The sequence below is a fragment of the Thermohahella caldifontis genome, from assembly GCF_041153465.1.
In the GTDB taxonomy this organism is placed as follows: Bacteria; Pseudomonadota; Gammaproteobacteria; order Pseudomonadales; family Oleiphilaceae; genus Thermohahella; species Thermohahella caldifontis.
Window position 1 is genome coordinate 2,501 of the sequence record NZ_CP154858.1, and the last position, 56,457, is coordinate 58,957.

General features: G+C 58.6%; 52 protein-coding genes, 2 rRNA genes and 1 other RNA gene (2 of these 55 only partly in view). 46 read left to right on the forward strand and 9 right to left on the reverse strand.

All coding sequences use genetic code 11. From position 1 onward, the window contains the following. A 23S ribosomal RNA gene (locus AAIA72_RS00020) occupies positions 1-2,714 on the forward strand; it begins 180 nt to the left of the window's first position. 78 nt (positions 2,715-2,792) lie between these two features. Next, positions 2,793-2,907: ribosomal RNA gene (rrf, locus tag AAIA72_RS00025) — 5S ribosomal RNA — on the forward strand. Positions 2,908-3,199: 292 nt separating this feature from the next. Here rrf and AAIA72_RS00030 read toward each other — a convergent pair. Then, positions 3,200-4,369, reverse strand: coding sequence for an ISNCY family transposase (locus AAIA72_RS00030; protein WP_369600308.1), 1,170 nt, complete (start codon positions 4,367-4,369; stop codon positions 3,200-3,202). Between the two features lie 386 nt (positions 4,370-4,755). On the opposite strand from AAIA72_RS00030, the gene AAIA72_RS00035 reads away from it, so the two are divergent. The 8 genes from AAIA72_RS00035 to rpsI all read left to right on the forward strand — a co-directional run bounded on the left by AAIA72_RS00035 (position 4,756) and on the right by rpsI (position 11,626). Continuing rightward, positions 4,756-6,300 carry a 2-isopropylmalate synthase gene (locus AAIA72_RS00035; protein ID WP_369601421.1) on the forward strand — a complete coding sequence of 515 codons (1,545 nt, stop codon included), beginning with the start codon at positions 4,756-4,758 and terminating at the stop codon, positions 6,298-6,300. Continuing rightward, positions 6,293-7,012: a hypothetical protein gene (locus AAIA72_RS00040; RefSeq protein WP_369601422.1), complete on the forward strand. Its 720-nt coding sequence runs from the start codon at positions 6,293-6,295 to the stop codon at positions 7,010-7,012. Before AAIA72_RS00035 ends, AAIA72_RS00040 begins: the two co-directional genes overlap by 8 nt. 2 nt (positions 7,013-7,014) lie before the next feature. Continuing rightward, positions 7,015-7,470, forward strand: coding sequence for a ribosomal protein S18-alanine N-acetyltransferase (gene rimI, locus AAIA72_RS00045; RefSeq protein ID WP_369601423.1), 456 nt, complete (start codon positions 7,015-7,017; stop codon positions 7,468-7,470). 2 nt (positions 7,471-7,472) lie between these two features. Further along, positions 7,473-8,129: an energy-coupling factor ABC transporter permease gene (locus tag AAIA72_RS00050; RefSeq protein ID WP_369601424.1), complete on the forward strand. Its 657-nt coding sequence runs from the start codon at positions 7,473-7,475 to the stop codon at positions 8,127-8,129. Between the two features lie 108 nt (positions 8,130-8,237). Beyond that, entirely contained in the window at positions 8,238-9,824 is a 1,587-nt protein-coding gene (gene prfC, locus AAIA72_RS00055) for a peptide chain release factor 3 (RefSeq protein WP_369601425.1), read from the forward strand. Next, entirely contained in the window at positions 9,814-10,635 is an 822-nt protein-coding gene (locus tag AAIA72_RS00060; protein ID WP_369601426.1) for a TatD family hydrolase, read from the forward strand. Before prfC ends, AAIA72_RS00060 begins: the two co-directional genes overlap by 11 nt. A gap of 154 nt (positions 10,636-10,789) precedes the next feature. Continuing rightward, on the forward strand, positions 10,790-11,218 hold the full coding sequence (gene rplM, locus AAIA72_RS00065; protein ID WP_369601427.1) for a 50S ribosomal protein L13: 429 nt from the start codon (positions 10,790-10,792) through the stop codon (positions 11,216-11,218). Between the two features lie 15 nt (positions 11,219-11,233). Next, entirely contained in the window at positions 11,234-11,626 is a 393-nt protein-coding gene (gene rpsI, locus AAIA72_RS00070) for a 30S ribosomal protein S9 (RefSeq protein WP_369601428.1), read from the forward strand. 192 nt (positions 11,627-11,818) lie between these two features. Here the strand turns inward: rpsI and AAIA72_RS00075 are convergent, their stop codons facing one another. Continuing rightward, on the reverse strand, positions 11,819-13,129 hold the full coding sequence (locus AAIA72_RS00075) for an ISNCY family transposase (RefSeq protein ID WP_369599988.1): 1,311 nt from the start codon (positions 13,127-13,129) through the stop codon (positions 11,819-11,821). 200 nt (positions 13,130-13,329) lie between these two features. Here AAIA72_RS00075 and petA point away from each other — a divergent pair, with 200 nt between their 5' ends. The 5 genes from petA (at position 13,330) to AAIA72_RS00100 (ending at position 17,072) form a co-directional block, all read left to right on the forward strand. After that, complete coding sequence (gene petA, locus AAIA72_RS00080; RefSeq protein ID WP_369601429.1) at positions 13,330-13,929, forward strand: ubiquinol-cytochrome c reductase iron-sulfur subunit; 600 nt, start codon at positions 13,330-13,332, stop codon at positions 13,927-13,929. After that, positions 13,929-15,164, forward strand: coding sequence for a cytochrome bc complex cytochrome b subunit (locus tag AAIA72_RS00085; protein ID WP_369601430.1), 1,236 nt, complete (start codon positions 13,929-13,931; stop codon positions 15,162-15,164). The genes petA and AAIA72_RS00085 overlap by 1 nt, the downstream gene beginning before the upstream one ends. Continuing rightward, positions 15,161-15,916: a cytochrome c1 gene (locus AAIA72_RS00090; protein WP_369601431.1), complete on the forward strand. Its 756-nt coding sequence runs from the start codon at positions 15,161-15,163 to the stop codon at positions 15,914-15,916. The genes AAIA72_RS00085 and AAIA72_RS00090 overlap by 4 nt, the downstream gene beginning before the upstream one ends. Positions 15,917-16,026: 110 nt before the next feature. Next, positions 16,027-16,656, forward strand: a complete 630-nt coding sequence (locus tag AAIA72_RS00095) for a glutathione S-transferase N-terminal domain-containing protein (RefSeq protein ID WP_369601432.1) — start codon at positions 16,027-16,029, stop codon at positions 16,654-16,656. Continuing rightward, entirely contained in the window at positions 16,656-17,072 is a 417-nt protein-coding gene (locus tag AAIA72_RS00100; RefSeq protein WP_369601433.1) for a ClpXP protease specificity-enhancing factor, read from the forward strand. The genes AAIA72_RS00095 and AAIA72_RS00100 overlap by 1 nt, the downstream gene beginning before the upstream one ends. Before the next feature lie 63 nt (positions 17,073-17,135). Here AAIA72_RS00100 and AAIA72_RS00105 read toward each other — a convergent pair whose 3' ends face one another. From AAIA72_RS00105 to AAIA72_RS00115, 3 genes are read right to left on the reverse strand one after another with little or no spacing between them, the layout of a single operon-like run. Further along, positions 17,136-17,729, reverse strand: a complete 594-nt coding sequence (locus tag AAIA72_RS00105) for a phosphoheptose isomerase (RefSeq protein WP_369601434.1) — start codon at positions 17,727-17,729, stop codon at positions 17,136-17,138. A gap of 25 nt (positions 17,730-17,754) precedes the next feature. Then, a complete protein-coding gene (locus AAIA72_RS00110; protein ID WP_369601435.1) occupies positions 17,755-18,099 on the reverse strand; it encodes a YraN family protein in 345 nt (114 codons plus the stop codon). Further along, a complete protein-coding gene (locus tag AAIA72_RS00115; RefSeq protein ID WP_369601436.1) occupies positions 18,096-19,919 on the reverse strand; it encodes a penicillin-binding protein activator in 1,824 nt (607 codons plus the stop codon). The genes AAIA72_RS00110 and AAIA72_RS00115 overlap by 4 nt, the downstream gene beginning before the upstream one ends. A gap of 94 nt (positions 19,920-20,013) precedes the next feature. On the opposite strand from AAIA72_RS00115, the gene rsmI reads away from it, so the two are divergent. The 18 genes from rsmI to lpxC all read left to right on the forward strand — a co-directional run bounded on the left by rsmI (position 20,014) and on the right by lpxC (position 39,174). Next, positions 20,014-20,838 carry a 16S rRNA (cytidine(1402)-2'-O)-methyltransferase gene (rsmI, locus tag AAIA72_RS00120; RefSeq protein ID WP_369601437.1) on the forward strand — a complete coding sequence of 275 codons (825 nt, stop codon included), beginning with the start codon at positions 20,014-20,016 and terminating at the stop codon, positions 20,836-20,838. A gap of 59 nt (positions 20,839-20,897) precedes the next feature. Continuing rightward, positions 20,898-21,241, forward strand: an RNA gene (gene rnpB / locus AAIA72_RS00125) — RNase P RNA component class A. A 298-nt stretch (positions 21,242-21,539) separates the two neighbouring features. Next, positions 21,540-21,995 (forward strand): division/cell wall cluster transcriptional repressor MraZ, encoded by a 456-nt coding sequence (gene mraZ / locus AAIA72_RS00130; RefSeq protein ID WP_369601438.1) that lies wholly within the window; start codon positions 21,540-21,542, stop codon positions 21,993-21,995. Positions 21,996-22,015: 20 nt separating this feature from the next. Next, positions 22,016-22,936: a 16S rRNA (cytosine(1402)-N(4))-methyltransferase RsmH gene (rsmH, locus tag AAIA72_RS00135; RefSeq protein WP_369601439.1), complete on the forward strand. Its 921-nt coding sequence runs from the start codon at positions 22,016-22,018 to the stop codon at positions 22,934-22,936. Then, on the forward strand, positions 22,936-23,355 hold the full coding sequence (ftsL, locus tag AAIA72_RS00140) for a cell division protein FtsL (RefSeq protein ID WP_369601440.1): 420 nt from the start codon (positions 22,936-22,938) through the stop codon (positions 23,353-23,355). Before rsmH ends, ftsL begins: the two co-directional genes overlap by 1 nt. Continuing rightward, positions 23,352-25,052 carry a peptidoglycan D,D-transpeptidase FtsI family protein gene (locus AAIA72_RS00145; protein WP_369601441.1) on the forward strand — a complete coding sequence of 567 codons (1,701 nt, stop codon included), beginning with the start codon at positions 23,352-23,354 and terminating at the stop codon, positions 25,050-25,052. Before ftsL ends, AAIA72_RS00145 begins: the two co-directional genes overlap by 4 nt. Beyond that, the gene (locus tag AAIA72_RS00150) at positions 25,049-26,587 is read left to right on the forward strand and encodes a UDP-N-acetylmuramoyl-L-alanyl-D-glutamate--2,6-diaminopimelate ligase (protein WP_369601442.1); all 1,539 of its coding nucleotides are present in this window, start codon (positions 25,049-25,051) and stop codon (positions 26,585-26,587) included. Before AAIA72_RS00145 ends, AAIA72_RS00150 begins: the two co-directional genes overlap by 4 nt. Then, on the forward strand, positions 26,526-27,875 hold the full coding sequence (gene murF, locus AAIA72_RS00155; RefSeq protein ID WP_369601443.1) for a UDP-N-acetylmuramoyl-tripeptide--D-alanyl-D-alanine ligase: 1,350 nt from the start codon (positions 26,526-26,528) through the stop codon (positions 27,873-27,875). The genes AAIA72_RS00150 and murF overlap by 62 nt, the downstream gene beginning before the upstream one ends. After that, complete coding sequence (gene mraY, locus AAIA72_RS00160) at positions 27,875-28,957, forward strand: phospho-N-acetylmuramoyl-pentapeptide-transferase (protein WP_369601444.1); 1,083 nt, start codon at positions 27,875-27,877, stop codon at positions 28,955-28,957. Before murF ends, mraY begins: the two co-directional genes overlap by 1 nt. Before the next feature lie 26 nt (positions 28,958-28,983). Continuing rightward, positions 28,984-30,303 carry a UDP-N-acetylmuramoyl-L-alanine--D-glutamate ligase gene (murD, locus tag AAIA72_RS00165; protein ID WP_369601445.1) on the forward strand — a complete coding sequence of 440 codons (1,320 nt, stop codon included), beginning with the start codon at positions 28,984-28,986 and terminating at the stop codon, positions 30,301-30,303. Next, positions 30,300-31,451 carry a putative lipid II flippase FtsW gene (ftsW, locus tag AAIA72_RS00170; protein ID WP_369601446.1) on the forward strand — a complete coding sequence of 384 codons (1,152 nt, stop codon included), beginning with the start codon at positions 30,300-30,302 and terminating at the stop codon, positions 31,449-31,451. Before murD ends, ftsW begins: the two co-directional genes overlap by 4 nt. Beyond that, the gene (murG, locus tag AAIA72_RS00175) at positions 31,448-32,521 is read left to right on the forward strand and encodes an undecaprenyldiphospho-muramoylpentapeptide beta-N-acetylglucosaminyltransferase (protein ID WP_369601447.1); all 1,074 of its coding nucleotides are present in this window, start codon (positions 31,448-31,450) and stop codon (positions 32,519-32,521) included. Before ftsW ends, murG begins: the two co-directional genes overlap by 4 nt. Beyond that, positions 32,514-33,956, forward strand: a complete 1,443-nt coding sequence (gene murC / locus AAIA72_RS00180) for a UDP-N-acetylmuramate--L-alanine ligase (RefSeq protein ID WP_369601448.1) — start codon at positions 32,514-32,516, stop codon at positions 33,954-33,956. Before murG ends, murC begins: the two co-directional genes overlap by 8 nt. Next, positions 33,953-34,873 carry a D-alanine--D-alanine ligase gene (locus AAIA72_RS00185; RefSeq protein WP_369601449.1) on the forward strand — a complete coding sequence of 307 codons (921 nt, stop codon included), beginning with the start codon at positions 33,953-33,955 and terminating at the stop codon, positions 34,871-34,873. Before murC ends, AAIA72_RS00185 begins: the two co-directional genes overlap by 4 nt. Then, complete coding sequence (locus tag AAIA72_RS00190; protein ID WP_369601450.1) at positions 34,873-35,697, forward strand: cell division protein FtsQ/DivIB; 825 nt, start codon at positions 34,873-34,875, stop codon at positions 35,695-35,697. The genes AAIA72_RS00185 and AAIA72_RS00190 overlap by 1 nt, the downstream gene beginning before the upstream one ends. A gap of 11 nt (positions 35,698-35,708) precedes the next feature. Further along, a complete protein-coding gene (gene ftsA / locus AAIA72_RS00195) occupies positions 35,709-36,941 on the forward strand; it encodes a cell division protein FtsA (RefSeq protein ID WP_369601451.1) in 1,233 nt (410 codons plus the stop codon). Between the two features lie 38 nt (positions 36,942-36,979). Next, entirely contained in the window at positions 36,980-38,149 is a 1,170-nt protein-coding gene (gene ftsZ / locus AAIA72_RS00200; protein ID WP_369601452.1) for a cell division protein FtsZ, read from the forward strand. Positions 38,150-38,262: 113 nt separating this feature from the next. Next, positions 38,263-39,174, forward strand: a complete 912-nt coding sequence (lpxC, locus tag AAIA72_RS00205) for a UDP-3-O-acyl-N-acetylglucosamine deacetylase (RefSeq protein WP_369601453.1) — start codon at positions 38,263-38,265, stop codon at positions 39,172-39,174. Here the strand turns inward: lpxC and AAIA72_RS00210 are convergent. Then, a complete protein-coding gene (locus AAIA72_RS00210; protein WP_369601454.1) occupies positions 39,171-39,617 on the reverse strand; it encodes a DciA family protein in 447 nt (148 codons plus the stop codon). The two genes, lpxC and AAIA72_RS00210, sit on opposite strands and share 4 nt — an antisense overlap. Before the next feature lie 110 nt (positions 39,618-39,727). Here AAIA72_RS00210 and AAIA72_RS00215 point away from each other — a divergent pair, with 110 nt between their 5' ends. The 8 genes from AAIA72_RS00215 to ribA all read left to right on the forward strand — a co-directional run bounded on the left by AAIA72_RS00215 (position 39,728) and on the right by ribA (position 48,335). Then, positions 39,728-40,681, forward strand: coding sequence for a M23 family metallopeptidase (locus AAIA72_RS00215; protein ID WP_369601455.1), 954 nt, complete (start codon positions 39,728-39,730; stop codon positions 40,679-40,681). Positions 40,682-40,888: 207 nt separating this feature from the next. After that, on the forward strand, positions 40,889-43,624 hold the full coding sequence (gene secA / locus AAIA72_RS00220) for a preprotein translocase subunit SecA (RefSeq protein WP_369601456.1): 2,736 nt from the start codon (positions 40,889-40,891) through the stop codon (positions 43,622-43,624). A gap of 62 nt (positions 43,625-43,686) precedes the next feature. Beyond that, positions 43,687-44,847 carry a bifunctional glutamate N-acetyltransferase/amino-acid acetyltransferase ArgJ gene (gene argJ, locus AAIA72_RS00225; RefSeq protein ID WP_369602951.1) on the forward strand — a complete coding sequence of 387 codons (1,161 nt, stop codon included), beginning with the start codon at positions 43,687-43,689 and terminating at the stop codon, positions 44,845-44,847. A 1-nt stretch (position 44,848) separates the two neighbouring features. Next, positions 44,849-45,811, forward strand: coding sequence for a Nudix family hydrolase (locus AAIA72_RS00230; RefSeq protein WP_369601457.1), 963 nt, complete (start codon positions 44,849-44,851; stop codon positions 45,809-45,811). 76 nt (positions 45,812-45,887) lie between these two features. Continuing rightward, positions 45,888-46,364 (forward strand): cyclic pyranopterin monophosphate synthase MoaC, encoded by a 477-nt coding sequence (gene moaC, locus AAIA72_RS00235; protein ID WP_369601458.1) that lies wholly within the window; start codon positions 45,888-45,890, stop codon positions 46,362-46,364. After that, on the forward strand, positions 46,361-46,609 hold the full coding sequence (moaD, locus tag AAIA72_RS00240; RefSeq protein ID WP_369601459.1) for a molybdopterin converting factor subunit 1: 249 nt from the start codon (positions 46,361-46,363) through the stop codon (positions 46,607-46,609). Before moaC ends, moaD begins: the two co-directional genes overlap by 4 nt. A 1-nt stretch (position 46,610) precedes the next feature. Next, the gene (gene moaA, locus AAIA72_RS00245) at positions 46,611-47,624 is read left to right on the forward strand and encodes a GTP 3',8-cyclase MoaA (RefSeq protein WP_369601460.1); all 1,014 of its coding nucleotides are present in this window, start codon (positions 46,611-46,613) and stop codon (positions 47,622-47,624) included. Between the two features lie 81 nt (positions 47,625-47,705). After that, positions 47,706-48,335 carry a GTP cyclohydrolase II gene (ribA, locus tag AAIA72_RS00250; protein WP_369601461.1) on the forward strand — a complete coding sequence of 210 codons (630 nt, stop codon included), beginning with the start codon at positions 47,706-47,708 and terminating at the stop codon, positions 48,333-48,335. An 88-nt stretch (positions 48,336-48,423) separates the two neighbouring features. Here the strand turns inward: ribA and dxs are convergent, their stop codons facing one another. Both dxs and xseB read right to left on the reverse strand, forming a co-directional pair. Next, complete coding sequence (gene dxs / locus AAIA72_RS00255) at positions 48,424-50,349, reverse strand: 1-deoxy-D-xylulose-5-phosphate synthase (protein ID WP_369601462.1); 1,926 nt, start codon at positions 50,347-50,349, stop codon at positions 48,424-48,426. Positions 50,350-50,414: 65 nt separating this feature from the next. Beyond that, a complete protein-coding gene (gene xseB / locus AAIA72_RS00260; RefSeq protein WP_369601463.1) occupies positions 50,415-51,560 on the reverse strand; it encodes an exodeoxyribonuclease VII small subunit in 1,146 nt (381 codons plus the stop codon). 197 nt (positions 51,561-51,757) lie between these two features. Between xseB and pomA the strand changes: the two genes are divergently transcribed. From pomA to AAIA72_RS00275, 3 genes are read left to right on the forward strand one after another with little or no spacing between them, the layout of a single operon-like run. Continuing rightward, the gene (pomA, locus tag AAIA72_RS00265; protein WP_369601464.1) at positions 51,758-52,516 is read left to right on the forward strand and encodes a flagellar motor protein PomA; all 759 of its coding nucleotides are present in this window, start codon (positions 51,758-51,760) and stop codon (positions 52,514-52,516) included. Between the two features lie 9 nt (positions 52,517-52,525). Beyond that, the gene (locus AAIA72_RS00270; protein WP_369601465.1) at positions 52,526-53,512 is read left to right on the forward strand and encodes a flagellar motor protein MotB; all 987 of its coding nucleotides are present in this window, start codon (positions 52,526-52,528) and stop codon (positions 53,510-53,512) included. A gap of 18 nt (positions 53,513-53,530) precedes the next feature. Then, positions 53,531-54,112 (forward strand): PilZ domain-containing protein, encoded by a 582-nt coding sequence (locus AAIA72_RS00275; RefSeq protein ID WP_369601466.1) that lies wholly within the window; start codon positions 53,531-53,533, stop codon positions 54,110-54,112. Here the strand turns inward: AAIA72_RS00275 and AAIA72_RS00280 are convergent. Then, positions 54,046-54,816 (reverse strand): NRDE family protein, encoded by a 771-nt coding sequence (locus AAIA72_RS00280; RefSeq protein WP_369601467.1) that lies wholly within the window; start codon positions 54,814-54,816, stop codon positions 54,046-54,048. The two genes, AAIA72_RS00275 and AAIA72_RS00280, sit on opposite strands and share 67 nt — an antisense overlap. Before the next feature lie 63 nt (positions 54,817-54,879). On the opposite strand from AAIA72_RS00280, the gene AAIA72_RS00285 reads away from it, so the two are divergent. Then, on the forward strand, positions 54,880-55,680 hold the full coding sequence (locus AAIA72_RS00285) for a sulfite exporter TauE/SafE family protein (RefSeq protein ID WP_369601468.1): 801 nt from the start codon (positions 54,880-54,882) through the stop codon (positions 55,678-55,680). 3 nt (positions 55,681-55,683) lie between these two features. After that, on the forward strand, positions 55,684-56,457 hold the 5' portion of the coding sequence (gene lgt / locus AAIA72_RS00290; protein ID WP_369601469.1) for a prolipoprotein diacylglyceryl transferase. It continues 30 nt past the right edge of the window; only the first 774 of its 804 coding nucleotides appear in the window; it begins with the start codon at positions 55,684-55,686; the stop codon falls past the right edge of the window.

Below are 56,457 nucleotides of genomic sequence, written 5' to 3' on the forward strand. Positions count from 1 at the left end.
CCCGGGGAACTGAAACATCTAAGTACCCGGAGGAAAAGAAATCAACCGAGATTCCCTAAGTAGCGGCGAGCGAACGGGGACCAGCCCTTAAGCATGGGTGAGGCTAGTGGAACGGTCTGGAAAGTCCGGCCATAGTGGGTGATAGCCCCGTACACAAAAGCCGATCCTGTGTGAAATCGAGTAGGTCGGGACACGTGGTATCTTGACTGAAGATGGGGGGACCATCCTCCAAGGCTAAATACTCCCAGTTGACCGATAGTGAACCAGTACCGTGAGGGAAAGGCGAAAAGAACCCCGGAGAGGGGAGTGAAATAGAACCTGAAACCGTATGCGTACAAGCAGTGGGAGCACCTTCGGGTGTGACTGCGTACCTTTTGTATAATGGGTCAGCGACTTACGTTTGGTGGCGAGGTTAACCGCATAGGGGAGCCGTAGGGAAACCGAGTCTTAACAGGGCGCCATAGTCGCCAGGCGTAGACCCGAAACCGGGCGATCTATCCATGAGCAGGGTGAAGGTTGAGTAACATCAACTGGAGGCCCGAACCCACTCCCGTTGAAAAGGTAGGGGATGACTTGTGGATAGGAGTGAAAGGCTAATCAAGCCCGGAGATAGCTGGTTCTCCCCGAAAGCTATTTAGGTAGCGCCTCGGATGGACACCTGCGGGGGTAGAGCACTGTTTGGGCTAGGGGGCCATCTCGGCTTACCAACCCCATGCAAACTCCGAATACCGTAGAGTGATATCCGGGAGACACACGGCGGGTGCTAACGTCCGTCGTGAAGAGGGAAACAACCCAGACCGCCAGCTAAGGTCCCCAAGTTCCAGTTAAGTGGGAAACGATGTGGGAAGGCTAAGACAGCTAGGAGGTTGGCTTAGAAGCAGCCACCCTTTAAAGAAAGCGTAATAGCTCACTAGTCGAGTCGGCCTGCGCGGAAGATGTAACGGGGCTCAAACTGGACACCGAAGCTGCGGCTGCATACGCAAGTATGCGGGGTAGGGGAGCGTTCTGTAAGCCGTTGAAGGTGTGTCGGAAGGCATGCTGGAGGTATCAGAAGTGCGAATGCTGACATGAGTAACGATAAAGGGGGTGAAAAACCTCCTCGCCGGAAGACCAAGGGTTCCTGCGCAACGCTAATCGGCGCAGGGTGAGTCGGCCCCTAAGGCGAGACCGAAAGGTGTAGTCGATGGGAAATCGGTTAAAATTCCGATACCACGCATAACTGCGATGGGGGGACGGAGAAGGCTAGGCTGGCCGGGTGTTGGTTGTCCCGGTATAAGCGTGTAGGGAGTGGACTTAGGCAAATCCGGGTCCACAATCCTGAGGCGTGATGTCGAAGTACTCTTCGGAGTGCGAAGCAGTTGATGCCAAGCTTCCAGGAAAAGCCTCTAAGCTTCAGGTTATGAGTGACCGTACCCTAAACCGACACAGGTGGTCGGGTAGAGAATACCAAGGCGCTTGAGAGAACTCGGGTGAAGGAACTAGGCAAAATGGTGCCGTAACTTCGGGAGAAGGCACGCCGGTGTGTACGTGAAGCCCCTGCGGGTGGAGCGGAAGCCGGTCGAAGATACCAGGCCCCTGCGACTGTTTATTAAAAACACAGCACTCTGCAAACACGAAAGTGGACGTATAGGGTGTGACGCCTGCCCGGTGCCGGAAGGTTAATTGATGGGGTTAGCCCTCGGGCGAAGCTCTTGATCGAAGCCCCGGTAAACGGCGGCCGTAACTATAACGGTCCTAAGGTAGCGAAATTCCTTGTCGGGTAAGTTCCGACCTGCACGAATGGCGTAACGATGGGGGCGCTGTCTCCACCCGAGACTCAGTGAAATTGAAATCGCTGTGAAGATGCAGTGTATCCGCGGCTAGACGGAAAGACCCCGTGAACCTTTACTACAGCTTCACAGTGGACTTTGACATGACTTGTGTAGGATAGGTGGGAGGCTTTGAAGCCGGGACGCCAGTTCCGGTGGAGCCGACCTTGAAATACCACCCTGGTCATGTTGAGGTTCTAACTCTGTCCTGTTATCCAGGACGAGGACACTGTGTGGTGGGTAGTTTGACTGGGGCGGTCTCCTCCAAAAGAGTAACGGAGGAGCACGAAGGTGCGCTAAGTACGGTCGGACATCGTACGGTTAGTGTAAAGGCACAAGCGCGCTTGACTGCGAGACAGACAAGTCGAGCAGGTGCGAAAGCAGGTCTTAGTGATCCGGTGGTTCTGTATGGAAGGGCCATCGCTCAACGGATAAAAGGTACTCCGGGGATAACAGGCTGATACCGCCCAAGAGTTCACATCGACGGCGGTGTTTGGCACCTCGATGTCGGCTCATCACATCCTGGGGCTGAAGCCGGTCCCAAGGGTATGGCTGTTCGCCATTTAAAGTGGTACGCGAGCTGGGTTTAGAACGTCGTGAGACAGTTCGGTCCCTATCTGCCGTGGACGTTGGAGACTTGAGAAGAGCTGCTCCTAGTACGAGAGGACCGGAGTGGACGAACCTCTGGTGTTCCGGTTGTCACGCCAGTGGCACTGCCGGGTAGCTATGTTCGGACGGGATAACCGCTGAAAGCATCTAAGCGGGAAGCCCCCTTCAAGATGAGGTCTCCCTGAGGACTTGATCCTCCTGAAGGGCCCTTGAAGACCACAAGGTTGATAGGCTGGGCGTGTAAGCGCTGTGAGGCGTTGAGCTAACCAGTACTAATTGCCCGTGAGGCTTGACCATATAACACCGAAGCGGTTTTTTGGATTGCGAGTGTAGCGCAGCTTTCGTTCAGCAGTTTGTGAGAGCAACAGGTTTTTGCCTGATGATCATAGCGGACTGGAACCACCTGACCCCATACCGAACTCAGAAGTGAAACAGTCCAGCGCCGATGGTAGTGTGGCATTGCCCATGCGAGAGTAGGTCATCGTCAGGCATCTTATCCCAGGCCCCGGTAGCAATACCGGGGCCTTCTTGCGTTTGGGGTATGCCGAATTGGTCCACACGCCTTTCCCGTACCTGATCAGATGGACATGAGCATGAGATCAGAAGCGCCTCTGGGAAGCAGAACGATAGGGGAAAGCGATTATGTCTGCAGCGTTAACACTCGGCCGTGTGCCACTCATCCGGGCATGCGGCCGGCTCCCGAAGATGAGCCCGGTGTTAGCAACAAATAGAACTGTCCGGTTTTGTAGCACATAAACTGTCCGCTTTGGGTCCACTGATGATCAGACTTGGCAGCGGACGTTGGCCGGTGCCTGATCAATAGGTTCGAGGGGGTCGAAGGGCAGGCCTTCTGGGGTGTAACTGGCCAGTCTTCTGGGGCCGTGGAAGATCGCCAGGGAGCGATCAGGATAACGGTGTACCCGAACCTTGGCCTTGACGTAATGGCGCCGATAGCGGTCGGCAGGGATCTGCAGCTTGAGTCCCTCGAACGAGACGCAGTTGTCCTTGTTCACGGTGCGTTCGTACTGCTCACACAGGATGTCGTCCAGTCCAGGGCCGATGAAAGGCACGAAGGCGCTGCCCTCGACGGCGGGTTTGACGCAGAACTCCCGGTTGAAGGCCGGCAGGTAGTGCTCCCGAAGGTAGCGGTTGGCCGCCGCCATGGTGGTAATGCCCTGGGCTGCAAGTTCCTTGGGCAGGCGTCCCTGATGGGTGGCGAACTGGCGCTCACAGCGGCCCCGGGCCTCGGGGGAATAGGCGGGGATCATCTCGACCCCGAGCTGGGCCATGGCCCTGCCGAACTGGGTGAGGTTGGACTTGTCGACCTTGCCGCCGGCCTTGGGGGTGTGCCAGTAGTGACTGCCCCGGTCGGTATAGAGGCTCGAGGGAAGGCCGTGATCGGTGATGACCTCTCGCATGGCCTGGAAGCTCGAAGCCGTGCCTTCCTCCTCGACGAAGAACATGGAGTAGTGCTCAGAGGTGGCGTCATCGAAGGTGATGATCAGATCCCAGTGGTGGCCGGGAACCCATTCGTGGGTGGAGCCATCCTGGTGGAGCATCATGCCGACCATGGGCGCCCGCTCGCGGCGTCGACGATGCTTACCCCGAGCCGGTGCCTTCTTGACCAGGCCTGCCTTCTGCAAGGTGTTCCGTACCCAGGTATAGCTGCGTGTGCCGCCGTGACGGTCGCGGTAGAAGCTGTAGAAGTGTTTGATGTTCCAGCCGTCGTAGCGCTCCTTGTAGAGCGCCTCGAGGCGTAGAACCTCATCCACCGGGGCCTTGCGGTGGGAAACCTGACTCAGGCGCTTGTCGATCAGGCCGTCGAGGCCCTCCTCCTCGTAGCGGTCGATATAGCGCCGGAAGGTCCGCTCACAGACCCCCAGCAGCCGCGCCGCCTCTTCCTGGGTCAGCCGTTTCTCGGTCCATCCCGTATAGGCTTCTTCGAATCGCATTTTCCGGATCTCCTGTAGCAGTTCTGTCCGTCTCATGGCTCACCTCCTTGGTGATCATGAAACCGGACAAATCACGTGCTACAAGTCCGGACAGTTTATTTGCTCCCAACACCCGAAGATGAGCCCGGTTGCATTCGGGAGAATGAAGCGAGTATATTAAGGGTTCCATAAAAACATCACACTGGTAAGAGCATCATGACGAACCGAACACCGGCGATTGGAAAGGGATCGTATCATCCCCGCGGATCAGGTATACATTCCGTTGCCTTCCTGTTGCTTCGTCGTCTCTGCCTCCCGCGACTTCTGCCGTAAGGCAGAATATTCCTTTTCTTCGATCTTTGATTTGCAAATAACAGAAGACTCATCCGTTTTGAGAGGACAGCCCTGTGAGCAGAGAACGCCTGATTATCTTTGATACGACCTTGCGCGACGGAGAACAGAGCCCCGGCGCAACCATGAATAAAAGCGAAAAGCTGCGCATTGCCAAAGCACTTGAGCGGATGCGTGTCGATGTGATTGAGGCGGGGTTTGCCATCGCCAGCCCTGGCGACTTTGAAGCGGTTCATGCCATTGCTTCAGCCGTCACGGAATCAAGAGTCTGCAGTCTGGCGAGGGCTCTGGAGAAGGATATTGATCGCGCAGCAGAAGCGCTCAAGCCCGCCCGGATGTCCCGTATTCATACGTTTATTGCCACATCACCGATTCACATGAAATACAAGCTCCAGATGGAGCCCGATCAGGTGATCGAAAATGCCGTCAAGGCAGTACGCTACGCTCGCAACTACACCGATGACGTCGAGTTCTCCTGTGAGGACGCCGGGCGATCGGAAATAGACTTTCTGTGCCGTATTATTGAGGCGGCAATAGATGCCGGTGCCAGCACCATCAATATCCCGGATACGGTCGGTTACGCAATCCCTCGTCAGTTTGGAGAAACCATCCGAACACTCATTGAGCGCATCCCCAATTCCGACAAGGCTGTCTTCTCAGTGCATTGTCATAATGACCTTGGGCTGGCCGTGGCCAATTCACTGGAGGCGGTTCTCAATGGCGCCCGTCAGGTAGAGTGTACGATTAACGGTCTGGGAGAGCGTGCGGGAAATGCCGCGCTCGAGGAAATTGTGATGGCGGTCCGGACCAGAAAGGATCTGTTTCCGGTGGAAACCAACATCGAAACCCGTCATATTGTGCCCACTTCACGCCTGGTCTCGACAATCACAGGCTTTCCGGTGCAGCCCAACAAGGCGATTGTGGGGGCGAATGCGTTTGCGCACGAGTCAGGCATCCATCAGGATGGCATTCTCAAGCATCGTGAAACATACGAAATCATGCGCGCGGAGGATGTGGGCTGGCATACCAACAGTATCGTGCTTGGCAAGCACTCCGGGCGCAATGCTTTCCGTACCCGCTTGCAGGAGCTGGGTATCGTGCTGGAGACGGAAACTCAGCTCAACGAGGCCTTCGCACGCTTCAAGGAACTGGCCGACAAGAAGCAGGAAATCTTTGATGAAGATATCCAGGCACTGGTCAGCAGCACCACCGAGAACAGTCTCAAGGAAAAATATCGTCTGGTCTGCCTGTCTGTCTGCTCAGAGACCGGGGTGACGCCCGTTGCCCGTGTCACTCTGGCCATCAATGATCATGAGGTCACCGAAACCAGCGAAGGTAGCGGACCTGTGGACGCAGCATTCAAGGCCATTGAAAAAATTGTCGACTCAGGGGCTTCCCTGCAGCTGTATTCGGTCAACAACATCACCTCTGGCACGGACTCTCAGGGCGAGGTGACGGTGCGTCTGGAAAGAGGCGGGCGTATCGTAAACGGTTTGGGCGCCGATACGGATATCGTTATTGCATCCGCCAAGGCATACGTTCACGCACTGAATATTCTGGACTCCAATCAGGTCAGGCAGCACCCGCAAAGCGATGTCTGATCTCAGGGTTCGGCACGACTTTCTCGCACAGCTGGGTATCACAGTGTGGTACCCTCGAGAGCCGCTGGAAGGTAGCGCCCACAAGGTCCGGTATGCATGGGGCGGGGAGTCTGAAGAAAGGAAAGGCCAGCCTTCCGTGGAGGCCGTAGCCGGCGTACGCCAGGAAGCCACCGTCCCGGTAAAGTCCATTGTGGCGGGACTGAAGCCGGCGCTTGAGCGCGCGGAGAAGGTTGCACCTGAACCAGAGCGGGTCAGCGATGTGCCGCAGTCCCGAAAGAGCGAGACTGCTGATGCACAGGCATCGTGTTGTCTGGGGGTGATCCGTGCCGGTGAGTGGCTCTTCGTTGCCGAGTCGGATTCGGAGACAGCGCTTGCCATGGATCTGGCAGCAATGAGGCGCGTTGTCGAGGGCATTGCGGGGTTTCCGGGTTGGGCAGCGCCTGAAGAGCTGACGCTTGTCTGGCCACCGTTGGCCGTCAGGTGGGAAAAAACGGGGCTGGAAAGATTGCTTCCAAGGTTTCTGAAGCGTCTGGAAGGCCCTTGTCGCTGTCTGGTCTTTTTTTCCGTATCCAAGGCTCGCGTACAGCTATTTGTAAAAAGCCTTGGCGTGGATGCAACGGTGTTCGCGGAATTTGAGTCGGCATCAGAGCTGATTCAGCAGCAATCCGGAAAAAAAGCGTTGTGGCAGCACCTCAAGGCACACCGGATGTAGACATGCATGAGTCCTTTGTGTTGCGCCGGATGACTGAAGACGACTTGCCCGTCGTGCTTCATAATGAAAGGGCGGCCTACTCACACCCCTGGTCCGAAAAACATTTCCGGGATTGCCTCAGAGCACCCAACGAAAGCTGGGTGCTTGTTAATGACGACCGAGTGATCGGCCACGGTATAATCAGCGTGGTGCTGGATGAAGGCCATGTCCTGAATCTGTGCATCGCTCCGGCCAGACAGGGTGAAGGACTGGGACGGTACCTGCTGGATCGGCTCATGGCCCGATTGTGGGAAAAAGGTGCGTCAACGATTTTTCTCGAGGTGCGTGCCAGCCAGGTTGTCGCTCAGTCGCTTTATGCCAGTGCCGGTTTCGTTGAGATCGGGGTGCGCCACGGCTACTATCCCGCCACAGAGGGTCGGGAGGATGCCATTATCATGGCGTGTCAGAAGGTGGATTGAGGGTGGTCTTTCACCAGTCGCCAATCAGCGAGTGGCCATACGCCCTGGCCTTCCTGATCTGGATGCTCATCGGAGCCGTAAGCCTCCGGACGATTCTCCGTTACCAGCTTTACACGGTGGAAAAAGGGCAGCATCTGTTCTTTGGTAATGTTGTTGGTCTCGCATTATTGTGGAAGCTGGCTGCACCCTTCGGCGACGGCGCGATCAGCATTCACTTTCTTGGGTTGGGCGCTGCCTGGCTGATGCTGGGTGAGGCCATGGCGTTTATTGCACTTAACGCTGCGCTTGCCGTCCACGCCTTGATGGGGATGTTGAGCTGGAGCGCGATACCTGTCGATGGTCTTCTCCTGTCCCTGGCCTTGCTGCCACCGGTTTTTCTGCGGGGCTGGCTTGCGGGGCGTTCATGGAGCAATCCATTGGTGTTTATCTGGTTGAACGGGTTTCTGGGAAGCATTCTTGGCATATTGCTGGTGATGGGTTGTGGCTCTTTATTGGCCTGGATCAGCTGGCCTCACATTCAGGACAATCTTGGGTTGTTATTGCCCTATGCCATTTTGCTGGGCTTTGGCGAAGGGTTTCTCAACGGTACATTGGCTTCGGCACTTGTCATCTTCGTCCCCGGCTGGTTATACAGCATGCGAGGGCTAAGAGAGCTGTAGCGCTGCAGGGCCCCGTGGAAGATCGCAATTGAGTCGCGCCCGGGAATCGGGGAGAATACAGGGCTTCCTTCCATTTGCGCTTACAAAACAGCCTCAGGCTCTGAAGACATGTCAAACGATACGATTGCAAACGAAATTGCCCGTCGGCGTACTTTCGCCATCATTTCTCACCCGGACGCGGGCAAGACCACAATTACTGAAAAAGTGCTTCTGCATGGGCATGCCATTCAGAAGGCCGGCACAGTCAAGGGAAAAAAGTCAGGGCAGTTTGCCAAATCCGACTGGATGGAGATGGAAAAGGAGCGGGGCATTTCGGTGACCACTTCCGTCATGCAGTTCCCTTACGGTGATTGCCTGGTCAACCTGCTGGACACGCCGGGGCACGAAGACTTCTCCGAGGACACCTATCGGACCCTGACGGCTGTGGATGCCTGCCTCATGGTAATTGACGCAGCGAAAGGCGTCGAGGAACGCACCATCAAGCTCATGGAAGTCACCCGGCTGCGTGATACGCCGATCATCACCTTCATGAACAAGCTTGACCGGGATATCCGTGATCCCATTGAGCTGCTTGACGAAGTGGAAGACATCCTGCAGATCCACTGTGCACCCATCACCTGGCCCATAGGCATGGGAAAGCAGTTCAAGGGTGTTTACCACCTGATGCGGGACGAGATCATCCTCTATCAGGGTGGGCAGGGGCATCGGGTTCAGGATAGCCGTGTGATCCGTGGTCTGAACAGTCCCGAGGCGGATGAGGTGCTGGGTGACCATGCTGAGGAGCTCAGAGAGCAAGTGGAGCTGGTTCAGGCCGCCTCACATGAGTTCGATCTGGAGCTTTTCCGCAAGGGGCTGCTGACACCGGTCTATTTCGGTACTGCCTTGGGCAATTTTGGTGTGGACCACATGCTGGATGGGCTGACCCAGTGGGCGCCGGCTCCGTTGCCGCGCCAGGCGGAAACCCGTGTTGTCGAGGCAACAGAACCGACGTTCTCGGGGTTTGTCTTCAAGATTCAGGCAAACATGGATCCCATGCACCGGGATCGCGTGGCCTTCCTGCGCATTGTGTCAGGCTGCTATCGGCAGGGCATGAAGATCCGCCATTGCCGGCTGGGGAAGGACGTGCGCATAGCCGATGCACTGACATTCATGGCCGGAGATCGTTCCAGAGTGGAAGAGGCCTATGCGGGTGACATCATCGGCCTGCACAATCACGGCACCATTCAGATTGGTGACACCTTTACCGAAGGCGAAGATCTGAAGTTTACGGGCATCCCCAACTTTGCGCCGGAGCTCTTCCGCCGGATACGGTTGAAGGATCCGCTGAAGATGAAACAGCTTCAGAAGGGACTGATCCAGTTGTCGGAAGAGGGCGCCGTACAGGTCTTCCGGCCCTTGAATACCAATGACCTGATCGTCGGTGCGGTGGGAACGCTGCAGTTTGACGTGGTGGTTCACCGCCTCAAGTCCGAGTATAAGGTGGAGGCCATTTACGAGCCGGTGAATGTGGTGGCTGCACGATGGGTGAGTTGCAAGGATGAAAGAAAGCTGGATGAGTTCCGTCGCAAGGTTTCCGATAATCTGGCGCTTGATGGCGGAGATAATCTGACCTATCTCGCGCCCACCAACGTCAACCTGTCGCTCGCGCAGGAACGGTATCCTGATATCGAGTTCCGCAAGACACGTGAACACTGACGGCTGGATCGACACTCACTGTCATCTGGATGCCTTTCTGAGGGCCGGTGATCTGGAGCGGGTGATATCGGATGCGCACGCGCAGGGCATCCGGGGCTGGATTGTGCCGGGGGTGGAACCTGGAAACTGGTCTCGGGTGCGGGCTGTTTGTGCAAGCACTCGGGGCGCTGCATTTGCGCTCGGCATACACCCCTGGTGGAGTCATGTTTGCCGGGGTGAGGCGCTTGAGGCGTTGGAAAATGCAGTGGGTGAAGCCATCAGGCGACATGAACCCATTGTGGCAATAGGCGAATGTGGACTGGATCGCCTTCGTGGAGCCAGTCGTGCCCAGGAGGAGGGCTTGCTGGCACAGATCAGTCTGGCCAACCAGTTCGGCTTGCCGGTGATACTGCATTGTGTGCGTCGGCACGGGCGTCTTCTGGAGCTGTTGTCACGGTGTCCGCCTGAATATGGGTTTGTTGTCCATGCCTTTTCAGGTTCGGCCGAGGTGGCGCTGGGTTACGTGTCGCTGGGAGGATATATCGGGCTGGGCGGGCTGCTTGAGGACCGCAAAGCTGAGAAATGGCTGGCTGTACTGAGATCGGTGCCGAAGGAACGCATTCTGGTGGAAACGGATGCGCCGGACATGAAGGCAGCAGCATGGCCCGGGCGGCGCAACGAGCCGGCCAATCTGGCGCGTGTGGTGGAAAGGCTGGAAGCGTTGGAGAGTCAGACAACGGGTGAGCCTGATTTAGATTGGAAATGTATCCTGTCTTCAAACACTTGCCATCTGTTTTCCCGTTACGGGGCGATACAGGTGGAAAAGAGGTGACTCGGGGCTGGATTTTTCAGATGCAGGCCCTTATAATTGCGCGCCCGGATTTGCATAAGATAATGTAAATGCCCCGTTGCGTTGTCGAGTGTGGAACCGAACCAAATCGAATTGAGTGGCTTCTGTGAGAGGCCGAAATCAAGGCGGGATATAGATGAAAACGATTAGCGCAAAACCTGAGACAGTCAAGCGTGACTGGTACGTCGTGGATGCGACAGATAAAACGCTCGGACGTCTGTCCACCGAGATTGCCCGTCGCCTGAGGGGCAAGCACAAGCCGGAATACACGCCGCACGTGGATACCGGTGATTACATTGTCGTGATCAATGCAGAGAAGGTGCGCGTCACCGGTCGCAAGGCTCAGGACAAGAAATACTACCGTCATACCGGTTACCCTGGTGGTCTGCGTGAAATCAGCTTCGAGAAGCTGATTGCGCACAAGCCCGAGCGTGTGATCGAGTTGGCTGTAAAAGGCATGATGCCCCGCAATCCGCTGGGTCGCGCCATGCTGCGCAAACTGAAGGTGTATGCAGGCAGTGAGCATCCGCATACCGCACAGCAACCGATCGAACTGAAACTGTAAGAGGAAGGTTAAGCTATGGCTGTTACTCAATACTATGGAACTGGTCGCCGCAAGACTTCCTCTGCTCGTGTATTCATGAAGCCGGGCAGCGGTCAGATCACGATTAACCGCAAGCCGCTGGATCAGTATTTTGGTCGTGAAACGTCTCGCATGATTGTGCGTCAGCCGCTCGAGCTGGTTCAGATGACTGACAAGTTTGACGTGGTGGTGACGGTCAAGGGCGGTGGTCCTTCCGGTCAGGCCGGCGCGATTCGCCACGGTATCACGCGTGCGCTGATGAACTATGACGAAACGCTGCGTCCGGCGCTGCGTCAGGCCGGCTTCGTGACTCGTGATGCCCGTGAGGTCGAGCGGAAGAAAGTGGGTCTGCGCAAGGCACGTCGCCGCCCGCAGTTCTCCAAGCGTTAATTTCGCGCTGGCGCTCAGAAACAATACCCGGCCCTGCCGGGTATTTTTTTGTCTGCAGTGACTATAGTGTTCTTGATGTAAGGCAATTCCGGCATCTTGCTGAAGTGGTATCGTGCTGGAGTTTCCTGTCAACCCAATTCTAAAATGTCCCCTTTTTACCAAAGCTAAAGTGTCCCCTTTGGGTATCCTGTTTCAGGAGGTTACCGACTGCCTGCCGGAGGCCGCTTTACCAACCGGAGAACGTCGCCATGGATGGTCCGGCGCGGGCTTTCTGCCTGAGGATGCCTTTTGTCTGGCTCTCGCCTTGTCGACACGTTGGTGGAGGCTTTTCTCGTCATCCAAAGGGACCGGGGGCTCGCCTTCGCTCAGGATTTGCCAATCCAGTTGATGCCCTTTGTGGAGCACCGTCACATGGCCATCCTGTGCTTCACAGATGGTGATCCGGGCGCCCCGGAGCCGATAGCCCTTTCCATAGCCGGTGAGCTGGTATTCCCGGTTCCTGAACTGAAAGGTCAGGTTCTTTGAGAGCTTTCGGTGGTTGTGCAGGCACAGGATGAGCGCCAGCTCCTCTGGTGTGTGCAGAACGGGGCGGTGAGCATCCGTGGCGTTCTGGGCGGGTTTGGCAAAGCGTGCGTTGAAATCGCGCATAAAGCCCGGCAGCCAGGCATTGGCGGTCTCAATGTCCGAGATGCCCGCAAGACGCAACTCCTTGACGAGGCGGTCCTGAAGCGTCTGGTTGGCACGCTCGACACGCCCCTTGGCCTGAGGGGTATTGGCATGAATGGGCTCGATATCCAGCGTTTTGAGAGCCCGGGTGAACTGGGTCAGCTCACCTTCGCGCTCGGGTTGGTTTACCCGGAAGATGCTGTGCTTGTCGGAATACAAAGCAGCGGGGCGGCCGTGCTCGGCCAGATAGCCTTGCAGTGTCTGCAGGTAAGCCCAGGTGGTCTCGGCCGGGGCGAAGCGTAATGCCATCAGTTCACTGGTGGCGTCATCAATGAACACGATCAGGGTGCAGCGCGGGCCGCGCCCTTCAAACCAGTCATGTGGTGAGCCGTCAATCTGAATCAGCTCGCCGCGACAGGGCCGTCTGGGACGTCGCTGGTGAATCCGGGCGGCCTTGCGTTTTCCGGGTTTCCAGAGTCCGTCAGCGATCATCCACTGTCGGAGGGTCTCGGCTGACAGCTTGTATCCATGCAGTGCGGTGAGTTTTTCACAGGCAAGCGTTGGTCCGAAATCAGGGTAGCGTGTGCGAACCAGAGAGAGTACTTCCTTGCGCACGGCCCCGGGAATTGCATTGCCCGGGCGTTTACCGAGATGGCCGGAAACCAGTCCTGACGGCCCCTTCTGACGAAAGCGGGCGACCAGACGCTTAACTTGCCGGACACTCAGCCCAAGCTGCCGGGCAGCTTCCTGTTGCCGAAGCTGTTTTGCGGTCACCTGCTGAATGATTGCCAGCCGATCGATCGCTTTTTGCGTCATTGCAATGGTCTCCTCTGCCATTGCCCCCTCCTGTATCCCAAAAGGGGACATTTTAGAATTGCGAGAAGGGGACATTACAGCTTTGGGCTAACACGTGCTGGAGTTTCCTTGTATCGCAAGGGTAATTTCATTACTATGTGTGCCGTTTTTGATAGCGTGCTCTTGATAGAACTGGCGGCCTTCCGGTCGCCATATAATGTGCCTGATGGGAGAAAGCCGGTATGACACATGACGACGTAAATAAAAGTCGCCGTCGTTTCTTGGTAGGCGCAACCTCCGTTGTCGGTGGAGTGGGTGTCGTGGGTGCCGCGGTACCGTTTGTTGCGTCCTGGAATCCGAGCGCCAAGGCCAAGTCTGCAGGTGCACCTGTGAAGGTGAACATCAGCAAGCTTGAGCCGGGGCAGCAGATGATTGTTGAGTGGCGGGGCAAGCCCGTCTGGGTGGTGCGGCGCACACAGGAGATGCTGCAGAACATTGACAAGCTGATTGAGCAAGGGATCCTTGCCGACCCTCAGTCAGAGCGGGAGCAGCAGCCTCCGTATGCCAAGAACAAGTATCGGTCAATCAAGGATGAATATCTGATTGCGGTCGGCCTCTGTACTCATCTGGGTTGTTCTCCCAAGTACCGTCCGGAAGTCGGGCCGGAAGATCTGGGCGAGGAGTGGCTTGGGGGATTCTTCTGCCCGTGTCATGGCTCGCGGTTCGATCTGGCGGGGCACGTATACAAGAGTGTGCCGGCGCCGACCAACCTGGTCATTCCTCCTCATCGCTACCTTGATGAGATAACGGTCGAAGTTGGTGTGGACCAGGAGGCTGCGTAATGGAAAAGCTGATTAACTGGATTGATGCGCGCTTGCCGGTGGTGGCTGCTTTTGAACGCCACATGAGCAAGTACTATGCGCCGAAAAACTTCAATTTCTGGTATTTCTTCGGATCCCTGTCACTGGTTGTGCTGATCAACCAGCTCGTTACGGGTATCTGGCTTACCATGAGCTACAACCCGTCAGCGGAAGGTGCCTTTGCATCCGTTGAATACATCATGCGTGATGTGGAGTACGGCTGGCTGTTGCGCTACCTGCATTCGACAGGAGCATCGGCCTTCTTCGTGGTTGTTTATCTGCACATGTTCCGGGGTCTGATGTACGGCTCCTACAAGAAGCCCCGCGAGCTGGTGTGGATCTTCGGTATGGCCATTTATCTGGCGCTGATGGCGGAAGCCTTCATGGGCTATCTGCTGCCCTGGGGACAGATGTCGTACTGGGGGGCCCAGGTTATTGTCAGTCTGTTTGGCGCTATCCCGGTTGTGGGTGAGGATCTGGCTCAGTGGATCCGTGGTGACTATCTGATTTCAGGGATTACCCTGAACCGCTTCTTCGCGCTGCACGTTATCGCAATTCCGCTCGTACTTGTGGGGCTGGTCGTGCTGCACCTGCTTGCTCTGCATGAAGTCGGTTCCAACAACCCTGATGGCGTGGAAATCAAGAAGCACAAGGACGAGAACGGTGTGCCTCTGGACGGCATTCCCTTCCATCCCTACTACACGGTTCACGATATCGTTGCGCTGGTTGTTTTCCTGTTCGTGTTCTGTACCGTGGTGTTCTATTTCCCGGAAATGGGCGGCTACTTCCTGGAGAAGCCCAACTTTGAGGAGGCCAACCCCCTCAAGACACCTGAGCACATTGCACCCGTCTGGTACTTCACGCCGTTCTACGCCATGCTGCGTGCAGTGACCTATCCGCTTTTCGGAATGGATGCGAAATTCTGGGGTGTGGTGGTCATGGGAGCGGCCATTGCCATTCTGTTTGTCCTGCCTTGGCTGGATCGGAGCCCGGTCAAGTCCATTCGTTACAAGGGCGTGCTCAGCCGTATTTTCCTGTTTGCATTTGCGATTGCCTTCGTGGTGCTGGGATATCTTGGGGCGTTGCCCGCAACGCCAGGCCGTACGACTGTAGCTCAGATCATGACCGTGGTGTACTTCCTGTTCTTTATCCTGATGCCTTGGTACACCCGCGCTGAGAAGACCAAGCCAGAGCCGGAGAGGGTGACATGCAAATGAAACAGTTGATCAAAGTTCTGGCCGTCGTGCTGTGGATGCCCATGGCATGGGCCTCGGTAGGCAATGTGCACCTCGACAAGGTGTCAGTGGATATTCGTGATCAGGCGTCTCTTCAGCGTGGCGTGAAGCTGTTCACGAACTACTGTCTCGGCTGTCACAGCATGAAGTACAGCCGCTATGAGCGGATTGCCAACGATGCGGGTATCCCGAACGAAGTGTACGAGAAAAACCTGATCTTTGGTGATGACAAGATCGGCTCACTGATGACCATTGCCATGGACAGCAAGGACAGCAAGACCTGGTTCGGTGCCACACCGCCGGATCTCACGCTCGTTGCACGGCTCCGTGGCGCAGACTGGTTGTATTCCTACCTGCGCGGCTTCTACAAGGATGAGTCACGTCCCTGGGGTGTCAACAATGTGGTCTTCAAGGACGTGGGTATGCCCCATGTGCTGGTGGAGTTGCAGGGTCTGTGTGCCAAGCCGCCTCATATTGGTGCGGTCACCGAGATCGACCCGTTGAGTGGTCAGGTCAAGGGCAAGAGCGGCTGCGAAGAGTTTGCCATGAAGGGCAGCATGACTCCTGAGGAATATGATGCCGCCATGCGCGATCTGGTGAACTTCCTGGTTTACGTCGGCGAACCGGCACGCCTTCAGGCAGAAGCCATTGCGCCCTGGGTACTTGGCTTCCTGGTGATACTGTTCATCTTCGCGTACCTCCTGAACAAGGAGTATTGGAAGGACGTACACTGAAGTCTTGGTGTATAATCCGACCGTTTTGACCGGTTCCGGTGTGCTGCGGTGCACCGGAGCCGTTTGCGTTTAAATTTCCTGGACTGATGCCACTGGCGTGAGGTGATTCCATGGCGATCGTGACAAAGCGATCTTCAATGACTTTTTTTTCCGACCCGCTGAGCCACTACAGCCACCGCGTGCGCATTGTGCTCGCGGAAAAGGGCGTGGCAGTGGATATTATAAATGTGAACCCGGATGACCTGCCTCAGGAACTGGCGGACTACAATCCTTACAACACTCTGCCCACTCTGGTGGATCGGGAGCTTTCCCTGTACCAACCGAATATCATCATGGAGTATCTGGATGAGCGGTTTCCGCATCCGCCTCTGTTGCCGGTTTATCCGGTAGAGCGCGCACAGAGTCGTCTGCTGATGTACCGGGTCGACCGGGACTGGAGTCCGCTGGTGGATCGTATCATTGCTCAGCCGGACGGTGCCGATGCCGACGCGGCTCGCAAGGAGCTGGCAGAAAGCCTCACCAGTATTTCGCCGATCTTTGAGGACAAGGAATTCTTCATGCGCGAGGAGTTCTCGCTGATCGACTGTGTCGTTGCGCCGATTCTCTGGCGCCTGGACTACCTGGGCGTCAAGCTGCCCGAAAAGCCCACCCGGCCGCTGCGTCGTTACATGGATCGACTGTTCAAGCGCGAATCTTTCAAGGCAAGCTTGTCTGAACTTGAACAGGAGATGCGTGCCTGATGCCTGACAGGCCGATGACCAGCAGTCGCCCTTACCTGATCAGGGCGCTGAACGAGTGGATCCTCGACAACGGGCTCACGCCTTACCTGGTTGTGGATGCCGGTTGTACCGGGGTGGATGTCCCCTCCGATTACGTCAGCGCGGGTCAGATCGTGCTGAATATCAGCCCCGGAGCTGTTCGGGGGTTGACGCTGGGTAACGAGTGGATCGAGTTCAGTGCCCGTTTTGGCGGTGTGCCGACCGCTGTGAGGGTGCCCGTCCGTGCGGTGCTGGCCGTCTATGCAAGGGAGAATGGTCAGGGGATGGTTTTCGGGGCTGAGCCCGGTTTCCACCCGGATCCGGACGATACGCCGCCCTCGGATGAGCCGCCAAAGGCACCTGGTTCGGGGAAGCCGCATCTGAAAGTGGTCAAGTAAACATGAAGCCCGCCACTAGGCGGGCTTCATCTATCGGGTGTGACTCGCCAAACGCTTTTCCGGTTACTCTGCCGGACCAAAAATCTGATTGTCGATGTAGTCGCAAAGACTATGAATCACTAGCAGGTGAACTTCCTGGATGCGCGCAGTCGAGTCTGCCGGCACGCGAATCTCTACATCTTCGGGGCGAATCAGTGACGCCATGTTGCCGCCATTCTTGCCTGTCAGGGCGACAATCCGCATGTCGCGGTCCTGAGCTGCCTTGATGGCCTGAATCACGTTGGCGGAGTTGCCGCTGGTGGAGATGGCCAGCAGTATGTCGCCACTCTGACCCAAGGCCCTGATCTGTTTCGCGAACACATCATTGTAGTGATAGTCATTGGCGATTGAGGTCAGTGTCGATGTATCTGTCGTCAGCGCGATCGCCGGCAGACTGGGCCTCTCCCGTTCAAAACGGTTGAGAAGCTCCGAGGAAAAATGCTGCGAGTCGCCGGCCGATCCACCATTGCCACAACACAAAATCTTGTGGTCGGAGAGCAGCGCTTCCACCATGATTTGTCCGGCTTCCGCGATGGATTGGGGTAGGGTGGCCAGAGCCTGCTGTTTGGTCTCAATGCTGGCCATGAACAGGGATTGAATACGGGCTATCGGGTCCATTGTCATTCCTGGTTTGGTGTTGGCTTTAAAACGCGTTCTGTATCCACTCGGGCGTATCGGAGGTAAAGCTTACCACATCAAAGCGGCAGGGCGGTTGGCTTGCCAGCCGCTGAAGATAGAATTCTGCCGTGCGTCTGAGTTTGCGTTGTTTTGCTGGCGTGATCTGTTCGAGTGGTGAGGCAAAAAGGTCCGTACGGCGGTACTTCACCTCAACGAAGACCAGTGTATCGCCGTCCTGCATGATCAGGTCGATTTCGCCGGTCTTGCAGCGAAAGTTGCGCGTGACCGGCTCCAGTCCCTTTGACCTGAGCCAGGCTTCGGCCCGGGCTTCCCACTTGAAACCGGTAATCTGGGTTGGGCTGTGAGTCATGGTGAGCCGGTTTCCGGAAAGACTTGGCCGTTCTCAAAATAGGCCCACTGGAGACGGCGGCCCAACCTTCGGGGCGTGGCTTTGTATATCAGGCCCGTTACACCGTCCAGTTCAAAGGCGTCAAAGGCTTTCAGAAAAGGAAGCCGTCGAATGATTTCCAGCGCATCGGCACCCAGCGCATAAAGTCTCAGGTAGGCGGGCTGAGCACCCTCAACCGTTACGGCAACCTTCACCGGGTTCGAGCGGGTCAGCATCCAGGGCATTTCCGGGAAGCGTACGCCGTTCAGATCCTTGTCCTTTTCGGGGGCGACAATACCACTGTGAATCAAAGAGGTGGCATAAACGGGAATACCGCCCGCGTAGTGAAACGCGAGAAGAGGCTTGATCTGACGGCCGCTTACGGGAGTTGCGATCATGATGATGGCGTCGATATCACTCCGGGCACGAAGTCGGTAGTCCAGCTTCTCTCCCAGAACAGTCTGGAGTGTTCGCCCCCGCTGCCGGCTTTCTGAAGTGCCTACCAGTTTCCCCACCTGGGTGCTCAGATTATCGGTTCTGCCGTAAGTCTGTTCGCTTGTAATCTGCACGCCCAGCAGGCTGGCCTGGCTGCGGAAGCTGTTGACGGCGTCACGCGCCCAGTCGGTGTCGGGGTAAATCACTGCAATACGCCGCCGACCCTCTGCAGAGAGGCGTTCCGCAATCTGGCGAAGTTCATCTTCACCCGAAAGTGCAAAAAAATAGTGGGATATTGCCGCGTCTGGTGTTGTTGAGTCGGGGGTGTTCATGGCCAGCATGGGGGTGGAAAAGCCGGCCTGTATCCACTGCCGGATGCGCGTCTTGTCCAATGGGCCAACGATGGCGTCAATGCTTTCGCGGTCGAGAAGTGAGCCGAGTGACTCAGTGGATAGTTGATTGCTGTCGGCCAGAAGGAGTCTGGGACGTGTGTCGGGATTCAGCTGATACCATGCGGCAATGAGGCCATCACGGATCGCCTGGCCTGCGGCGCCCAGCCGGCCGCTTTGCGGAAGCGCCACAAGAACCGTTTTCGGTGTGACGGACTCAAAGCGAGCGATCAGGGTCAGCTCCTCCGGGGGATAGAGGGCTGCAGGGTGGCCAGGCCACAGGGTCTGCCACTGCTCCAGAGCCTGGCGTTGGAGTTCCAGGCGTCCCAGTGCCTGTTTGATGCTGACCGCAAGTTCCAGCCAGCCGTACCAGTCACCGGTCGTTTCCGGCTCGAGGTTCATGGCATCCTCGAGTTCTCCGGTCGGGACGCCCGACAGATGTGTCCAGATCCGCTGGCTGAAGTCGGGGGCGGATTCCGCCGGTTCCAGCCCGGACAGTCGTGTGAGCCAGTATGCCGCTTTGAGCGACTGGCCGTTGAGTTCGTAGACGTCTGCCAGCTGCGCGAGTGTGGCACGCAGGTCGTCCAGTGGTTGTTGATCCAGAGGCAATGCTGCCAATCGGTCTGCGGGGACAAGCGCATTTTCAGGTTGTCCGCGCTGCAATTCCAGTTCGATGGCCAATCGGTTCAGTGTCATTCGGTCCGGTACCGGCAGACTGGATTCCGTCAGGGCGAGTGTTTGGACAATCAGTCTGGCCTGTTCCAGCTCACCCAGCTCGCGCAACAGTCGGGCAGCATCCAGCAAGAGGCGTTCCCTTTGCGGGGAAAGTGCGGATCTGGCTTGTTCGAGGAGTGCCTGTGGTGTATTAGCTGCCGTCTGACTTGTCGTGGTGGTCGGTGCTTGTTTCGGTGTGCTGGCACAACCTGTAAATAGCAGCGTGATAACACACAGGGATGCCGCTACAATTGCCCTTTTCATGAACGTCCCGATCTGGTTGATATGGCGGCATTGTATCAGAGAAGGGGTGTCAGGCTGAATCACCGGAGGAGCTGTGACGGGAAATTTGAGTGTTGTGGCAACGCCGATCGGAAACCTGGGTGATTTGTCACCGCGTGCGCGTGAGGTATTGGGCTGCGCGGACCGTATTCTGGCGGAAGATACGAGGCATACACGAAAGTTGCTGTCTCTGTGCGGCATATCAGCGCCGCAGCTGGTTTCGTTGCATGAACACAATGAGCGTGGCCGGATAGATCAGGTTCTTGCCTGGCTGGCTTCCGGGGAACAGTTGGCACTGGTTTCGGATGCCGGTACACCGCTGATTTCCGATCCCGGGTACCCGCTGGTACGGGCAGTCAGGGAGGCAGGCTATCGGGTTATACCTGTCCCGGGGGCCTGTGCATTGATCGCTGCGCTGAGTGCGTCGGGGCTGCCGACGGATCGTTTTGTGTTCGAAGGGTTTCTGCCCGCCAGAGCATCGGCCCGGCGGGAAACGCTTGCACGCTTGCGTCATGAGCCGCGTACGCTGGTATTCTATGAGTCGGGTCACCGTATTGAGCAGATGCTTTCAGACGCGATGGAAATCATGGGGCAGGAGCGTGAGGTGGTTGTCGCCCGAGAATTGACCAAGACCTTTGAAACCTTTCTGGGAGGCACGCTGGAAGAAGTGTTGGATGCGGTGCGCTCGGATGACAACCAGCGCAAGGGAGAATTTGTGGTCATGGTCAGGGGTGCGAAAGACGTGCCCGATGCGTTGAGTCTTGATGAAAACCGGCTTCTTGAGGCGCTTGCCGAGGTGTTGCCACCCAAGACAGCGGCAGTGACAGCCGTGCGGCTGCTGGGCGGCCACAAGCGCCAGTGGTACGAGCGTTTGATGGCGCTGAAAAAAACAGGCGAATGAGCGGAGGCAGCCACCGTCTGACTTGAGTCGGCTGTGCAAACCCGTTAAAGTGGCGTCGGGAAGTCTGCCGGACAGTCGCTGCTGTCGCAAGACAGGGGAGGAAAGTCCGGGCTCCGCAGGGCAGGGTGCCAGGTAACGCCTGGGCGGCGAGAGCCGACGGAAAGTGCAACAGAAAGGATACCGCCTGCCTCGGCAGGTAAGGGTGAAAAGGTGCGGTAAGAGCGCACCGCGCGACTGGTAACAGTTTGCGGCGATGGTAAACCCCACCCGGAGCAAGACCAAATAGGAATCCAATGGTGTGGCCCGCACCGGATTCGGGTAGGTTGCTAGAGGTGTCCGGCGACGGACATCCCAGATAAATGACTGTCTTCAACAGAACCCGGCTTACAGGCAGGCTTCCCCTTTTTCTCCACCCGATCCCGTTCTGATTTTTGTTTCTCTAATAGCAAAAAATTCTTTGAATTCACAATCTTTCTAAATTGGCGTCGTAGCCCGCTGATTTGGCTGTCTTTTTTTTCATATTTAGTTGTCCTTTCTCTGATTCTCCGGCCTAACTCGTTGTCTTTTAAGAAGAAAATATAGAAGCGCATACGCCTTTTGTTATTGCAAAGGTTCAAGGTTGTTTCTATAGTGTGTGTCAAGTGGCGAAAAGTGGTTCAAAGTGGCGCAAAATGGAATTTGCAGGCTGAAAGGGGCATAGGGTGTTCAGAGGCATTACGACCATCAATATGGACGCGAAGGGGCGGTTTGCATTACCGACCCGTTATCGCGACCGTGTGGCCGAAATGTGCGCCAATCAGCTAGTCGTGACCATTGATACTCAGGAGCGCTGCCTGCTGATCTATCCGCTGCCCGAATGGGAAGTCATTGAAAAGAAGCTGGATGAACTGCCCGGGCATAACCCGGCCGTGCGTCGTATCCAGCGTATGCTGATCGGCCATGCCACGGACGTGGAGGTGGACGGTCAGGGTCGGGTGTTGCTGTCTCAGGAGTTGCGTGAGTATGCCGGCCTCGAGAAAAAAGTGGTGCTGATGGGGCAGGGGCGCAAGTTCGAACTCTGGGATGAGGCGGCCTGGAAGGCAAAACAGGCCAGTTATCTGGAAGCGGCAGAAGACGCTCAGTTGTCAGAAGAGCTTCTGAACAGTTTGCCGTTGTGAATGATTTGCACAGAGTAAACATGATGCACGCAAGTGTCCTGCTCAACGAATCCATCGACCTGCTGCAACCGGAGCGCGGCGGGATCTTTCTCGATGGTACGTTTGGTCGCGGTGGACACAGTCGTGCCATTCTGAGCCGACTGCCGGCTGACGGCCGGCTCCTGGCGACGGACAAGGATCCCGAAGCCATCGAGGCGGGTCGGTTGCTGGCTGAAGAGGATGGTCGGTTCAGTATATTTCATGCGAGCTTTGCAGATGTGGACGCGGTGCTGGCTTCTGCCGGTGCCGGGGCGCTTGATGGTGTGCTGCTTGATCTGGGCGTGTCGTCTCCCCAGCTCGACCAGGCTGAGCGCGGATTCAGCTTTCTCAAGGATGGCCTCCTGGACATGCGAATGGACTGTACGCGAGGAGAATCGGCAGCGGACTGGATTGCCCGTGCCGAGGAAGACGAGATGGTACGGGTATTCCGTGATTACGGTGAGGAGCGCTACGCAAAACGCATTGCCAGGGCCATTGTGTCAGCACGCGAGGAAGCGCCCATCACCCGCACGACTCAGCTGGCTGAGATCGTTGCTGCGGCGCATCCCCGGTGGGAGAAACACAAGCATCCCGCTACCCGGATCTTTCAGGCCATCCGTATTCATGTCAATGATGAGCTCGGGGATCTCGAGCGCGCCTTGGTCGCCATGTTCGACCGCCTCGCACCGGGCGGACGTTTGGTCGTGATCAGCTTTCATTCGCTGGAGGACCGGATCGTCAAGCGCTTCATGAAAACCTGTGCGCAGCCACCGCACATACCTCGTGACGTGCCTGTCAGGGACAGTGATTTGCCGGCTGCACGGGGACGTCTGCTGGCACGCAAGGTTCGTCCCGGGGAACGGGAGCTGGCCGGCAACCCCCGTGCACGCAGCGCGGTTCTGAGAGCTTTGGAGAAACGATAATGATGATTCGTCATCAGCCCGTGGGCGCGACGCGCAAACAACCCCGGACATCTGCGGTGCAGGCGGTCCGTATTCGTACCGGCGCGGGCGTTGAGACCTTCCGGAACTGGATGCAGGAGACCCGGCAGCTGATTGGCCGGCTTCTGCGCGGAAAGAATCTGGTTACGGCGGGTCTGGCCGCGCTGGTCGTGGTGTCATGTTTCGGGGTGATCTACAGCGCCAGTCTCAACCGGGGGCTTTATCGCACACTCGACAAACTGGAGCAGGAGCGCGCGCGTCTGGACAAGGAGTGGGTACAGTTGCTCCTTGAGGAGAGTAGCTGGGGCGCACCCAGCCGGATTGAGTCCATAGCCGTGAACAAGTTGCACATGGTGCAGCCGGCAGCCCGGGAAATCGTTCTTGTGAGGAAACCCAGGTGAGCGAACGGATTCCGCGTACACGCATAGCAGTAGTCATCGTGGTGATTGCTTCGGCATTCTCCACGCTGATCTGGCGTGTGGTGGATCTGCACATCATGGATCATGCGTTTCTGGCGCGGCAGGGCGACCTGCGCACGATTCGTGAGGAAGTGATTCCTGCACGTCGGGGCATGATTACTGATCGCCGGGGTACGCCTTTGGCGGTGAGTGCGCCGGCGTGGGATATCTGGGTGGATCCCTTGCATGCGCGACCTGACAAGGCCGAGTGGCAGAAGCTGTGCAAAACACTCGGGCTCTCGTGTGCGGACGTGCTGGCCAGAGTGGTCAGAGCCCAGTCAGCAGGCGGCCGGTTCCTCTATCTGGGGCGGGCAGTGCCTCCCTCGACCAAAACGAAGCTTGATGCTCTGGATCTGGACGGTGTTTCGGCTCGTCCGGTATTCAAACGATTCTATCCGGCCGGCGAAGTGGCGGCCCATGTGGTGGGGCTGACTGATATTGATGAAAACGGGCAGGAAGGTATCGAACTGCGTCTGGATGACATCCTGAAAGGGCATGATGGACTGCGCAAGATACTCGTGGACGGACGGGGGCGTCTGGTACGTCCTCTCTCGCGTGTGCGTCCGGCTGAACCGGGGCAGGATGTACGGCTGAGTCTTGACATGCGATTGCAGTACCAGGCCTATCGGGAGCTGAAGGCCGCGGTGGAGGCCCATGCGGCGCGATCCGGCTCGCTGGTCATGCTGGATGTCAGGACCGGGGAGGTACTGGCCATGGTGAACCAGCCCTCCTTCAACCCCAACAATCGGCAAACCATGGATCCTGAAGGTTTGCGTAACCGGGCAGTGGTAGATACCTTCGAGCCCGGCTCCACAGTCAAACCATTTACGATCAGCGCAGCGCTGAACAGCGGGCGCTTCAGCCTGGATTCTGTGGTCAACACCTCGCCCGGGTATCTGCGTCTCAATGGCAATACCATCCGTGATGTTCATGCATACGGCGAGATTGATCTGGCCACTGTCATCATCAAGTCCAGCAATGTGGGGACCAGCAAGGTGGCGCTGGCATTGGGCATTGAGCCGGTCTGGGATATGTTTTACAAGGTCGGATTTGGTCAGGCGACCGGTATAGAGCTGCCGGGCGAGGCGGTGGGCGTTCTGCCCAGTTTCCCCAAGTGGCCCCGTGTCAGGATTGCTGCCTTGTCTTATGGATACGGGCTGTCCGTGACGCCATTACAGTTGGCGCATGCATATCAGGTTCTGGCTAATGATGGTGTTGCCACCCCGGTTTCCATCCTGGCGGGGGGCACAAAAGGCTATTCTTCTCGTCCGGTCATGCCTGCGAACGTCGCGCGGGCCATGCGTGGTGTGCTTGCCCGGGTGGTCGAAAAGGGCGGCACTGGAACCCGGGCGGCACTGGAAGCCTGGCGGGTGGCGGGCAAGACGGGTACGGTACACCGCGTCGGCAGCAATGGCTATATGGATGATAACTACATTTCCGTTTTCGCCGGCTTTGCGCCGGTGGATGCGCCACGAATTGCCACCGTGGTGGTCATCGAAGGGGCCAGCAAGGGGGAATATTACGGTGGTGAAGTCGCCGCGCCCGTATTCCGCCGGGTTGTAGGCAGTGCGCTGCGTATTCTTAATGTGAAGCCGGACGGCGGAACCTGGATGCGGGTTGCTCAGGGAGGCATGCCATGAGGCGATTGGTGGATCTGACAAGCCGCAAGCTCCCGGAGTCCTTGGCTGAGGTGACCATTCGGGACCTCGCGCTGGATAGTCGCAAGATTGAGGGCGGTGAGCTGTTTCTGGCGCTTCAGGGGGCGCGCCTCGATGGTCGTCAGTTCATTGATCAGGCTGTTGCGAATGGTGCAGCCGCAGTGCTCGCCGAGGGTGAGGCCAGCCTGGGACATGTAAATGGCGTGCCGGTGTGGCAGACACCTGATGCACGCGTACTCGCAGGTGAAATGGCGCATGCACTCTACGGCTCGGTCACCACGTCCGGACTCAATGTCATCGGCGTAACGGGAACCAACGGGAAAACGTCCGTGACACATTTTATTGCGCAGTTGCTGCGCAGGGCCGGACGATCTGCAGCAGTCATCGGAACCATTGGTCAGGGCGTGCCCGGTGCGCTTCAGGAAACGCTGAATACGACCCCGGATGTGATTTCCCTGCACAAGGCACTGGCAGATCTCTATCATGGCGGGATGACGGAAGTGGCCATGGAGGTGTCTTCCCATGCGCTGGATCAGCGTCGCGTAGCATCCGTACGGTTTGCAGCGGCAGTCTTCACGAACATTACGCGGGACCATCTCGATTATCACCGGACGTTTGAACGCTATGCGGCCGCCAAGCGGCGCCTGTTTGACCAGTCGCCTCTGGATACTGCAATTATCAATGTCCAGGATCCTGTTGGCGCGGGCTGGTATGCCGAATTGGCCAGCGCTCACCCGGAACAGGTCATTGCCTATGGCAAACCGGGTAGTGATGTGTATGCTGACGCGCTTGAGCTGGAAGCAGAAGGTATCCGCGGGACTTTGGTGATCGGCGGTGAGCGCGCACCTTTCTATCTTCCGCTGATGGGGGATTTCAACGTTCAGAATGCTCTGGCGGCGGCTGCGTACATGGCATCCTGTGGTTACAGCGTCAGAAAAATAGCGGACTGGCTGGGTGCCCTGTCTGCAGTGCCCGGTCGCATGGAGATGCTGCGCCGGGAAGGGTTGCCCGCTGTTGTTGTGGATTATGCCCATACACCGGATGCACTGGAGAAGACGCTCAAAGCCCTTCGCGAGCATTGTCAGGGGCGCTTGTGGGTTCTGTTTGGCTGCGGCGGTCAGCGCGACCGGGGCAAGCGTCCCCAGATGGGGCGGGTGGCAGAAACCTGGGCGGATCGGGTTGTGCTCACGGATGACAACCCCAGAGGAGAGTCCCCCAATCCATTCTCAAGGATATCCTGGCCGGCATGCAAAAACCTCATCGGGCGGCGTGTATTCAGCCACGTGAAATGGCGGTGCAGTACTGTATTGAGCGAGCTGCGCCGGAAGATGTGGTGCTGCTCGCGGGCAAGGGCCATGAAACCTGGCAGGAAATTGCGGGACAGCGCTATGCCTACAGTGATCTGGATGTGGCTCGGCAGGCCCTTTCGGCCAGGCGGGCACGCGAGGTGCGCTCATGATCGGCAAGTGGACACTAGAGCGCGTCGCAGCCTGCACGGAAGGTCGACTGACCGGTGATAACGCAAGCTTTGACCGGGTGGTGACGGATTCGCGCAAGGACTGCCGGAATGCGTTGTTTGTGGCGCTGCAAGGGCCTCGTTTTGATGCTCATGAGCATGTCAATGAAGCCCGCGGAAAGGGTGCCGTGGGCGCACTTGTATCCCGGGATGTGTCTGAAGTGCCTCATGTGCAGGTAGATGACACGCTTCAGGCTCTGCAGAAGCTGGGCCAGGCGAACCGGGGGGCTTTTACCGGGCCGGTGGTTGCCCTGACGGGCAGCATGGGCAAGACCACCGTCAAGGAAATGCTGCGGCGTATTCTGGGAGAGCAGACCTGTGCGACAGAGGGCAATCTCAATAATCATGTCGGCGTGCCGTTGAGCCTGCTTCAGTTGAGCCCTGAGCACCAGTTTGGCGTTTTTGAACTGGGTGCCAATCATGAAGGTGAAATTGCCAGGTCCGTATCCTGGGTGCGGCCGGACGTGGCTCTGGTAACAGTTGTCGGGCGAGCGCATGTCGGGGAGTTTGGCGGGGCCGATGCGGTGTTGCGCGCCAAGTCCGAAATTTTTTCCGGCCTGCAGACCGGTGGCGTGGCGGTCATTCCGGCGGGCCAACCCTATACGCAAACACTGAAAAAACGCGTGCCCGAAGGCTGTCGTGTTCTCACGTTCGGTCTGGATGGCGAGGCAGACGTCAGGCTCGACATCACCGGAACGGATGCAGACGGGTATTGCCGTGCGCAGGTTCTGTGGCATGGCGAAAGTGCCGGTGAGCTCAGCTTGTCCATTCCGGGCGTGCATTCGGTTTACAATGCGGCCGCTGCATTGGCGGTAACGGCAGCGCTGGAGCTGGATGTATCAGAACAGGTTTGCCGGCTGAACGGTTTTGCGGGTGAGGCAGGCCGGCTCGGCATTCGCCGTTTCGGAACCCTCACTGTCATTGATGACAGTTACAACGCCAACCCGGACTCCATGAAAGCAGCACTCTCGGTGCTGGCCAGTCGCCATGAGACAAGAAAGCTGGCTTTGCTTGGCAGCATGGCTGAACTGGGTGCAGAAAGCGACGCCATGCACCGTGAAGTCCTTGATTTCGCCAGTCAGCTGAGTGTGGAAGTTGTGACAGTCGGGCATTGGCCGGTATCAGATCGCTCAGGTGAGCAATTTGAAACGTCCGATGAGGCAGGCCGGTGGCTTTCGGCGGTACTGAAGCAGGAAAGCGAGCCGGTTGTGGTGCTGATCAAGGGGTCACGCAGTGTGCAGATGGAAAAGGTGGTGAACATGTTGCAGAAAACGGGGAGCCCTGACTGATGCTTGTCTGGCTGGCAGATTACCTGTCGCAGTATATAGATGGATTGGGGGTATTCCGTTACCTCACACTGCGCGGCATTCTGGGTGTACTGACGGCGCTTGCCATCAGCCTCATCATGGGCCCCGTCATGATCAGCAAGCTGCGGTACTACCAGATTGGTCAGGCTGTCCGTGATGATGGCCCGGAGAGCCACTTCAGCAAGGCCGGCACGCCCACAATGGGGGGCGCGCTCATACTTGTCTCAATTGCCCTGGCGACCCTGTTGTGGTCAGACCTTGGCAACCGTTATGTCTGGATTGTGCTTCTTACCACGCTGGCATTTGGCGCCATCGGTTGGGTCGATGACTGGCGCAAGGTCGTTGAAAAGAATCCCAAGGGGCTACCGGCCCGGTGGAAGTACTTCTGGCAGTCCATCGCCGGTTTTGCGGCGGCCATGGTTTTGTACAAGACCGCTCAGTCACCGCAGGAGACACAGTTGATCGTCCCCTTTTTCAAGCACGTGGTCATCGATCTTGGTCCCTGGTACATCCTGTTGACCTATTTTGTTATTGTCGGCAGCAGCAATGCAGTCAACCTGACCGACGGGCTGGATGGACTGGCTATCATGCCCACGGTGATGGTGGCCAGCGCACTGGCCATCTTCGCCTATGTGGCGGGGAACGCAAAATTTGCTGACCATCTCCTGATTCCGCATATTGCGGGCGCGGGCGAGCTCATTGTGTTCCTGGGGGCCATGGCGGGTGCCGGTCTCGGATTCCTCTGGTTCAATACCTACCCGGCCCAGGTTTTCATGGGGGACGTGGGGGCGCTGGCTCTGGGGGCCGCGCTGGGCGTGGTGGCCGTGATTGTGCGTCAGGAGATTGTCCTGTTCATTATGGGCGGCGTGTTTGTCATGGAAACCATCTCGGTGATTCTGCAGGTGGGGTCCTACAAGCTGACCGGCCGGCGAATCTTTCGAATGGCGCCGCTTCATCATCATTTTGAACTGAAGGGGTGGCCGGAGCCCAGGGTGATCGTCCGCTTCTGGATCATCACGGTGATTCTTGTGCTGATCGGTCTGGCCACGCTGAAACTGAGATGACTATGGTTACGGCAAGATGTGCACAGATGAACAATCTAATCGTGGGCCTGGGCGCCACCGGGATGTCATGTGTGCGCTATCTGACCCGGCGCGGGCAATCCTGTGTGGTGATGGACAAGGGGCAACCTGCTGCAGACAGGCTGGAGGCGTGCCGGGAGCTGGGTGTGCAGGTTCATGCAGAAACCTGGTCCCGGGACCTGGTCGAATCGGCCGACCGGATCTGGCTCAGCCCGGGCGTCCCGTTGGCAGATCCCATCTGGCAAGGTGTTCGCGATCGGATCACTTCCGACGTGGCAGAGTTTCTGGCTGAGCGTCAGGTACCTGTGATCGGCGTGACGGGCTCCAATGGCAAGAGCACGGTCACGGCATGGATTGAGCATGTCGCATCGTCTGTGGGTATCCGCTGCATGGCCGCCGGTAATATTGGTGTGCCGTGTCTCGAAATGCTGGATGCACCTGCTGATCTGGTTGTGCTTGAGCTTTCCAGCTTTCAGTTGGAAATGCTTGATTGCCCTGGTCTTGACGTGGCCGTACTGCTCAATGTCAGCCAGGATCACATGGATCGCTACGCTGATATGCATGCCTACGCGGAAGCCAAGCGTCGGATATTCAGGGGAGCGCGGGTTGCAGTGTTCAATGCAGATGACCCCGAGACGCGTCCGGATCCCGGACTGCAGGCCAGTCGCCTGCCTTTTGGCCGGGAGGCAGGTACTCAGGGCTGGAAGGTGAATGCTGACAGTGTTCCGGCAACGCTATGCCATGATGGCCTGAGTGTACTGAAAGAGTCGGATATCCAGCTTCCCGGCCTGCACAACCTTTACAATGCCGCAGCGGTTCTGGCTGTCATGAGTGCAAGAGGGGTCACCCCCGAGCGTTGTCTGGGAGCCCTGAAATCATTCAGGGGACTGCCCCATCGTTGCCGCAAGGTGGCCGAAGTGGGCGGGGTCGCCTGGTACAATGATTCCAAGGGCACCAATGTGGGGGCCACCCTGGCAGCAGTGGCTGGCGTGGCACGGCGCAGCAATGCAGTGCATCTGCTCCTGGGCGGGCTGGGCAAGGGACAGGATTTTGCGCCCTTGCGTTCACTGAGTGCTCAGGTCTCTCAGGCCTGGGCTTTCGGCGAAGATGCGCAGCGTATTGCTGAGGCTGTTGGTGATGCATTCCCGGTTCACTGTGTCGAAACCCTGGCACAAGCCGTTGAAGGTGCAGCAAGGGAGGCAAAACCGGGCGAGGCGGTGCTGTTGTCTCCGGCATGTGCGAGCTTCGATCAGTTCAAAAGCTATGCCGATCGGGGTGAAAGCTTTGAGCGGCTTGTTCACATTATGGCGGGGGAGGATGTCGCATGAATAGGGCAGCGGTCATTCCTCATGCAGATCTCTATTTCGCCATCGATCGCTCATTGCTCATGGCTGCGCTGGCGCTTGCTATCATGGGGTTGGTCATGGTGGCATCCGCCTCGGTGGAGATTGCCCAGTCGCTGACCGGTAATGCCCTCTATTTCGCATTCCGACAGGCATTGTATCTGGCCATGGCGCTGGCTCTGGGATTTGCCATGCTGCGCATCCCCATGGATTTCTGGCGGAAGCAGGACTGGTTGCTTCTGGGGTTGACCCTGGCCTTGCTGGTTGCCGTACTGATTCCCGGAATAGGCCGCACGGTTAACGGTAGCAGTCGTTGGCTGTCGCTGGGTTTGTTCAATCTGCAGGCCTCGGAAGTGGCCAAGATCGCAACAGTCTTTTACACCGCGAGTTACCTCGTCCGCAGGGAACAGGAGGTGCGCACCAGCCTGTGGGGCTTTGTCAAACCTCTGCTGGTGGTCTGTGTCTTTGCGGTTCTGCTGCTGATGGAGCCTGATCTGGGGGCGCTGGTAGTCATCCTGACTGCGGTGACGGGCGTGCTGTTCATCGCGGGTGTGCGCTGGCTCCACTTTGGTGCTCTGGTTCTGACTGGTGCTGCAGGTGTCGCCATTCTGGCCATCACATCACCCTATCGCCTGAAGCGACTGACGGCTTATCTCGACCCCTGGGCTGATCAGTTTGATACGGGCTATCAGCTGGTGCAGGCGCTTATTGCATTCGGGCGTGGCGAGCTGGCCGGCGTTGGGCTGGGTAACAGTATTCAGAAGCTGTCGTTCCTCCCGGAAGCCCATACGGATTTCGTGTTTGCCATCATCGGTGAGGAGCTGGGCCTGATGGGGTCGCTCATCATCATTGCCCTCTTTGCAATCGTTGCTTGGAGGGGGCTTTATATCGCGATGGAGGCTCAGCGTGCGGGACAGGCCTACCAGGCCTATGTCGCTTACGGTATCACCTTTGTGCTGACGTTTCAGGCTGTCGTCAACCTGGGGGTTAACACCGGACTTTTGCCTACCAAGGGGCTGACGCTTCCCTTTGTCAGCTACGGTGGCAGCAGTCTGCTGATGAGTGGCGCCTGCATCGGAATCCTGCTGCGGTGTCATGCGGAGGCTGTCCGGGCCCGGGAGGCTGCCACATGAGAGTTCTGATCATGGCCGGTGGTACGGGCGGACATGTCTTCCCCGCGCTTGCCGTTGCGGAAGTACTGGGCCAGCGAGGTGCCGAGGTGCACTGGCTGGGTGCAGAAGGCGGACGCGAGGTACGCTGGGTCGGGCAGGCTGGTTTGCCCATTCACACGGTGCCGGTTGCCGGGCTGCGCGGCAAGTCGCTGGGAGCGCGGCTGAAAGGTGTGCTGTCGATGATGCGGGCACTGATGCGCGCGCTGGGTATCGTACGCCGCCTGAAGCCGGATGTTGTTCTCGGTATGGGTGGCTATGCTGCGGCGCCGGGCGCCCTGGCAAGTCGCGTGTTGCGTTGTCCGCTGGTTATTCATGAGCAGAATGCGCTGCCGGGGATGACCAACCGGGTTCTCGCCCGGTTTGCCACACAGTGCCTCGAAGCATTTCCCGGTGCGATGAGCCGCATCGCAGGGCATGTAGAGCTGGTAGGCAATCCCGTGCGCCGGACGCTGATTGAGCGGAGTGCAGAGGCCGCCGCCGCTGGATCACGCACGCCGCTTACAATACTGGTGCTCGGTGGTAGTCTGGGCGCCCAGGCCCTGAATGAAATCGTACCCCGGGCCTTGGCGGAGATTTCGGTGCCAGTGGACATGAAGGTTATCCATCAGGCAGGAGAGGGGAAAGCCGGGGACTGTCTGGAAGCGTATCGCAAGGCGGGTGTGGAAGCAGACGTGGTGCCCTTTATCGATGACATGGGAGCAGCCTACGCCCAGGCGGATCTGGTCATATGCCGGGCCGGGGCGATGACACTGGCAGAGCTCATGGTCATGGGGCGGCCAGCCATCCTGGTTCCGTTTCCCCATGCAGTAGATGATCATCAGTATTACAATGCGCGCTACCTGGCGGATGCTGGCGCAGCCTGTATTCTGCGTCAGTCCGAGCTGACACCGGCGCGATTGGGAAAAACCGTGCAAGACTTGCTCTCCCGGCCTGAACGGCTGCAGGAGATGGGGCAGAGTGCCCGCTCTCTGGCACGTCCTGAAGCCGCTGAACGTATCGCAGACATACTGGAGACACTGGCCCATGCCTGAGCAGAAGATGCGCAAATTATGGACTCCGCCCGAGATGCGCCGCATCCGGCGAATTCACTTCGTTGGAATCGGCGGTTCAGGTATGTGCGGGATTGCGGAAGTGCTCAGCAACCAGGGTTATGAAGTTTCCGGTTCTGACTTGTCAGACACGCCTGTGACACGTCGCTTGAGAGAAGTGGGGATTGACGTGCGGATTGGCCATGAGGCCGGCCATGTGTCCGGGGTGGATGTACTGGTTGTTTCCTCTGCGGTCAATGAGGCCAACCCGGAAGTCAGGGCGGCAAGGGAGCAGCGCATACCGGTGGTCAGGCGAGCGGAAATGCTGGCGGAGATCATGCGATTCCGTCATGGCATCGCTGTGGCCGGCACGCATGGCAAGACCACCACCACAAGCCTCATTGCCTCACTGCTGGCAGAAGGTGGCATGGATCCCACCTTTGTGATTGGTGGTCGCCTCAATAGTGCCGGCACCAATGCCAAGCTTGGACAATCACCGATTCTGGTGGCGGAAGCGGATGAGAGCGATGCCTCCTTCCTGCACCTGACGCCCATGATTGCGGTTGTGACCAATATCGATGCGGATCACATGCATACCTATGGAGGAGACTTCAATCGCCTGAAAGACACCTTTGTGGACTTTCTTCACAATCTGCCTTTCTACGGACTTGCCGTTATCTGTGCGGATGATCCGGTGGTGCGCGACATTCAGCCGCGCATTGGCCGCCCGGTCATTACCTATGGGGTATCGGACGATGCGGATGTCCGGGCGGTGGATATCCGGCAGCGAGGCATGACCACGGAGTTTACCTGCCTGCGGCAGGGCAAGGCGCCGCTGGAGGTCAGTCTCAACATGCCAGGGCACCATAACGTCCTCAATTCGCTGGCGGCGATTGCCGTGGCGACGGATGAGGGAGTTGGTGACGACAAGATCCGCTCCGCCCTGGCGCGTTTCGAGGGTGTCGGGCGGCGTTTTCAGGTGTTGCTTGATGTCAGTGTGGATGGACAGCCCATTACGCTGGTGGATGACTATGGCCATCATCCCAGAGAAGTCGCGGCAACTCAGGCGGCTATTCGTGCAGGATGGCCGGACAGACGGCTGGTCACTGTTTTTCAGCCGCATCGCTATACCCGTACACGTGATCTGTACGAAGATTTCGTTGATGTGCTCTCGGGGTCAGATCAGTTGTTCCTGCTGGAGGTCTATCCGGCGGGAGAAGAACCGATTCCCGGCGCCGACAGCCGCAGCCTTGCGCGTAGTATCCGTCAGCGTGGCCAGGTGGATCCGGTCTATGTCAGCGGGCCTGATGCACTGCTTCCCTTGCTGCGCAACATGATCCGTCCGGGAGACATCGTGCTGATGCAGGGCGCTGGGAATATCGGCGCACTTGCCCGCGAGATGGCTGATCGCAAGCTGGGTCTGGAGGATCAGGCATGACAGACTTTGGTCGCGTCCTGGTGTTGTTTGGCGGTACCTCCGCGGAGCGTGATGTTTCGCTCAAGAGTGGTCAGGCAGTACTGGATGCCTTGAAGGCTGCCGGTGTGGATGCGGAAGGTTATGACCCCGCTGGTGGTCTGGAGCGGCTGCTGAAAGGCGACTATCAGCGCGCTTTCATTGTTCTGCATGGCCGTGGTGGTGAAGACGGTGCGATTCAGGGCGTGCTCGAGTGGCTGGGCAAGCCCTATACCGGCAGCGGTATTCTGGCCTCCGCACTGTGCATGGACAAAGCACGGACAAAACAGGTCTGGGTGGCTGCAGGTCTGCCGACAGCTGAAAGTCGGGTCATTTCCAGAGGACAGCATGACTGGGCCGGACTGCTTGACGGGCTGGGTGGAGATGTGGCGGTCAAGCCGGTTTGTGAGGGTTCAAGCATCGGTATTCAGCGCGCGCAGGATCCGGAAACACTGGAAGCTGCCTGTGCAGATGCATGGCGATACGATGACCGGGTGCTTCTGGAACGCTGGATTGTCGGAAAGGAGTATACCGTTGCGATTCTGGGAGACCGGGCTTTACCCGTGATTCGCATGGAGACGGATCACGCGTTTTATGACTATGAGGCCAAATACCTGGCCGATGACACGCGCTACTTCATTCCCTGCGGTCTGAGCAAGGCTGAAGAGCGCACCATGCAGAAGCTGGCACTTGATGCAGCCAAGGCCTGTGGTTGCAAGGGCTGGGGTCGCGTGGACATCATGCGCGACAACGCCGGCAACAACTGGCTGCTGGAAGTGAATACCGTGCCCGGCATGACTGATCACAGCCTGGTGCCCATGGCGGCAGCCCATGCGGGCATGGATTTTCAGGCGCTGTGCCTGGCGATTCTGGAAACCTCCCGGTTGAAGGAGGAAAGCTGATGGGTGGAGCGGTGAGAGCGCGTCGTGGCGCGACCTACAAAGAAACCCGGGAGCGTGAATCCGTATGGCGCGTTGCCGGCAAGCTGATGGCTGCCGGCTGGAAGCGGATTCCCTGGAAAACGTGCTGGCATCACGGTCGGGTATTTCTTGTCAGTGTGATCATGGTTGGGTCTCTGACTGCCGCTTTTGACATGCTGGATCATCCGCTGGGGGAGGTTCGTCTGGTAAGTCCGGGACCTCATGTGACGCAGGCGGATCTGGAGCCTGTTCGCCAGATGCTGCAAGGGCGTTCCTTCCTGTTGCTGGACCTTGCAGAAGTGGACGCGCTGATCCGTGCAGAGCTGCCTTGGGTTGCGCGGACGCGTATCGTCCGTCACTGGCCGGACCAACTGCGGGTGGAAATCACGGAGCATACGCCGGTGGCCCGGCTCGCAAACGGTATGTTGCTGTCCGGCAGCGGACAGGTTTTTGAAGGCAAGGCAGATGATGCCGGACTACCCCTTCTCAAGGGGGAAACGGCCAGCCCGGAGGAACTCTGGCAGGCTTATGTCAAATGGAACCGAAAGCTTGGCGCAATCGGGCTGCATATCGTCAGTCTGGAACAGGAGGCCCGCGGTGCCTGGACACTCAAGACCAGCGCAGGCTGGGGTATCCGGCTTGGCCACGAGGATATGGATGACCGGCTGGATCGAAGCCTGGACATTCTGCGTGCAGGATTGCTCGCACGCAGTGCAGACATAGACATGATCGACGCCCGGTATGAACGGGGCGCAGCGGTGAAGTGGCGGGCGCCACAGGTCACTGAACAGCAACCGCTCAGCTGAAGAGGCAGGGTATGACGGCGGCAGACGCAAACATGATTGTAGGACTCGACATCGGCACTTCCAAGGTGGTTGCCATTGTCGGCAAGAAAAATGATGAGGGCGAGATTGAGGTCGTGGGCATCGGCTCGCATCCTTCCCGTGGTCTCAAGCGCGGTGTGGTGGTGAACATCGAATCCACTGTTCAGGCGATTCAGCGGGCGGTTGAAGAAGCCGAGCTGATGGCTGGCTGCCAGATTCACTCTGTTTACGCCGGCATAGCGGGCAATCACATCCGCAGCATGAACTCTCATGGCATCGTTGCCATCCGGGATCGGGAGGTCACAGCTGCTGATCTGGACCGGGTGCTGGATGCAGCCCAGGCGATGGCCATCCCGGCGGATCAGCGGATTCTCCATGTGATCCCCCAGGAATATGTCATCGACAATCAGGAGGGGATCAAGGAGCCGCTGGGCATGTCCGGCGTCCGCCTGGAGGCAAAGGTTCATCTTGTCACCTGTGCGGTCAACGCCTATCAGAACATTGAGAAGTGCGTGCGGCGCTGCGACCTGGAAGTGGATGACATCATCCTCGAGCAGCTGGCCTCCAGCTATGCGGTACTGACCGAAGATGAAAAGGAATTGGGTGTTTGTGTCGTGGATATCGGTGGCGGGACCACGGATATCGCCATCTTTACCGGCGGCGCAATCCGTCACACGGCGGTCATTCCCATTGCAGGGGATCAGGTGACCAATGATATCGCCATGGCATTGCGTACACCCACCCAAAACGCGGAAGAGATCAAGATCAAGTATGCCTGTGCGTTGACTCAGCTCGCCGGCCCGGAGCAGATGATCAAGGTACCCGGGGTGGGGGATCGCCCTCCGCGGGATCTCTCCCGGCACACTCTGGCCGAGGTGGTGGAGCCCCGGTATGAAGAACTGTTTACCCTGATTCAGTCGGAGTTGCGTCGTTCGGGGTACGAGGATCTGGTCGCCGCAGGCATTGTCCTGACTGGTGGCACGGCAAGAATGGAAGGCGTGGTGGAACTGGCGGAAGAAGTCTTCCACATGCCGGTCCGCCTTGCCGCACCGCAGGGAGTTCGGGGACTGACCGATGTGGTCAGCAACCCGATTTATTCAACAGCCGTAGGGCTGCTGATGTACGGCTTCGAGAAGCAGGCGGCGGGCGCTTCGCCTGTTCTCAAACCTGAAGCCACGCCAAGCCTTGTAGACAAGGTCAAGGCGTGGTTCAAGGGCAACTTCTGAAACAGAAACATCATAATAACGTGAAGGAGTAGGGGAATATGTTTGAACTCGTTGACAATCAGCCTCAAAACGCAGTCATCAAGGTCGTTGGTGTAGGTGGTGGCGGCGGTAACGCTGTCCGGCACATGCTCAACAGCTCGATTGAAGGTGTTGAGTTTATCTGTGCAAACACGGATGCTCAGGCCCTCAAGGATCTGGATGCCAAGTACCTGATTCAGCTCGGTAATGGCATTACCAAGGGTCTGGGTGCCGGTGCAAACCCGGATGTGGGCCGTCAGGCGGCCATGGAAGACCGTGACCGGATTGCCGAAGCACTGGAAGGTGCAGACATGGTGTTCATCACAGCAGGCATGGGGGGTGGAACCGGGACCGGCGGTGCACCCGTTGTGGCCAGTGTCGCGCGTGAAATGGGTATCCTCACGGTCGCCGTCGTGACCAAGCCGTTCGTTTTCGAAGGTGGCAAGCGCATGAAGATTGCCGAAGCCGGGCTCAAGGAGCTGGCTCAGCATGTGGATTCGCTGATCACCATCCCGAACGAAAAACTGCTGGCCGTCATGGGCAAGAATGTCAGTCTGCTGGATGCCTTTGCGGCAGCCAACGACGTACTGCTCAACGCGGTCCAGGGCATTGCTGACCTGATCATCCGTCCGGGCATGATCAACGTGGACTTTGCGGACGTGCGTACCGTCATGTCCGAAATGGGCATGGCCATGATGGGCGCCGGTTCAGCGACAGGCGAAAACCGGGCGCGCGAAGCGGCCGAACTGGCGATCCGCAGTCCGCTGCTGGACGATATCAACCTGTCCGGTGCACGGGGCATTCTGGTCAACATTACTGCAGGCCCCGACCTCTCTCTTGGCGAGTTCTCCGAAGTGGGCAACATCGTCGAAGAGATTGCGTCCGATTCGGCCACTGTGGTGGTGGGTACGGCAATCGACCCGGATTGCGGCGACGAACTGCGTGTTACGGTCGTGGCGACCGGCCTCGGACAACTGGCCGGTGCGGAAGGGCCACGCAAGGTTGTGGACAACACCCGCCAGGCAGATGGCAAGGTGGACTACAACCAGCTGGACCGCCCAGCAGTGCTGCGCAAGCGCGCGCCGGTCTCCGCAGGCAATACGGCTGTGGCCCGCGAGAGCGTGGTTTCGGATGAGCGCAATACGGACTACCTGGATATCCCCGCGTTTCTGCGGCGCCAGGCTGACTGATTGCAAAACCCGTAACCAGGTCATGTTTCGCGTGTATTAGGTTGGAGGGCCTAGAGTCTTTCTGGTATGATTTGCGCGAAATTTGCCCTGTGGACAAGGTGGTAAACACAGACATGATCAGACAACGCACCCTCAGGAACACGATCCGCGCGACAGGCGTCGGACTGCACTCGGGCCAGAAGGTCCTCTTGACCCTTCGGCCCGCACCCGTCAATACCGGAATCGTGTTCCGGCGGGTCGATCTGGATCCGGTCAAGGAGATTCCGGCGCGCGCAGAAAACGTGGGGGAGACCGTGTTGTCAACCACGCTCGTCAAGGATGGTGTCAAGGTGGCCACGGTAGAACATCTGCTGTCAGCACTGGCTGGCCTCGGCATCGACAACTGCTTTGTCGAAGTGGATGCGCCCGAAGTGCCAATCATGGATGGCAGTGCCGGGCCTTTTGTGTTTCTGATTCAGTCCGCAGGGATTGCCGAACAGGAATCGGCAAAACAGTTCATTCGCATCAAGCGCGAAGTGACGGTCAGGGATGAGGACAAGTTCGCCACCTTCCTGCCCTTTGACGGGTTCAAGGTCACCTTTACCATCGACTTTGATCACCCCGTCTTCAAGGGGCGCAGTCAGAAGGCTGTGGTGGATTTCTCCAGTACGTCATTTGTCAAGGAAGTCAGCCGGGCACGGACGTTCGGATTCATGAAGGACATTGAAAAGCTTCGTGCCATGAATCTGGCATTGGGCGGCAGTGTGGACAATGCCATTGTTGTGGACGACTACAAGATCCTCAATGAGGATGGCCTGCGTTATGACGACGAGTTTGTCAAACACAAGGTACTGGATGCCATTGGTGACCTCTATCTCCTGGGCAATAGTCTGATTGGTGAGTTCCGTGGACACAAGTCCGGGCATGGGCTGAACAATCAGCTCCTGAGGGAGCTCATCCGTCAGCAGGATGCGTGGGAAGTGGTGACCTTTGAGGATGCAGAGGAAGCGCCCATATCCTACCTCAAACCGCTGCTGGCGCATTAACGCGCTAGACGGGCCAGGTTTTCCAGTACCCGGCTCAACCCCTGATCTTCAGTTTGCCGGGCTTCTTGCAAGAGGAGCCCGGCATTTTCTTTTGAAATCGGCTTGGGTTTGCGCTTGGGCGTCCGGCGCTGCCCGGCCTGGGGCCGAATCCGGATCAGAAAACGGTAGCACCACTGAAAATCCCCGCCAGCAGCCCGCAATCGCTCAAGGATCTGGCTCTGTTCCATTCTCAGACGTGCTGCAACAGTTCCATCCGGGACGGTGACCACCAGCGTATCCTGTTCCAGCCTGACGAAGGTCACGAGTGACCTCAGGTAGGACGGCAGTGCTTCACTCAGTCGCCCGGCCTGGGTCTGGCGCGCTTCCGCTTCCTCAAGCAAGCGGCCCAGGCGAAGGTTTTCGCGGGCGATATCCTGTGGGCGGCGAGGTGAAGACGCGGCCATATACACACCTGACTTAATGGGTTACAGAAATTAGCGGTATTGCATAGGAAATTTGATACAATCCGCGCTAAATTAGTGTACACCACAAACGGGGAATCCGTCTGCACACCATGATGAATCTCATCGTTCTGGGCCGGAACGGCCAGCCTGCAAAGTTGTTAACGGTGCGCCCGACGCACCTGGCGCTGGTTGTTCTGATTGTGCTGGGCCTGATGAGTCTGGCCATGGCGGGCGGATACATGCTTGCAAGGTCTGTTGGCGTGTCCGGGGTAAGTGAGCAGGCCGCGGTCGCTGAGGACGCTGCCGTCTGGCAGAAGCGTTACCATCAGCTTGAACAGGCCTATGAGGATGCCCGGCGCCAGTCCCAGGCTCAGTTGGATGCGCTGACCCTGCGTTTGGGGCAGTTGCAGGCCCGCATGGCGCGCATGGAGGCGGTCGGCGAGCGGATCACCGAATCTGCGGGGCTGGATCCGAAGGAATTCGATTTTGGCGAGCCGCCGGGTGTCGGTGGACCGGAGGCGACAGGCAGCCTGCCACAAGTGACGGGCGATGTGCACTCCCTGCTCAACGACATCGACGCGCTGGAGTCCACACTCAGTCGCCGTGAGGATCAGCTCGAACTCATGGATCATGTCCTGGCCAGTGCCACGCTGGATCACGAGCAGTTTGTTGCCGGGCGCCCGATTCACAAGGGGTGGCTGTCCTCCAAATATGGATACCGCATTGACCCGTTCACGGGCAAGCGTGCCTGGCATGCGGGTGTCGACTTTGCTGGCAAGGAAGGTTCCGGTATTGTGGCATCGGCAGGCGGTGTGGTGACCTGGGCCGGCGAGCGTTACGGTTACGGTCTGATGGTCGAGATCAATCACGGTAACGGTCTCAGTACACGCTACGCCCATGCCAAGGCGCTTCTGGTCAAGAAGGGTGATGTGGTCAGCAAGGGCCAGCGCATTGCGCTCATGGGTAGCACCGGGCGTTCCACCGGCCCTCATGTTCATTATGAGGTGTGGAAGAACGGACGACCGATCAATCCTCATCAGTTTGTCTATCGCGCGGCCCGTTGAGTCGCGCAGTTGCCGTCACTTCAGCCGGAGCCCCTGACCGGGGCGCAAAACTGTGAACCGCATCGGCCTCCCATGGCCGGCTCCGGGTATTGTCCCTTTTATCTTCAGGTGACTTGGGGTTAGAATGCTGCCCCAAGGTTCTCTTCTTTTATGCATATAGACGTTTGAGCTATAAGCAGTTCGACATACAAGGCTGGCCGTACATTCATGTTTGGAAAAATCGCCACAAAGATCTTTGGAAGCAAAAATGCCCGCGAACTCAAGCGCATGGGCAAGATTGTCAAGCAAATCAATGCGCTGGAAGACAGCATCGCCGCACTGGATGATGCCGCCCTGAAAGCTAAAACGGATGAGTTCCGCAAGCGGTACCAGGACGGAGAAACCCTCGATGACCTGTTGCCGGAAGCCTTTGCGGTCGTCAGGGAGGCCGGCAAGCGCGTCCTCAATATGCGTCACTTTGATGTGCAGCTCATCGGTGGTATCACGCTTCACGAGGGCAAGATCGCTGAAATGCGCACCGGTGAGGGCAAGACGCTGGTCGCCACCCTGCCTGTCTACCTGAATGCGCTGGCCGGACGGGGCGTGCATGTGGTGACGGTCAACGACTACCTGGCCCGTCGTGACAGCGAATGGATGGGCAAGATCTACCGGTTCCTGGGCATGGAAGTGGGTGTGATCTACAGCGGGCAGTCTCCGGAGGAAAAGCGCGCGGCCTATCAGGCAGACATTACTTACGGGACCAACAACGAATTTGGTTTTGACTACCTGCGCGACAACATGGCCTTCTCTCTGGCGGAGAAAGTCCAGCGGGATCTCTACTTCGCCATTGTGGACGAAGTGGACTCCATCCTCATCGATGAAGCCCGGACCCCGCTCATCATCTCCGGTCCGGCGGAAGACAGCTCCGAAACCTATCGCAAGGTCAACAGTCTGGTGCCCCATCTGAAGCCGGCGACGCAGGAAGACGGCAGTGATGGTGACTTCATAATTGATGAGAAGGCGAAGAACGTCGAGCTGACCGAGTCCGGGCATGCCAAGGTGGAAGAGTTGCTGGTCAAGGCCGGCCTGCTGGAGGAGGGAGACAGTCTCTATTCCGTGACCAACCTCGGCCTCATGCATCATGTGATTTCGGCGTTGCGTGCACACCACCTTTTTCATCGCGATGTGGATTACATTGTTCAGAACGGTGAAATCGTCATTGTGGATGAGCACACCGGGCGGACCATGCCCGGACGCCGCTGGAGCGAAGGGCTCCACCAGGCCATTGAAGCCAAGGAAAATGTGCGGATCCAGGCCGAAAGCCAGACGCTGGCTTCCACCACCTTCCAGAACTACTTCCGGCTGTATGAAAAGCTGGCCGGCATGACCGGTACGGCCGATACCGAAGCCTACGAATTCAAGCAGATCTACGGGCTGGACGTGGTGGTGATTCCCACCAACAAACCGGTCAAGCGGATTGACTACAACGACCTGGTTTACCTGTCCATTGAGGAGAAGTTCCAGGCAATTATTGACGACATCAAGGACACGGTGGCCCAGAACCGTCCGGTGCTCGTGGGTACGGCTTCCATTGAGGCATCGGAATATCTGTCCCGCATGCTCGACAAGGAAGGGATCCCTCACAATGTCCTGAACGCCAAGCAGCATGACCGCGAAGCTCAGATCATTGCCCAGGCGGGTCGTCCCGGCGCTGTCACCATCGCCACCAACATGGCAGGCCGGGGGACGGACATCGTGCTGGGCGGTAACTGGGAAGCGGAAGTGGCTGAGCTGGAGAATCCCACACCGGAACAGATCGAAGCCATCCGCAAGGATTGGGAAAAGCGCCATGAACAGGTGATTCAGGCAGGGGGGTTGCATGTCATCGGTTCCGAGCGCCACGAATCCCGTCGTATCGACAACCAGCTCCGCGGCCGGGCCGGACGTCAGGGTGACCCGGGCTCCACGCGCTTCTATCTCTCGCTGGAAGACAACCTCATGCGTCTGTTCGCATCGGACCGCGTGAAGCGCATGATGCAGGCCCTGGGCATGGAGAAGGGGGAGGCCATCGAGCACCGGATGGTCAGCAACGCCATCGAAAAGGCCCAGCGCAAGGTGGAAGGGCGCAACTTCGATATCCGGAAGGCCTTGCTCGAATATGATGATGTGGCCAATGACCAGCGCCAGGTGATTTACAGCCAGCGCAACGAGATCATGGCCAGGGATGACATTTCCGACGTCATCAGGGCGGTGCGTGAAGATGTGATCAATACGGCCATCAGCAGTTATATCCCGCCCGGCTCGCTGGAAGAGCAGTGGGATGTGGCCGGACTGGAGAAACATCTGGCTCAGGAATTCAATATCGAGCTGCCGGTTCAGAAATGGCTGGACGAGGATGACAGTCTGCACGAGGAAACCCTGCGCAAGAAGATTGTCGACGAAATCGTGCGGGTCTACGAGGAGAAGGAAGCCATCGTCGGTGCAGAAACCATGCGCAACTTCGAGAAGCAGGTGTTCCTCCAGGTGCTGGATACGCTGTGGAAGGAGCATCTGGCCAACATGGATCATCTGCGCATGGGGATCCATCTGCGTGGATACGCCCAGAAGAATCCGAAGCAGGAATACAAGCGTGAAGCCTTCGAACTGTTCCAGAACCTGCTTGAGAACATCAAGCACGACGTGGTGCGCATTCTTTGCCACGTGCGGGTCCAGACCCCGGAAGAGCTGGAAGAGGTGGAACGTCAGCGTCGTGAGGCGCTTGAGCGCCAGATGGCGGCGGCTCAGGCCTCTCATCCGGGGGCGCCCGAAGAGGCTGCAGACAACACGGGTGGCGGCGGGTCCGGACAGCAGGGCGCAGGTGAGCAGCAACCCTTCGTCCGGGAAGGGCGCAAGGTTGGCCGTAACGAGCCCTGTCCCTGCGGCTCGGGCAAGAAGTACAAGCAGTGTCACGGTAAAGTCAGCTAGGAGTCCCGCATGGCAACAGGGTCTGGGCAGTTACCCGAGTTTTTCCGGTTTCCGGTGTCCGTATCGGTGTGGCGAGTGCCGGCATCAAGAAGCCGGGGCGCAAGGATCTGGTGGTGTTCGAACTGGCAGAAGGTGCGCGGACGGCCGCCGTATTCACCCGAAACGCCTTTTGTGCAGCACCGGTTCAGGTGGCCCGGGCACATCTGGCAGACAGGGCACCAAGATATCTGGTCATCAATACCGGCAATGCCAACGCCGGTACCGGAGCGGTGGGGCTGGCCGACGCCCGCCGCACCTGTCAGGTGCTGGGAGAACTGACGCAAGTACCTGAATCTGCAGTCCTGCCCTTCTCAACCGGCGTGATCGGAGAGAAGCTGCCCGTCGAACGCATCGAAGCGGCACTGCCACAGGCGCTTGCGAGTCTCGGTGATGGCAACTGGCCCCAGGCGGCTGAAGGCATCATGACCACGGATACACGCCCCAAGGGTGCCTCGTGCCGGGTAGCCTGTGCTGGTGGTACCTGGACCATCAGCGGCATTTCCAAAGGGGCGGGCATGATCTGCCCCAACATGGCCACCATGCTCGCCTTTGTGGCAACGGATGCACCATTGGATCAGCAGGCGCTGGATTGGGTGATCCGTGAAGCGACCGATCGTTCCTTCAACCGGATTACCGTGGATGGTGATACGTCCACCAATGACAGCTGTGTATTGGTGGCAACGGGCCAGCCGGCACGGTTTACGCTGGACAATCGTGATACCTGGGCGCCTCTGGCCGAGGCCCTGATTGACGTGTTCAGGCAACTGGCTCAGGCCATCGTGCGCGACGGTGAAGGCGCAACGAAATTTGTCACCATCGATGTTACGGGCGGAGCCAGGGCCTCGGAATGTCTGGATGTGGCCTATACCGTTGCACATTCTCCGCTGGTCAAGACGGCGCTGTATGCCAGTGATCCGAACTGGGGACGCATTCTGGCGGCAGTCGGCCGGGCCGGTATTGAGGGGCTGGATGTGGATCAGGTCAATATCTGGCTGGATGATGTTCAGATCGTTGCTCAGGGAGGGCGGGCGGCCGATTATACCGAAGAGGCTGGCCAGGCCGTGATGAACCGGGAAGAGATCACCATCCGCATTGACCTGGGACGCGGCAATGCCCGGGAATCCTTGTGGACGACCGACCTGTCACACGAATACGTCACCATTAACGCCGAATACCGTACCTGAAATGACCATTGACGTGGCTGTGGGTGTGATCACGCGCGCCCGCAGCGAAGTCCTGCTGGCCTGGCGGGATGCCTCGCGGCATCAGGGGGGCTGCTGGGAGTTCCCCGGCGGCAAGCTGGAACCCGGTGAGACACCTCTGGAGGGGCTGATCCGCGAGCTTGATGAAGAGCTGGGGATCAGGCCGGATCCAGCGTCGGCGTCACCGTTGCTGACCATTCCCTGGTCCTACGGTGACAAGGCGGTTCGCCTGCACGTCTGGCAGGCGGTTCGATTTGAAGGTGTGCCTCACGGCCGGGAGGGTCAGGCCGTGCGCTGGTTCGCCATTTCCGATCTTTCACCTGATCTGTTTCCTGCGGCCAACAGGGGAATCCTGCGCGCACTGCAGTTGCCCCGGCAAGTGTGGGTGACGCCGGATCTGGATGATCTTGAGGAAGCTCTGACGCAACTGACCCATGCGGCTGAAAAGGGCGCGCAGATGGTGGTGCTGCGCAGTCAGGGGCAGTTTCCGGGGTGTGTGGCAGCGCTGGAGACTTTTTCAGGACAGGCCCGGGCGCTGGGGCTGCGCTGTATTCTGCATGAGCGATCACTGAAGTCGCCGGGTATTTCGGCAGACGAAGTGCGGCGAATCCAGGGCGTGGATGGCCTGCATCTTTCCGCTGCCTCGCTCTGTCGTGCGGACCACCGTCCGGGCGATGACGTGCTGCTTGGGGCGTCCTGCCACACGCTGGCAGATATCCGTCAGGCCAACCGGCTGGCGTGCGACTACATATTCCTGTCGCCTGTGCGGCCTACCCGGTCGCATCCGGAGGCCAGACCGCTGGGATGGTCAACCTTCGGCACCTGGATCGCGGAAGCGGCCATGCCCGTTTACGCACTGGGTGGTGTCGGCCCTGAGGATCTGCCGCATGCGCTGCGGGCAGGTGCCCAGGGCATTGCCGGTATTCGTGCCTTTGTCCGGGTTTGACTTAAATCACCTTAGCTTGTCTCGCATCAATTTTCATTCGGGCGTATGATGGTATTCTGCACCCCGTGGAGGAATTATGTCTGAACTGACCCATCTGGATGCGCGCGGTGCCGCGCACATGGTTGATATTTCCGAAAAGCAGGTGACCACGCGTGAAGCCCGGGCCGAGGCTTGGGTGCGCATGCAGCCGGAAACGCTGAAGTTGATTGTGGAAGGCAAGCACAAGAAAGGTGATGTGTTTGCCGTGTGCCGCATTGCCGGTATTCAGGCCGCCAAGCGGACCTGGGAGCTGATTCCGCTGTGCCACCCGCTCTTTCTCAATTCTGTCAAGGTGGACATCGAGCCCGACATGGACGGCAGTCGTGTGCGTATCGAGGCGCGCTGCAGGGTGGATGGCAAGACCGGTGTGGAGATGGAAGCCCTGACCGCTGCCAGCGTGGCCGCATTGACCCTCTATGATATGTGCAAGGCAGTGGACAAGGGGATGGTCGTGGAGTCCGTCGGCCTGCTGGAAAAATCTGGCGGACGCAGTGGTCACTGGAGGCGTGAATGATCGAAGTCCTGTTTTTTGCCCGCTTTCGGGAAACCCTCGGAACAGACCGCATCGCCCTTGAGGCTGATGGTCTGACGACTCTGGCGGATGTTCTGGCCGCCGTGAAGCACAAGCTGGGTGAGAAAGCTGAGGTGCTGGAGCAGGGCACTGTGCTGGCGGCAGTCAATCAGGAAATGAGCCCGTTGACCGCGGCGGTGAAGGCAGGGGATGAGGTGGCTTTCTTTCCCCCGGTAACCGGAGGCTGACATGACGCAGGGCAAACTGGGTGCGCAGGACATGCTGATTGACCGTTTCGGCCGGCAGGTCACCTATGTCCGTTTGTCGATCACCGACCGGTGCGATTTCCGCTGTGTCTATTGCATGGCGGAGGACATGACCTTTCTGCCGCGTCAGCAGGTGCTGACGCTGGAGGAGATGTATGCACTGGGGCAGGCCTTCGTCGAGCTGGGTGTCACCAAGATCCGCCTGACCGGTGGCGAGCCGCTTATCCGCAAGAATGTCCTGAGCCTCATTCAGCGCCTGGGTGCCCTGGATGGGCTGAACGAGCTGGTGCTGACCACCAATGGCAGTCAGTTGCCCAAAATGGCTGAGGATCTGCGTGCTGCCGGCGTCCGGCGGATCAATATCAGTCTCGACAGTCTGAAGCCCGAGCGTTTCCGGGAGCTGACCCGTACGGGAGATCTGAGCCAGGTTCTGCAGGGTATCGAAGCGGCCCGGAAGGCGGGTTTTGAACGCATCAAGCTGAACGCAGTGGTGCTCAAGGGCCGTAATGATGACGAAATTCTGGACCTGGCCGATTTTGCCCTGTCCCGTGGGCTGGATCTGACTTTCATAGAAGAAATGCCGCTCGGCCATATCGAGGAACACAACCGGGCGGAGGCGTTCATGCCGAGCGATGCGATCCGTGAACGGTTGCAGGGCCGCTACAGGCTGAGTCCTTCGACAGCAAGCACGGGCGGCCCGTCGCGCTACTGGCTGGCGGAGGGTTACGAGAGTCGCATCGGATTCATTTCACCTCACAGCCACAACTTCTGCCATCTGTGCAATCGTGTGAGAGTGACAGTGGAGGGGCGGTTGCTGCTGTGCCTCGGTAACGAACATTCCGTCGACCTGCGCGCTGTACTGCGTCGTTATCCGGGTGACATGGTACGGCTGAAACAGGCCATACGGGATGCCATGGCCATCAAGCCCGAGCGCCATGAATTCTCTCTTGATGGCGAACCGCAGATTGTCCGTTTCATGAACATGACCGGTGGCTGACCCGGCGTTGCGGATATGGGCCGTGGCCGGCTTTTCTGCTAGAATGCGCGCTGCCCGAACAAACCACTGAAGAGGTCTCTGGTGTCTGTCCGTTTTATTGCTGACTGCAAGCTGCCCACGCCCTTCGGCGTCTTTACCATGCACGGATTTGAAGAAGTGGAAACCGGCAAGGAGCACATTGCACTGACCATGGGTGATGTGGCGGACGGCACACCGGTTCTCGCTCGCACCCATTCAGAATGCCTGACGGGTGATGCACTGTTCAGCATGCGCTGTGACTGTGGCTATCAGCTTGAGGAAGCACTGAGCAGCATTGCCCGCGAGGGCAGGGGCGTGTTGCTCTATCTGCGTCAGGAAGGGCGAGGCATCGGGCTGCTCAACAAGATTCGCGCCTACCATATTCAGGATCAGGGGGCGGATACGGTCGAGGCCAATGAGCAACTGGGCTTCCCGGCCGACATGCGGGATTACAGCATGTGCGGCCCCATGCTGGCTCATCTTGGAATCAAGGCCATTCGCCTGATGACCAACAATCCCCGCAAGGTGAAAGCGCTCACGGAAATGGGGATTGATGTGGCCGAAAGAGTACCGCTTGAGGTGGGTCGGAACCCTCACAACAAGCGTTATCTGGCGACCAAGGCGGGCAAGCTCGGCCACTGGCTGGCCACGCACCAGGATGATGACATACCTGACCTGCCTTCCGGTTCCTGACTGGCTCACCGGGGGCCTTGGCGAGCGGGGAGAGAGACTCCCTGTCTGAGGCGGCGGAATGAAAGGGCCCGGCTGACCGGGCCCTGCTTCAGGCGGATGCGGCGCTGCGGGTGTTTTCCGAAAGCGCGGCAAACTGGCGGATCCGCCGTTCCAGACTCTCTGTGTCCAGTCCGGCCTCCCGGAGCAGCTCTTCGGGTTTGCCGTGTTCCTGAAATGCATCCGGCAGGCCGAGCTGCAGGACAGGCTTGAGAATACGGTTGGCCTGTAATGCCTCCAGGACCGCGGAGCCCGCACCGCCTGCCACCACATTCTCTTCCGCCGTGACCAGCACGCGGTGGCTGGCGGCCATGCGGCAGACCATGTCCACGTCCAGCGGCTTGATGAAGCGCATGTTCACGACCGTGGCATTGAGGTGTTCGGCCACCTTGCGCGCCGGCTCCACCATGCTGCCGAATGCGAGGATGGCAATGTCCTGCCCTTCGCGCACCACGGTACCCTTGCCGATGGGCAGCGTATCCAGCGTATTGCTCACCGGCACCCCCGGCCCCTTGCCGCGCGGATAGCGCACTGCCGCCGGGCCGTTGTGCAGATAGCCGGTGTGCAGCATCTGGCGGGTTTCATTCTCGTCTGCGGGTGCCATGATGACCAGGTTGGGGATGCAGCGCAGGAAGCTGAGGTCAAAGGCGCCGGCATGGGTGGGGCCGTCCTCGCCCACCAGACCGGCGCGGTCGATGGCGAAAAGAACGTCCAGATTCTGCAGGGCCACATCGTGAATGAGCTGATCATAGGCGCGCTGCAGGAAGGTGGAATAGATGGCAACCACGGGCTTCATGCCTTCGCACGCCAGTCCGGCGGCCAGGGTGACAGCGTGTTGCTCGGCAATGGCCACATCGTGATAGCGTTCCGGAAAGCGCTTCGAGAAGGCGACCAGATCGGACCCTTCGCACATGGCGGGCGTAATGGCGACCAGTCTTGGGTCCTGCGCCGCCGCATCGCAGAGCCACTGTCCGAAGACATTGGAATATTTGGGGCGCGGGCGGCTTTCCACCGGCTTCGCGGGAGGGTCGGGTTCAATCTTGTTGATGGCGTGGTAGCCAATGGGATCGCGCTCTGCCGGTGCGAAGCCCTTGCCCTTCTTGGTGATCACGTGAAGGAACTGGGGGCCCTCGCGCTCCATCAGTCCTTCGAGGGTTTCAACCAGCAGGGGCAGGTCATGGCCATCAATGGGGCCGACATAGTAGAAGCCCAGCTCCTCGAACAGGGTGCCCGGTGCGATCATGCCCTTGACATGTTCTTCCGTGCGCTTGACCAGTTCGCGTATGGGCCCCGGTGCCCCTTCGAGCACTTTCTTGCCACCATCCCGGACGCTGTTGAATGTCCGGCTGGCCAGTATGCGTGAAAGATAGTTGGACAGGCTGCCGACGTTTTCGGAGATGGACATGTCGTTGTCATTGAGAATCACGAGCATGTCGGCACGGGTGTCTCCGGCATGATTGAGAGCCTCGAAGGCCATGCCGGCCGTCAGTGCGCCATCACCGATCACGGCCACGGCCTTGCGGCGCTCGCCCTTCTGCCGTGCCGCCAGTGCCATACCCAGCGCCGCAGAGATGGAGGTGCTGCTGTGGCCCACACCGAAGGTGTCATATTCGCTTTCGTCACGCTTGGGGAACGCAGCCAGGCCATCCTTCCTGCGCATGGTGAGCATCTGCTCGCGACGGCCGGTCAGAATCTTGTGCGGGTAGGCCTGATGTCCCACGTCCCAGACCAGACGGTCGTGTGGCGTGTTCAGGACGTAATGCAGAGCAATGGTCAGTTCGACAACGCCGAGACCCGCGCCGAAGTGTCCCCCGGTCTGGCTGACCGTATACAGGAGGTATGCACGCAGCTCGTCGGCAAGCTGCAGCAGTTCCCACTGATCCAGCAGCCGGAGCTGAGCGGGGCTGTCAATCCTGTCCAGCAGCGGCGTCTGCGGACGCTTGCGGGGAAACTCATGGTACGTTTTGGGTTTGCGCATGATTCTCAGGGTCTCACAGACAACCGCCGCATTATACGTCAAGACGCGGCGGGACACACGCCGGCTCAGTGATTCCTTTGCGCCAGATCATCTATCAGCCGCGCCAGGGGGGTGTCGGCGGCGTTGATTCCGTCAAGAATCCGGCGTGCATCCTTCATCAGGCGGTCGGCTTCCCGTCGTGCGCCGTCAAGCCCCAGCAGGCGCACATAGGTGGATTTGTTCTGCTCGCGGTCATGCCCTGCCGCCTTGCCGAGTGTTTCCGTATCGCTGACTTCGTCCAGGATGTCGTCCTGAATCTGGAACGCCAGGCCCAGGCAGTCACCCAGTTGGGCCATCTGGTCTTGCAGGGGTTGATCCGCATTGGCTGCCAGGGCGCCCATCACCAGACTGGCCTGAATCAGTGCACCGGTCTTGTGCCGGTGAATGCGTTTCAGTGTGTCCAGGTCCACATTCCGGCCCGTGGCCTCCATGTCCCAGGCCTGACCGGCGACCATGCCGGCGGCACCGCTGGCACGGGCCAGCACGGTCACCATCCCGAGATGGCGTGCGGCCGGGCCGGGCTGCCGTCCCAGTACCTCGAAGGCGAGCGTCAGCAGGGCGTCACCGGCCAGAATGGCGGTGGCTTCGTCGAACCGGATATGGCAGGTCGGACGCCCGCGACGGAGCGCATCATCATCCATGGCGGGCAGGTCGTCGTGAACCAGCGAGTAGGTATGGATCATCTCGAGGGCACAGGCCGCGTCCAGTGCGTCCTCCGCCCGGCCATTCAGTACGTCGGCCGTGGCCATGGCCAGCAGGGGGCGGACGCGCTTTCCGGGGCCCGTCAGCGCGTAATGCATGGCGTCCCGGAGCGTGCCGGCCGGAAGTGTTTCCAGGTGCTGTTCCAGTCGCCTGTCAATCTGCTGGCGCCAATGGGCAAGCGTTTCAGAATGGGAGGTCATCTTCGGCATCCGGCGCAGACTCGGGATCGGCGGGGAAGGGGGCAGATCTTCCGGCCCATCGGTCGTGCCGGACGTATCCGGATCATCGGCCAGAAGCTTTTCGACACGAAGCTCCGCTGCCCGGAGCGCATCCTGGCACAACCTGGACAGGTGTACGCCGGTTTCGAAGCGCTCAAGCGCCTCTTCCAGTTTCAGGTCGCCTTGTTCCAGGGCGCGGACGATGCCTTCAAGTTGTGCCAGAGCGGTTTCAAAATCGGGGGTTTCGGCCATGCCTTTGCATCCTGTTTTCAGACAGGTGGATACCCTAGCCGAGCCGGCTTCGGCGGTCAATCCGCTTTCGGTCGTGCATATCCGTTTTGTCGGCTGGCAGATTTTTCATTTTGTGTTTATGCTTACGACAAGCTGGCCCGAGGCCGGTTCCGGCCACCTGAAGTTGCAGCATTCAGTCAATTGAAAAGGGGTATTCTGTGGATCTGGCGACCCTCATAGGCCTGTTGGGCGGATTTGCCATTGTGGCGATGGCGATGGTGCTTGGCGGCGGCCTGGGCATATTTGTGGATGTCCCGTCCGTACTCATCGTGATTGTGGGTTCTGTTTTTGTGGTCCTCATGAAGTTTACGCTGGCCCAGTTCCTGGGCGCAGGCAAAACGGCGGCCAAGGCCTTCATGTTCAAGCTGGATACCCCGGAGGATCTGATCGAGCAGGTGGTGGAGCTGGCCGACGCCGCGCGCAAGGGGGGGCTCCTGTCTCTGGAGGGCAAGGAAATCCCCAACGATTTTCTCAAGAAGGGCATCCAGCTGCTGGTGGACGGGCATGATGCGGATGTGGTCAAGACCCTGCTGGGCAAGGACAAATCCCTGGCAGTAGAGCGCCACAAGCAGGGGGCTGCGGTCTGGGCAGCCTTTGGTGATGTGGCGCCCGCCATGGGCATGATCGGGACACTGGTGGGTCTGGTGGCCATGCTCTCCAACATGGATGACCCCAAGTCCATCGGACCTGCTATGGCGGTGGCTCTGCTGACGACGCTCTATGGGGCGATGTTGTCAAACATGGTTGCCCTGCCCATCAAGGACAAGCTGACCATTCGCATGGGTGAGGAAGAACAGCTCAAATCCATGATCATTGATGCGCTGCTGGCCATTCAGGCAGGTCAGAACCCCAGGGTGATTGAAACCATGCTGCGTACCTATCTGCCTGAAGGCAAACGCGGCGGTGGAAGTGAGTAAGCGCAGATCATGAGTGACGAAGAAGAGAAGCCGTGCGAATGTCCGCCGGGGTTGCCGGGGTACCTGGCCACCTTTGCGGATCTCATGTCGCTGCTGATGTGCTTTTTTGTGCTGCTGCTGTCCTTTTCCGAAATGGATGTGCTCAAGTTCAAGCGGCTGGCCGGTTCCATGCGGGAAGCCTTCGGTGTGCAGAATCAGATTGATGTGAACATGATTCCCAAGGGGACGAGTATCATCGCCCAGGAGTTTTCTCCCGGCAAACCGGAGCCCACGCCGCTGCAGGTGGTCATGCAGCACACCACGGATGCGGATCTGCCCAATGTGGAGCAGCTCTGCAAACAGGCGGTGGAGAAGGCGCTTGAAGAGCAGTGTCCCAAGGTACAGGGGCAGGAGCTCAGCGACATTGTGGTGGAGAAAATCAAGCAGCTGGTGGACAAGACGGAGAGCGATGCCGTTTCCATTGCAGCAGCCATGGAGCAGGAAATCCGCAACAATATGGTCGAGGTGGAAACCCGGGGGCGCAAGATCACGATCCGTGTGCAGGAAAAGGGCTCCTTTGACAGCGGCTCGGCGACTCTGAAATGGGAGTTTTTGCCGGTCATTGAGCGGTTGGCAGAAATCATTGCCGGCATTGAGGGGCATGTGGCCATCGAAGGTCATTCCGACAGCATCCCCATTCACACGGCACGTTTCCGGAGCAACTGGGACCTGTCCGCCGCCCGGGCGCTGGAGGTGCTGCATGCGTTGATCGAAGCCCGGCCGGATCTGGATCAGCAGCGGTTTACCGTCACAGCCTATGCGGACACCAAGCCGCTGGTGCCCAACGACACTCCGGAAAACCGGGCCCGAAATCGCCGGGTGGAGATCATCATTCAGCAACCGCTGGATGAGCAGACGAAGAAGGAACTGGAGACCGCCCGCAAGCAGGCGCCGGAGCTGATCAACGAAACCCAGTTGCCGGGCATTCAGGAACTGTCTCCCGATGAAATATTCTGATTCACAAACGAGGTCAGCATGACCCAGGAAAGACGTCGCTATTTTCGTGTAGCCGATCAGGTGGGACTGGTCTGGCGCCGGCTGGCGGACGGGGAGTCCTGGGAGGCGAGGCAGCCCCTGCAGGCGTCCGACGTCCTGATGCGGCTGGAAAACGAAATCAGCGCCCTGTTTGAATCCCTCAGAAGCACGCAGCCTGCCGTACTGGAAATTCTGGAGCTGTTCAATCGCAAGATCAATCTTGCCCTCTCACTGGATACCCGCAAGGAGCAGGAGCAGCTCATGGCGCGCATCAAGCCGGTGAGTCTGAGTGCCTGCGGCATTGCCTTTACGGCCAGTGAACCTGTCCCGGTCGGCGCACGGCTGGCCATGCAGCTGACGCTTTTCCCCGGCAATATCACCCTGGATCTGATGGGGACCGTGGTGGCTCGCGATCAGCACAGCGGGCGTGAGGATGAGCCCTGGGTCATCCGGGCCGACTTCGGCAATATTGACTCGGAGCGGCAGGAAATCCTCATTCAGCATGTGATCCGGGCTCAGAGCCGGGAGCTGAGAGCACGGCGGGAGGCCCGGGAGGCTGGCAAGTCACCTGATGGGGCATAGGTCCATTCATCCATGTGAAAGACACCCTGTACATCCATTCTGACCAGCGTTGTGCTGCGTGTCCCGTAATGGGGCAAGCGGATAAAGCGTGAGGACAGGGCGTTTTCCATGTCGCGGGGCAGTCCGGTTTCGGGCAGGGCGTGCGCCGGCGCTTTCCGGGTATCCAGCATGATCTGCTGAAACGCTTCCGGTGCCGGGTCATCCTCGCGGGCCAGTAGTGCAGACAGCGCCTGCTTGCCGCTTTCCACCTTGAACCAGGGAGAATCCAGTTCTGCATTGCTCAGCCCGTAAATGCCGGCTTTCCGCAATTGGTGAAAGGCGGGTGTCCGGTTGCTGAGGTAGTGCAGTCTTTCCTTGTCCCAGACGATCAGATTGAAACCCGTCCAGGCATTTTTCTGGCTCTCCAGCCACGCAAACCATGTGCCGAGGTCTGGTGTCAGCAATGCATCGACAACCAGTTCTCCCCGGGAGCGTGTCCCTTCTGGCTGAGGATGCCGGCGCACGTTGGTCACCAGCGCAAAGCGGTCGGCGGTGCAGCCCAGCCAGGTTCCACCCGCCTGTTCATCACGGCCGGCCCGGATGACCGGGCGGGTGGCCCACCGGTGCAGCGGGCGGGTCGGCCGGGCATAAAACTCGTCCCGGTTGGCCAGCGCAATGAAGGGATAGTGTGTGGACTGGCCGATGGCAAAAAACGCAAGACACATGAAGGAAAGGTCATCCCTTTGTGAAGGGTGTCGTGTATTATAGCGCCTTTGAGCGGGAGGGCGATGATGGTTTTTTTGGCCTATATGGTTCTGGGCGCTGTCGCCGGGGTATTGGCCGGATTGTTCGGGATTGGTGGCGGGCTGATTATCGTGCCGGCACTGATCTTTGCGTTCGAACTTCAGGGTGTGGCGCCCGAAATCCAGCCTCATCTGGCGGTGGGCACTTCTCTGGCGACGATTGTGTTCACGGCCATCAGCTCCATTCGCAGTCATCATGCGCATGGCAGCGTGCGCTGGGACCTGGTTCGGTTTCTGGCCATCGGCCTCGTTCTGGGTGCGGCCCTCGGTGCCCAGACAGCGGCCCAGATGAGTGGCGCGCTGCTGAAGCTGGTCATCGGGTTGTTCGCCTGTGCCATGGCGGTCAAGATGTGGCTGGATATCCGGCCGAAACCGGGACGCAGTGTGCCGGGGCCCCTGGGCCTCGTGGTGGCGGGAGGCGGCATTGGCTGGGCGTCTGCCATTTTTGGCATCGGCGGCGGATCCATGATGGTTCCTTACCTGAGCTGGTGCAATGTGCGCATGCAGGAAGCGGTCGGAACCTCCGCGGCCTGTGGCCTGCCCATTGCGGTGGGAGGTGCCCTGGCCAACATGGTCACCGGGCAGGGTGACCCGCTCCTGCCCGAGTACAGTGTAGGCTATGTCTATCTGCCCGCGCTGGCGGGTGTGGTGCTGACCAGCATGTGGACCGCACGCTGGGGGGTGGCGCTGGCCCACAGATGGTCACAGCAGAAACTCAAGCGCGCTTTTGCGGTCTTGCTGGTGATCGTGGGCATTCGTTTTGTGTGGAAATCTCTGGGAGTCTGAAGGATGTGGAAGTATCCGAACATTGATCCGGTGGCGGTGTCACTGGGACCTCTGAAAGTTCACTGGTACGGGTTGATGTATCTCGTGGGCTTTGCCGGGGCCTGGTGGCTGGCACGCCTGAGGGCGCGGAAGCCGGGCGCACCGTTCAACGAGGAACAGGTGGGGGATCTGATCTTCTACGGCATGCTGGGCGTCATTCTTGGCGGACGTATCGGCTATGTCATTTTCTACAACTTTGACAAGTTTCTGGCTGATCCGCTCTGGCTGTTTCAGGTCTGGACAGGAGGCATGTCCTTCCATGGCGGGCTTCTGGGTGTGATTCTGGCCATGTGGTGGTATGGCCGCAGCCAGGGTGTACGCTTCTTTGACGTGGCCGATTTCGTCGCGCCGCTGGTCCCGGTCGGTCTGGGAGCAGGGCGTATCGGCAACTTCATCAACGGCGAACTCTGGGGGCGGGTCACGGACAGCCCCTGGGGCATGGTCTTCCCGACCGGAGGCCCCCTGCCACGGCATCCGTCCCAGCTTTATGAGTTCGCACTGGAAGGCGTGGTGCTCTTCGTTCTGCTGTGGACGTACTCCAGCAAACCGAGACCGACCATGGCCGTATCCGGCCTGTTTCTCGTCGGCTACGGGACCTTCCGCATTCTGGTCGAGTTCGTTCGTGAGCCGGACCCCCAGCTTGGGTATCTGGCCTGGGGGTGGCTGACCATGGGGCAGGTCCTGTCCGTGCCCATGGTGCTGGCCGGCATGATTCTGATGGTATTGGCCTATCGCCGG

Coding starts and splice junctions, on each gene's coding strand:
- AAIA72_RS00030 (WP_369600308.1), bottom strand. CDS start 4,369: ATGCGATTCGAAGAAGCCTATACGGGATGGACCGAGAAACGGCTGACC.
- AAIA72_RS00040 (WP_369601422.1), top strand. CDS start 6,293: ATGTCTGATCTCAGGGTTCGGCACGACTTTCTCGCACAGCTGGGTATC.
- rimI (WP_369601423.1), top strand. CDS start 7,015: ATGCATGAGTCCTTTGTGTTGCGCCGGATGACTGAAGACGACTTGCCC.
- prfC (WP_369601425.1), top strand. CDS start 8,238: ATGTCAAACGATACGATTGCAAACGAAATTGCCCGTCGGCGTACTTTC.
- rplM (WP_369601427.1), top strand. CDS start 10,790: ATGAAAACGATTAGCGCAAAACCTGAGACAGTCAAGCGTGACTGGTAC.
- rpsI (WP_369601428.1), top strand. CDS start 11,234: ATGGCTGTTACTCAATACTATGGAACTGGTCGCCGCAAGACTTCCTCT.
- AAIA72_RS00075 (WP_369599988.1), bottom strand. CDS start 13,129: ATGGCAGAGGAGACCATTGCAATGACGCAAAAAGCGATCGATCGGCTG.
- petA (WP_369601429.1), top strand. CDS start 13,330: ATGACACATGACGACGTAAATAAAAGTCGCCGTCGTTTCTTGGTAGGC.
- AAIA72_RS00085 (WP_369601430.1), top strand. CDS start 13,929: ATGGAAAAGCTGATTAACTGGATTGATGCGCGCTTGCCGGTGGTGGCT.
- AAIA72_RS00090 (WP_369601431.1), top strand. CDS start 15,161: ATGAAACAGTTGATCAAAGTTCTGGCCGTCGTGCTGTGGATGCCCATG.
- AAIA72_RS00095 (WP_369601432.1), top strand. CDS start 16,027: ATGGCGATCGTGACAAAGCGATCTTCAATGACTTTTTTTTCCGACCCG.
- AAIA72_RS00100 (WP_369601433.1), top strand. CDS start 16,656: ATGCCTGACAGGCCGATGACCAGCAGTCGCCCTTACCTGATCAGGGCG.
- AAIA72_RS00105 (WP_369601434.1), bottom strand. CDS start 17,729: ATGGACCCGATAGCCCGTATTCAATCCCTGTTCATGGCCAGCATTGAG.
- AAIA72_RS00110 (WP_369601435.1), bottom strand. CDS start 18,099: ATGACTCACAGCCCAACCCAGATTACCGGTTTCAAGTGGGAAGCCCGG.
- AAIA72_RS00115 (WP_369601436.1), bottom strand. CDS start 19,919: ATGAAAAGGGCAATTGTAGCGGCATCCCTGTGTGTTATCACGCTGCTA.
- rsmH (WP_369601439.1), top strand. CDS start 22,016: ATGATGCACGCAAGTGTCCTGCTCAACGAATCCATCGACCTGCTGCAA.
- ftsL (WP_369601440.1), top strand. CDS start 22,936: ATGATGATTCGTCATCAGCCCGTGGGCGCGACGCGCAAACAACCCCGG.
- AAIA72_RS00150 (WP_369601442.1), top strand. CDS start 25,049: ATGAGGCGATTGGTGGATCTGACAAGCCGCAAGCTCCCGGAGTCCTTG.
- murF (WP_369601443.1), top strand. CDS start 26,526: ATGATCGGCAAGTGGACACTAGAGCGCGTCGCAGCCTGCACGGAAGGT.
- mraY (WP_369601444.1), top strand. CDS start 27,875: ATGCTTGTCTGGCTGGCAGATTACCTGTCGCAGTATATAGATGGATTG.
- murD (WP_369601445.1), top strand. CDS start 28,984: ATGAACAATCTAATCGTGGGCCTGGGCGCCACCGGGATGTCATGTGTG.
- ftsW (WP_369601446.1), top strand. CDS start 30,300: ATGAATAGGGCAGCGGTCATTCCTCATGCAGATCTCTATTTCGCCATC.
- murG (WP_369601447.1), top strand. CDS start 31,448: ATGAGAGTTCTGATCATGGCCGGTGGTACGGGCGGACATGTCTTCCCC.
- murC (WP_369601448.1), top strand. CDS start 32,514: ATGCCTGAGCAGAAGATGCGCAAATTATGGACTCCGCCCGAGATGCGC.
- AAIA72_RS00185 (WP_369601449.1), top strand. CDS start 33,953: ATGACAGACTTTGGTCGCGTCCTGGTGTTGTTTGGCGGTACCTCCGCG.
- AAIA72_RS00190 (WP_369601450.1), top strand. CDS start 34,873: ATGGGTGGAGCGGTGAGAGCGCGTCGTGGCGCGACCTACAAAGAAACC.
- ftsA (WP_369601451.1), top strand. CDS start 35,709: ATGACGGCGGCAGACGCAAACATGATTGTAGGACTCGACATCGGCACT.
- ftsZ (WP_369601452.1), top strand. CDS start 36,980: ATGTTTGAACTCGTTGACAATCAGCCTCAAAACGCAGTCATCAAGGTC.
- lpxC (WP_369601453.1), top strand. CDS start 38,263: ATGATCAGACAACGCACCCTCAGGAACACGATCCGCGCGACAGGCGTC.
- AAIA72_RS00210 (WP_369601454.1), bottom strand. CDS start 39,617: ATGGCCGCGTCTTCACCTCGCCGCCCACAGGATATCGCCCGCGAAAAC.
- AAIA72_RS00215 (WP_369601455.1), top strand. CDS start 39,728: ATGATGAATCTCATCGTTCTGGGCCGGAACGGCCAGCCTGCAAAGTTG.
- secA (WP_369601456.1), top strand. CDS start 40,889: ATGTTTGGAAAAATCGCCACAAAGATCTTTGGAAGCAAAAATGCCCGC.
- AAIA72_RS00230 (WP_369601457.1), top strand. CDS start 44,849: ATGACCATTGACGTGGCTGTGGGTGTGATCACGCGCGCCCGCAGCGAA.
- moaC (WP_369601458.1), top strand. CDS start 45,888: ATGTCTGAACTGACCCATCTGGATGCGCGCGGTGCCGCGCACATGGTT.
- moaD (WP_369601459.1), top strand. CDS start 46,361: ATGATCGAAGTCCTGTTTTTTGCCCGCTTTCGGGAAACCCTCGGAACA.
- moaA (WP_369601460.1), top strand. CDS start 46,611: ATGACGCAGGGCAAACTGGGTGCGCAGGACATGCTGATTGACCGTTTC.
- dxs (WP_369601462.1), bottom strand. CDS start 50,349: ATGCGCAAACCCAAAACGTACCATGAGTTTCCCCGCAAGCGTCCGCAG.
- xseB (WP_369601463.1), bottom strand. CDS start 51,560: ATGGCCGAAACCCCCGATTTTGAAACCGCTCTGGCACAACTTGAAGGC.
- AAIA72_RS00270 (WP_369601465.1), top strand. CDS start 52,526: ATGAGTGACGAAGAAGAGAAGCCGTGCGAATGTCCGCCGGGGTTGCCG.
- AAIA72_RS00275 (WP_369601466.1), top strand. CDS start 53,531: ATGACCCAGGAAAGACGTCGCTATTTTCGTGTAGCCGATCAGGTGGGA.
- AAIA72_RS00280 (WP_369601467.1), bottom strand. CDS start 54,816: ATGTGTCTTGCGTTTTTTGCCATCGGCCAGTCCACACACTATCCCTTC.
- AAIA72_RS00285 (WP_369601468.1), top strand. CDS start 54,880: ATGATGGTTTTTTTGGCCTATATGGTTCTGGGCGCTGTCGCCGGGGTA.